This is a genomic window from Methylobacterium sp. 391_Methyba4 (assembly GCF_029691625.1).
GTDB lineage: Bacteria > Pseudomonadota > Alphaproteobacteria > Rhizobiales > Beijerinckiaceae > Methylobacterium > Methylobacterium fujisawaense.
This window is the reverse complement of sequence record NZ_CP121475.1, coordinates 5,381,460-5,422,500: the sequence shown is the minus strand read 5'-3', so window position 1 is coordinate 5,422,500 and position 41,041 is coordinate 5,381,460. Positions and strand designations below refer to the sequence as shown.

At 72.2% G+C, this 41,041-nt stretch carries 35 protein-coding genes (1 of these 35 running past the window's edge); 18 read left to right on the top strand and 17 right to left on the bottom strand.

Annotation, left to right across the window (positions count from 1 at the left end; genetic code table 11):
- Positions 1-457: 457 nt before the first annotated feature.
- The 3 genes from P9K36_RS25515 (at position 458) to metB (ending at position 4,835) form a co-directional block, all read left to right on the top strand.
- The gene (locus P9K36_RS25515) at positions 458-2,182 is read left to right on the top strand and encodes an EAL domain-containing protein (protein ID WP_083683626.1); all 1,725 of its coding nucleotides are present in this window, start codon (positions 458-460) and stop codon (positions 2,180-2,182) included.
- Between the two features lie 27 nt (positions 2,183-2,209).
- Positions 2,210-3,190 carry a BLUF domain-containing protein gene (locus tag P9K36_RS25510; protein WP_043759669.1) on the top strand — a complete coding sequence of 327 codons (981 nt, stop codon included), beginning with the start codon at positions 2,210-2,212 and terminating at the stop codon, positions 3,188-3,190.
- Positions 3,191-3,674: 484 nt separating this feature from the next.
- A complete protein-coding gene (metB, locus tag P9K36_RS25505; RefSeq protein ID WP_043761539.1) occupies positions 3,675-4,835 on the top strand; it encodes a cystathionine gamma-synthase in 1,161 nt (386 codons plus the stop codon).
- A gap of 9 nt (positions 4,836-4,844) precedes the next feature.
- Here metB and P9K36_RS25500 read toward each other — a convergent pair whose 3' ends face one another.
- Positions 4,845-5,600 carry a hypothetical protein gene (locus tag P9K36_RS25500; protein ID WP_043759667.1) on the bottom strand — a complete coding sequence of 252 codons (756 nt, stop codon included), beginning with the start codon at positions 5,598-5,600 and terminating at the stop codon, positions 4,845-4,847.
- Positions 5,601-5,753: 153 nt separating this feature from the next.
- A complete protein-coding gene (locus P9K36_RS25495; RefSeq protein WP_043761536.1) occupies positions 5,754-7,883 on the bottom strand; it encodes a TonB-dependent receptor in 2,130 nt (709 codons plus the stop codon).
- A gap of 503 nt (positions 7,884-8,386) precedes the next feature.
- Between P9K36_RS25495 and P9K36_RS25490 the strand changes: the two genes are divergently transcribed.
- The 3 genes from P9K36_RS25490 (at position 8,387) to P9K36_RS25480 (ending at position 12,509) form a co-directional block, all read left to right on the top strand.
- On the top strand, positions 8,387-9,367 hold the full coding sequence (locus P9K36_RS25490; RefSeq protein WP_278306203.1) for a hydroxyacid dehydrogenase: 981 nt from the start codon (positions 8,387-8,389) through the stop codon (positions 9,365-9,367).
- Positions 9,368-9,585: 218 nt separating this feature from the next.
- A complete protein-coding gene (locus tag P9K36_RS25485; RefSeq protein WP_043348722.1) occupies positions 9,586-11,931 on the top strand; it encodes an Orn/Lys/Arg decarboxylase N-terminal domain-containing protein in 2,346 nt (781 codons plus the stop codon).
- Positions 11,931-12,509 carry a GNAT family N-acetyltransferase gene (locus tag P9K36_RS25480; RefSeq protein WP_043348725.1) on the top strand — a complete coding sequence of 193 codons (579 nt, stop codon included), beginning with the start codon at positions 11,931-11,933 and terminating at the stop codon, positions 12,507-12,509. The genes P9K36_RS25485 and P9K36_RS25480 overlap by 1 nt, the downstream gene beginning before the upstream one ends.
- Before the next feature lie 167 nt (positions 12,510-12,676).
- Here P9K36_RS25480 and P9K36_RS25475 read toward each other — a convergent pair whose 3' ends face one another.
- From P9K36_RS25475 to P9K36_RS25465, 3 genes are read right to left on the bottom strand one after another with little or no spacing between them, the layout of a single operon-like run.
- Positions 12,677-13,273 carry a YceI family protein gene (locus P9K36_RS25475; protein WP_052083698.1) on the bottom strand — a complete coding sequence of 199 codons (597 nt, stop codon included), beginning with the start codon at positions 13,271-13,273 and terminating at the stop codon, positions 12,677-12,679.
- Complete coding sequence (locus tag P9K36_RS25470) at positions 13,270-13,875, bottom strand: cytochrome b (RefSeq protein WP_043387087.1); 606 nt, start codon at positions 13,873-13,875, stop codon at positions 13,270-13,272. The genes P9K36_RS25475 and P9K36_RS25470 overlap by 4 nt, the downstream gene beginning before the upstream one ends.
- 16 nt (positions 13,876-13,891) lie before the next feature.
- The gene (locus P9K36_RS25465) at positions 13,892-14,512 is read right to left on the bottom strand and encodes a YceI family protein (RefSeq protein WP_043759663.1); all 621 of its coding nucleotides are present in this window, start codon (positions 14,510-14,512) and stop codon (positions 13,892-13,894) included.
- Positions 14,513-14,613: 101 nt separating this feature from the next.
- On the opposite strand from P9K36_RS25465, the gene P9K36_RS25460 reads away from it, so the two are divergent.
- Complete coding sequence (locus P9K36_RS25460; protein ID WP_043348741.1) at positions 14,614-15,570, top strand: LysR family transcriptional regulator; 957 nt, start codon at positions 14,614-14,616, stop codon at positions 15,568-15,570.
- Between the two features lie 268 nt (positions 15,571-15,838).
- On the opposite strand, the gene P9K36_RS25455 is transcribed toward P9K36_RS25460, so the two are convergent.
- The 3 genes from P9K36_RS25455 to P9K36_RS25445 form a co-directional block, all read right to left on the bottom strand.
- Positions 15,839-16,378 carry a hypothetical protein gene (locus tag P9K36_RS25455; RefSeq protein WP_244447695.1) on the bottom strand — a complete coding sequence of 180 codons (540 nt, stop codon included), beginning with the start codon at positions 16,376-16,378 and terminating at the stop codon, positions 15,839-15,841.
- Positions 16,379-16,700: 322 nt separating this feature from the next.
- A complete protein-coding gene (locus tag P9K36_RS25450; protein WP_043348747.1) occupies positions 16,701-16,907 on the bottom strand; it encodes a hypothetical protein in 207 nt (68 codons plus the stop codon).
- A 271-nt stretch (positions 16,908-17,178) separates the two neighbouring features.
- A complete protein-coding gene (locus tag P9K36_RS25445; protein ID WP_278306202.1) occupies positions 17,179-17,991 on the bottom strand; it encodes a hypothetical protein in 813 nt (270 codons plus the stop codon).
- Positions 17,992-18,147: 156 nt separating this feature from the next.
- On the opposite strand from P9K36_RS25445, the gene P9K36_RS25440 reads away from it, so the two are divergent.
- Positions 18,148-18,399 (top strand): hypothetical protein, encoded by a 252-nt coding sequence (locus P9K36_RS25440; RefSeq protein WP_043348754.1) that lies wholly within the window; start codon positions 18,148-18,150, stop codon positions 18,397-18,399.
- A gap of 9 nt (positions 18,400-18,408) precedes the next feature.
- Here P9K36_RS25440 and P9K36_RS25435 read toward each other — a convergent pair whose 3' ends face one another.
- The 3 genes from P9K36_RS25435 to P9K36_RS25425 form a co-directional block, all read right to left on the bottom strand.
- Entirely contained in the window at positions 18,409-18,864 is a 456-nt protein-coding gene (locus tag P9K36_RS25435) for an SRPBCC domain-containing protein (RefSeq protein ID WP_043348757.1), read from the bottom strand.
- Between the two features lie 97 nt (positions 18,865-18,961).
- Entirely contained in the window at positions 18,962-19,261 is a 300-nt protein-coding gene (locus P9K36_RS25430) for a hypothetical protein (protein ID WP_043348759.1), read from the bottom strand.
- Between the two features lie 47 nt (positions 19,262-19,308).
- Positions 19,309-20,595, bottom strand: coding sequence for a Zn-dependent hydrolase (locus P9K36_RS25425; protein ID WP_043387079.1), 1,287 nt, complete (start codon positions 20,593-20,595; stop codon positions 19,309-19,311).
- Positions 20,596-21,028: 433 nt separating this feature from the next.
- Between P9K36_RS25425 and P9K36_RS25420 the strand changes: the two genes are divergently transcribed.
- Positions 21,029-21,583 (top strand): PAS domain-containing protein, encoded by a 555-nt coding sequence (locus P9K36_RS25420; RefSeq protein ID WP_043387077.1) that lies wholly within the window; start codon positions 21,029-21,031, stop codon positions 21,581-21,583.
- Positions 21,584-21,596: 13 nt separating this feature from the next.
- Here P9K36_RS25420 and P9K36_RS25415 read toward each other — a convergent pair whose 3' ends face one another.
- On the bottom strand, positions 21,597-22,031 hold the full coding sequence (locus tag P9K36_RS25415) for a heme-binding protein (RefSeq protein WP_043355601.1): 435 nt from the start codon (positions 22,029-22,031) through the stop codon (positions 21,597-21,599).
- 87 nt (positions 22,032-22,118) lie between these two features.
- Positions 22,119-25,412: a DEAD/DEAH box helicase gene (locus P9K36_RS25410; protein ID WP_170867494.1), complete on the bottom strand. Its 3,294-nt coding sequence runs from the start codon at positions 25,410-25,412 to the stop codon at positions 22,119-22,121.
- Positions 25,413-25,742: 330 nt separating this feature from the next.
- On the opposite strand from P9K36_RS25410, the gene P9K36_RS25405 reads away from it, so the two are divergent.
- Positions 25,743-28,595, top strand: coding sequence for a PAS domain-containing protein (locus tag P9K36_RS25405; protein ID WP_111473546.1), 2,853 nt, complete (start codon positions 25,743-25,745; stop codon positions 28,593-28,595).
- 101 nt (positions 28,596-28,696) lie between these two features.
- Positions 28,697-29,002, top strand: a complete 306-nt coding sequence (locus tag P9K36_RS25400; protein WP_043351637.1) for a hypothetical protein — start codon at positions 28,697-28,699, stop codon at positions 29,000-29,002.
- A gap of 141 nt (positions 29,003-29,143) precedes the next feature.
- Here P9K36_RS25400 and P9K36_RS25395 read toward each other — a convergent pair whose 3' ends face one another.
- A complete protein-coding gene (locus P9K36_RS25395) occupies positions 29,144-30,199 on the bottom strand; it encodes a DUF2891 domain-containing protein (RefSeq protein ID WP_111474327.1) in 1,056 nt (351 codons plus the stop codon).
- 166 nt (positions 30,200-30,365) lie between these two features.
- Between P9K36_RS25395 and P9K36_RS25390 the strand changes: the two genes are divergently transcribed.
- A complete protein-coding gene (locus P9K36_RS25390) occupies positions 30,366-31,133 on the top strand; it encodes a CDP-diacylglycerol diphosphatase (protein WP_111473547.1) in 768 nt (255 codons plus the stop codon).
- Positions 31,134-31,151: 18 nt separating this feature from the next.
- Here P9K36_RS25390 and P9K36_RS25385 read toward each other — a convergent pair whose 3' ends face one another.
- A complete protein-coding gene (locus tag P9K36_RS25385) occupies positions 31,152-32,054 on the bottom strand; it encodes a LysR family transcriptional regulator (protein WP_043351634.1) in 903 nt (300 codons plus the stop codon).
- Positions 32,055-32,224: 170 nt separating this feature from the next.
- Here P9K36_RS25385 and P9K36_RS25380 point away from each other — a divergent pair, with 170 nt between their 5' ends.
- From P9K36_RS25380 to P9K36_RS25355, 6 genes are all read left to right on the top strand, one after another.
- Positions 32,225-33,757 (top strand): ABC transporter substrate-binding protein, encoded by a 1,533-nt coding sequence (locus P9K36_RS25380; protein ID WP_075381045.1) that lies wholly within the window; start codon positions 32,225-32,227, stop codon positions 33,755-33,757.
- Between the two features lie 192 nt (positions 33,758-33,949).
- On the top strand, positions 33,950-34,867 hold the full coding sequence (locus P9K36_RS25375; protein WP_111473548.1) for an ABC transporter permease: 918 nt from the start codon (positions 33,950-33,952) through the stop codon (positions 34,865-34,867).
- 14 nt (positions 34,868-34,881) lie between these two features.
- Positions 34,882-35,817 (top strand): ABC transporter permease, encoded by a 936-nt coding sequence (locus P9K36_RS25370; RefSeq protein WP_111473549.1) that lies wholly within the window; start codon positions 34,882-34,884, stop codon positions 35,815-35,817.
- Positions 35,818-35,877: 60 nt separating this feature from the next.
- Positions 35,878-37,299 carry a M20 family metallopeptidase gene (locus P9K36_RS25365; RefSeq protein ID WP_111473550.1) on the top strand — a complete coding sequence of 474 codons (1,422 nt, stop codon included), beginning with the start codon at positions 35,878-35,880 and terminating at the stop codon, positions 37,297-37,299.
- 3 nt (positions 37,300-37,302) lie between these two features.
- The gene (locus tag P9K36_RS25360) at positions 37,303-38,907 is read left to right on the top strand and encodes an ABC transporter ATP-binding protein (protein ID WP_111473551.1); all 1,605 of its coding nucleotides are present in this window, start codon (positions 37,303-37,305) and stop codon (positions 38,905-38,907) included.
- A 189-nt stretch (positions 38,908-39,096) separates the two neighbouring features.
- Positions 39,097-39,447, top strand: coding sequence for a hypothetical protein (locus P9K36_RS25355; protein ID WP_043351624.1), 351 nt, complete (start codon positions 39,097-39,099; stop codon positions 39,445-39,447).
- On the opposite strand, the gene P9K36_RS25350 is transcribed toward P9K36_RS25355, so the two are convergent.
- Together P9K36_RS25350 and P9K36_RS25345 are read right to left on the bottom strand one after the other, a co-directional pair.
- Positions 39,420-39,869 (bottom strand): MucR family transcriptional regulator, encoded by a 450-nt coding sequence (locus P9K36_RS25350; protein WP_278306201.1) that lies wholly within the window; start codon positions 39,867-39,869, stop codon positions 39,420-39,422. The genes P9K36_RS25355 and P9K36_RS25350 overlap by 28 nt on opposite strands.
- A gap of 251 nt (positions 39,870-40,120) precedes the next feature.
- Positions 40,121-41,041: the 3' portion of a putative sulfate exporter family transporter gene (locus tag P9K36_RS25345; protein ID WP_043384759.1), read on the bottom strand. 168 nt of this gene lie beyond the right edge of the window; 921 of the gene's 1,089 nt are visible here — the last part of the coding sequence; its start codon lies beyond the right edge, outside the window — the gene reads right to left on this strand; its stop codon occupies positions 40,121-40,123.

The following is a 41,041-nucleotide window of genomic DNA, read 5'->3' as shown; positions in this document are numbered from 1 at the left end:
GAAGCGGATGTAGTGGGGCTCGCCGCGCGACGCAAGGGGCCGGGCGCAGGCCGGCCAAGCCCGGGATGCACACCTCCGCATCCGCGCCCGACCGACCGCCGCCGCCGCCGCATCGCCTGGGTCCTCCGCGGACCGGCGCTCTGGCAAGCGTCCTGTCCGGGCGCCCGAACCGATCCCCCTCGCGCGGCCGACAGGCCGGGCGCGCCGGCCGGGAACCTGCGGATCGCCGCGATCGCCGACGCCCGCCCCCGCCTGCGGCTCCCTGAAGAGCACCCGGCTCAGGGCCTGAGCGCAGCGGACCGGGCGGCGGCGAGCGGCATGATCGCATTCGCAGTCTTGAACGCAGATCAGGACCGCGATCTTCTGGTCCTTAAAGATGGAATTAGCATCTTCGCATCTATGGAGTCCTTGTTTCCAGCCGCAGCTTGCCCGGCGGCTCACTCCGAGGCCCCTTGGCATGCGCGCGGATCCCCAGCCTGCCGACCTGTCGCGCCGGGAGGCGGCGCGTCCGCCCCTGCCGGAGCGGGGCGTCGGGCGCGATCCCCTGCTCCCGTTTCTCGACGCGGTCCGGCAGGGTCTGCTGATGATCGACCCCACCGGGACGGTCATCGCGGCGAACGCCCCGGCCCGGCAGCTCCTGGCCGGCCTCAATGTCACGCTGCGGGTGCAAGCTTCGGCGATCCCGCTGCTGCGGGCCCTGCGGGCCGGGACCGCCCCGCCGCGGGGCGCCCTCCTGCGCAGCCTCCGCCGCGCGCTGGCCCGGCGGCAGCCGGTCGTGTTCGAGTTGCGGCACCGGGACCACACGGTCCAGGTGGAACTCCATCCCCTCGCGACGGGCGGCTGGGTCGTCTCGCTGGAGGATGTCAGCACCCGGAAGGCCACGGAAGCCCGGGCCGACGCGATGGCGCGGCGCGATCCCCTCACCGGTCTGCCGAACCGCCTGCTCCTGCGCGAGCGTCTCGCCGAGGCTCTCGCGCGTCTCGCGCGCACGGGCGAGTGCTGCGCCCTGCTGCTGATCGACCTCGATCGGTTCAAGCCGGTCAACGACACGCTCGGTCATCCGATCGGCGACGCGCTGCTGGAGACGGTCGCCGACCGCCTGCGCTCGACGGTGCGGCCCACCGACACGGTGGCGCGGATCGGCGGCGACGAGTTCGTCATCCTCCAGGCCGGGATCCGCGACGCGGCGGGCACGCAGGCCCTCGCCCGCCGCGTCGTCGACCTGATCGGCCGCACCTACATGGTGGAGGGCCATCTCCTGACGATCGGCGCCAGCGTCGGCGTGGCGCTGGCCCCCGAGGACGGGACCGACGCCGACCGGCTCCTGAAGAACGCCGACCTCGCCCTCTACCGGGCCAAGCTCGACGGCCGCGGCACCTACCGGTTCTTCGAGCCGGAGATGGATGCGCGCATGCAGGCGCGCCGCAAGCTCGAACTCGACCTGCGGCAGGCGCTCGCCCGGCGGGAATTCCAGCTGCACTTCCAGCCGCAATTGCAGCTCGCGAGCGGCACGCTGATCGGCTGCGAGGCCCTGATCCGGTGGCGCCATCCCGAACGCGGGTTGGTCTCGCCCCTCGATTTCATCCCGCTCGCCGAGGAGATCGGCCTCATCGTCCCGATCGGCGAGTGGGTCGTCCGCCAGGCCTGCCGCGACGCCATGACCTGGCCGGAGCACATGTCGGTGGCGGTCAACGTCTCGCCGGCGCAGTTCAAGAGCGACCGGCTGGTGGAGACGATCATCTCGGCCCTGGCCGGCTCGGGGCTGCCCGCCCGGCGGCTGGAGGTGGAGATCACCGAGGGCGTGCTGCTGCAGGAGAACGACAGGACGCTCCAGACCCTGCACCGGCTGCGGGAACTCGGCGTGCGCGTCTCCATGGACGATTTCGGCACCGGCTACTCGTCGCTGAGCTACCTGCGCTCGTTCCCCTTCGACAAGATCAAGATCGACCGTTCCTTCGTGAAGGATCTGACCAGCAAGCCCGACGGCGAGGCGATCATCCGGGCGATCGCCGGCCTGGGCAAGAGCCTGGGCATGACCACCGTCGCCGAGGGCGTCGAGACGGCCGAGCAGATGCAGCGCATCCGCCTGGAGGGCTGCACCGACGTGCAGGGCTACCTCATCAGCAAGCCCGTACCCGCCGAGGACCTGCGCCAGGTCTTCGCCGGCTTTCCGCAGACCTGATCACTCTCCCCTTCGGGACGCCTTGCCATGAGCGACCTCTACCGTCTCGTCTATGCCAGCAAGAACCTGCTGCAGGGCTCGGAGCCGGAGGTGATGGCCGCGGTCCGCCAGATCCTGGACGCGTCCCAGCGGAACAACGCGGCCCTCGGGGTAACCGGCGCCCTGATGTTCAACGCGGGCGCCTTCGCGCAGGTGCTCGAAGGTCCGCGTCGGGGGGTCGAGACGACCTTCGAGCGGATCCAGCGCGACCTGCGGCACGACGACGTCACGGTCCTGCAATGCGGCCCGGCGGAGAGCCGCGCCTTCGCCAACTGGTCGATGGCGTTCGTGGGCCAGTCGTCCAGCGGGCAGGCCCGCTTCAGCAGCCTCTCGGCCGAGAGCGGCTTCGACCTCGCGCGCCTCGACGGCGACCGGGTCTTCGCCATGCTGCACGGGCTCGTTCTCGAGGAAGAGGGATTTCCGGTCGTGGGGGCCGATCCCGTGGCGACAGCCTTCTTGGAGGCTGCCCCCGTGGAGGCCGCCCCCTTGGAGAGCGCTCCCGTGGAGCGCGCGCCCTTGGCGGCCGGGCCCGAGCCGCGTGCGGCTGCCGGGCTCGACGTCGCGCAGGTGCGGGCCGAGATCGCGCGGCTGCGTCCGGAGCCCGCATCCCAGGCCCCGGGACCGGCTCCTGCCGGGTCGGATCGGGCGCCGCGGGCCGCACCGGTCCTGCGTCGCCCCGCCGGGACGCGCGGCGCGACCGAAGCCGCCCTCAGCGTGCTCAAGGCGGCCCTGGCGAGCGAGCGGCAGCGTACGACCGACCTGCGGGCGGAGATCGACGGCCTGCGCGTCGCACTGGCCGCCTCCGCGGACCGGCTTGAGGTCCTGCGCGACGAACGGGACCTGTGGGCCGGACGGGCCGGTCTCCTGGCCCGCACCCTGGCGCAGGCGGCCGAGGGCGTGCGGGCCGCCGCACCGGCCGTGGCGGACGAGACGCCACCGGCGGCGGTGCGCGACACCCGCACCGCCTGACTCCGCCGCGGCGGGCGGGCGAAAGGGTGTCATCGTGGCCGATCTCGAAGGACCCGATGACGCGGCCGCACGACCTCCGGAGCCCCCGGGCATGACCGGTGGCGCCCTGGGCCTGCGCCTGTCCGCCATCGACAGGACCACCCTGTTCGACGCGTTCACCCCGCCGCGCGCACAAGGCCTGCGGCACTGGCACGCGGTCGTCATGCCCGGCCAAGGTGGCGACCCGACCGCCGGGGCGACACAGTCCTGCGCTACGGACTGTCCACCGTGATGCTCGGCTATCGGGCGGCGGCCCTGCTCCGCGCGCGGATCCGACGGGACAGGTCTTCGCCGGCTTGGCGCCCTGGCCGTGGCGTCGCCGGGCGCTGACCGTCCCAGCATGAACGCGCGACCGTTCTCTTGAAAGTCTGATACGTTCTGCATAAAGAACGCCCGTTCGCTCCGGTTGGACGGTGCGGACGATCTCTGCGTGGAGGACGAGGCGATGTCAGAGGGATTTGCGGCCCGTACCGTTGCGGCGGCCAACGGCGTGGCCCAGGACGCGGCCTTCGGCGCGGTGATCGCGCCGATCCACCTGTCGACGACCTTCAAGTTCCCGGCCTTCGAGCAGGCCGGACCCTATGACTACTCGCGTCTCGGCAACCCCACGCGGGACGCCCTCGCCGACACGATCGCCAAGCTCGAGGGCGGCGCCCGCGCCGTCATGGTGGCGAGCGGCATGGCGGCCCTCGATCTCGCGCTGTCGAGCCTGCGGCCGGGCGATCTCCTGGTCGCGCCGCACGATTGCTACGGCGGGACTCACCGGCTGTTGAGCTTCCGCGCCGCCCGCGGGCATTACCGCGTGGCCTTCGTCGACCAGACCGATCCGGACGCGCGGGCGGCGGCCCTGGCCGAGGGGCCGAAGGTCGTGCTGATCGAAACGCCCAGCAACCCACTGATGCGCGTGGTGGATATCCGACGCATCACCGCGGACGCGAAGGCGGCCGGCGCGCTGGCCGTGGTGGACAACACCTTCCTGTCGCCCGCCTTGCAGCAGCCGATCGCCCTCGGGGCGGATCTGGTCGTCCATTCCACCACCAAGTTCCTGAACGGCCATTCCGACGTCATCGGCGGGGTCGTGGTCGCCGCCGACAAGGCCGTTGGGGAGGAACTCGCCGCCTGGGCGAACACGATCGGGGTCACGGGCTCGCCCCTCGACGCTTATCTGACGCTCCGGGGCCTGCGCACCCTGTTCGTGCGGGTGGAGCAGCAGCAGCGCAACGCCGCCGTCCTGGCGGCCTTCCTGGAGGCGCATCCGGCGGTGGCTCGCGTGCATTACCCGGGACTGCCCACCGATCCGGGACACGCCCTGGCGAAGACGCAGCAGGCGGGCTTCGGCGCCATGCTGAGCTTCGAGCTCGTCGGGGGCCGTGCGGCGGTGAAGACCTTCGTGGAGGCCCTGCGGGTGTTCACGCTGGCCGAATCCCTGGGCGGCGTCGAGAGCCTGATCGCCCATCCGCCGACCATGACGCATGCGGCCATGGACCCGGAGGCGCGCGCCATCGCGGGCATCACCGACGGGCTGCTGCGTCTCTCCGTCGGCCTGGAGGCGGAAGCCGACCTGCTGGCCGACCTGTCGCGGGCCTTCGAGGCCCTGGACGGCTGAGCCGGCCGGTCACTCCTCCTCGACCACGCTGAACCCGGACTCGTCCTCGACCACCCGGAAACGGGCACGCTGCACGGTCCGGGAGCGCTCGACCGCCTCGTCGCGGCACTTGTCGACATGGGCGGCGCGGTTGACCACCTGCAGGTTCGGCGCCCCCCAATAGCCGAGCAGCACCGGCCAGGGCGCGTCGCGGTGTTCCCGCCAGACCCGGTAGAGCGGCAGGGTGTGGTCGACCTCGGCCGTCTTCAGCAGGCGCTTGCCGGTGGTGGTGCAGCGATGCCGCTGGCGGAGCTTCAGCGCCCGGACCTGGGCATGCGGCGCGATCCAGAACTTCCAGGCCGCGACACAGGCCGCGTGCCAGCCGGCATTGGTGTTGGGGGCGCCGCGCGCCCAGAGATCCCGGTGCCAGCCGAACCGGTAGACCGGCTGACCGCAAATGCAGCAGGCGCCCCGGCCGCGGGCGAAGGCCGGATCGCGGTAGGGTGCCGGCGGCATGCGGAAGCTTCCGGCCCGGCCCTCGGCCCCGAGCTGCCAGGTCCAGCCCTCCGGCGTCCCGGAGCGGGCCGCCAGCGCCCGGGCCAGCCGGTCGGCGCGGAGGATGTGGTTGCGCCAGTAGCTCTCGACGGCGAGCCGCGGTGTCGGCGGGATCAGCGGGCGCGCCAAGGCGTGCTGAAGGACCGGTGCCGGGAAGACCGACGGCAGGGCCCGTTCCAGCCGCGCCCGGGCCTGCTCGTTGCGGAGGGTGCGCCAGCTCGATGTGGTCATGGTGGACCGGTGGTAACCCGGCCGGCGCCGCGCCGCGACGGCGCCGCTGCAACAGCGGGCGGCCCCCGCACGCCCGACCTTCAGGGTTAAGAAAATGTTTCCCGTGAAACATCGCGCGGCTCGTCAGAAGCAGCATGGCCGCTCCGGTCCGGCTCAGAGATCCACCCCCATCGACAGGAGGTAGGTGCGCGGCGCGCCCTGAAAGAAGGTGCCGAACGACGCGACCCCGGTCCAGTACCGCGCGTCGGTCACGTTGAGGACGCTGGCCCGGAAGGTCGTCGGCCGCTCGGCGACGAGGGTCGTGTAGCGCAGGCCAAGGTCGAGGCGGGCCCAGGCCGGCAGGGCCTGGGTGTTCGCGAGGTCGACGAACTGCCGCCCGGTGGAGATGACGGCGCCGTTGAGCGTCAGGCCGGGCAGCCCGGGCAGGTCCCACTCGGCGCCCAGGCTCGCCTGGGCCTCCGGCACGCCGATCGGCCGGTGCCCGCGATTGGCGGCGAGCGCCGTCCGGACGAGGCGTCCGTCCAGCAGGGTCACGCCGCCGACCACGCGCACCTGCGGCGTGATCTCGCCAAACAGGCTCAGCTCGAGGCCGCTGACGCGCTGCTCGCCGGTCGCTGCGAAGCGCCCCTGCGGGCCGAGTTCGCCCGCGGGCTTCGTGATCCGGAAGGCGCCAAGCGTGGCGCCGAACCGGCCGAGATCGAGCTTCACACCCGCCTCGACCTGTCGGGCCACGTAGGGAGCGAGGATCGTGCCGGAATTGGTCGCTACCGCCGGGGCCACGTCGCCGCGGCTCAGGCCCTCGATGTAGTTGCCGTAGAGCGAGACCGAGTCCCAGGGCCGCACCACGAGACCGACCATCGGGGTCGTGGCGCTCTTGTCGTACGACGAGGCCAGCGTGCCGACATTCGACAGGTAATTGTGCGCCTCCACGCGCTGGCGGCGCACACCCAGGGTCAGCAGGACGCGCTCGTCGAGGGCCGACAGCGTGTCGGCCACCGCGATCCCCGACAGGGTGCTGTCGGACAGGCGGGGCCGGCCGATGCCGTAGATCGGCGCGATGTACGGGACGAGGGCCGGCACGTAGAGGTTCGACAGGTAGGCGCCCCGGCCGGGCGAGAACCGCCGTCCCGTCGCCTCGTCGTACACGGAGCCCTGAAGCGTGAGGGCGTGGCGGATGAATCCGGTCTCGAACCGGGCCCGGACGCCGGCGTCGTAGGTGAGCCGGTCGACGCCGAGGGCGTAGAATTGCGGCGTGCTGGTCGTGTCGCCGCGGCCGTTGAGGATCGTCGGTGCCGATTGGAAGTACCGCTCCACTCCGGTCTGCCCGCCGCCGACATCCGCGAACAGCGTGACCTGATCGGTCAGGTCGTACTCGGTGCGCAGCAGGCCGCCGCGATCGTCGACGTCCGAGTATTCCCAGGGCTGGGTCAGGTTCAGGCGACCGTCGGGCGCCCGCGGTACGGGCACGCCGGCCCGCAGGAGGAACGGGCGCAGCGGCGCGTTGAAGCGGTCCGTCTGCGCCAGCAGGTAGAGCCACGCGCGGAACCGGTCACCCTGGTAGTCGAGGGCCAGGGCCCCGACGCCGGTCGTCTCAGTCTGGCGGTCGAAGGGCGTGGCGCCGCCGTGCAGGCTGCCGACGACGCGGGCGCCCCATTCCCGTCCCGGCCCCCAGCGGCGGGCGACGTCGACCTGGCTGCCGCCCCAGGCGGTCGAGCCGTAATCCAGGGTGACGCGGGTCAGGTCCGCGCCGGCGCGCTTCGGGACGATATTGACCACGCCGCCGACCGCGCCGTTCGGCGACACCCCCGTGAGGGCGGCGGACGGCCCCTTTAGGACCTCGATGCGCTCCACGTAGTCGGTGAAGATGCGGAAGCTCGGGGCAATGCCGTAGAGCCCGTCGAAGGCGACCTCGCCGCTGGTGTTCTCGTTGGACGGGAAGCCCCGGATGGAGAAGGAGTCGAACGGCGCCCCCGTGGTCTGGGTGGCGCGCACCGACGGGTCGAGGACCAGGGTCTCGGACACCGTCCGCGCCTGCCGGTCCCGGATGAGCGTGTCGGTGTAGCTGGCGATGCTGAAGGGCGCCTTCTGGATCTCGGTATCGCCCAGCAGGCCGAGGCGACCGCCCCGCGCCACCTGACCGCCGGCATAGGCCGGGACCGGTCCGCGCGGCGCGGCCGCGCTCGCGACCGAGATTTCGTCGAGCTGGACCTCCCGGCCGGCCCCGGCCTCCTCCGCGCGGGCCGCGTGCAGCCCGGAACCGACGAAGCCCAGCAGGACAGCCATCGGGAGAACCGGCCGGGCCGCGCGCCGCCGGCGCCGGTTCCGCGCGGAAACCGACACCGAGAAATCTTGAGACCGCATTGTCGTGACGAAAGCTCCGAATCACGGAGCAAGGCAGCAAATATCTCTACGTGTGTCAAAAATACATTTGGATTAATTATAATTATATTCAGCGCACGCAGGGTCGATCTACGTGATCGATATTGAGTGCGTTCTATACTGAATTCCATTGCCGAACGACATCATTATCAGTGCCTCACTCATCATCGCACGGTCGAGCCGGCGATTTCGCGGAAGGCCGGGCCGGAGCTCGGCCGAGGCGCGCGGCCGGGATCGTCGGGGCGTGCGGGGCCCGACACGGCCGCGATCGGGTGTGGATCGCGCGCGTCCGATCGGGTTGCCGCGGCGGAGACCGGGGCGCCCGGTTGCCAGGGTTGCCCACCCCGCCTAGACGGGCCCGGCGCGAAACGTGCCTGTCACCCCTCCTCTAGTGCAGAGGTTTTCCCGTGATCACCGGTCCGTGCCTCATCGTCCAGCCGATCCACGCGGCGGGCCTCGACCGGCTGCGGGCGGCCGGATTGGAGCCGCGTCCGGCGAGCGGCACGGATCCCGAGACCCTGGCCCGCGAGGCCGCCCCGTGCGTCGCCGTCATCACCCGCAACACCGGCTTCCCGGCCCGCGCCATCGCGGCGGCCCCGGCCCTGCGGGTGATCGGCGTGCACGGCACCGGCACCGACCACGTCGCCACCGCCGAGGCGACCGAGGCCGGGATCGTGGTGGTCAACACGCCCGGCGCCAACGCCGTCTCGGTGGCCGAGCAGACGCTGGCGCTGATCTTCGCCCTGGCCAAGGCCCTGCCGGAGGCCGACCGCTCGGTCCGACGCGGCGACGACAGCTTCAAGTTCACCGCCCGCCTGATCGAGCTGGCCGGCCTGACGCTGGGCCTCGTCGGCTTCGGGGCGATCGGGCAGGCGACGGCCCGGCTCGGCACGGCCCTCGGCCTGCGGGTGCTGGCCTACGGCCCGAGCCGGCCGGACGCCGACTTCGCCAATGCTGGTGCCCTGCGGGCTCCTTCGGTGGACGCGCTCCTCGCGGAGGCCGACATCGTCTCCCTGCACGTGCCCCTGACCCCGGCCACCCGCGGCCTGATCGGCCGGGACCAGCTCGCCCGGATGAAGCGGGACGCCTTCCTGATCAACACCAGCCGCGGCGGCCTGATCGACGAGGCGGCCCTGGTGGAGGCGCTGGAATCCGGCACGATCGCGGGCGTGGGGCTCGACGTCTTCGCCCAGGAGCCCCTGCCGGCCGACCACCCCCTCGCCCGTCAGGCGCGCGCGATCCTGACGCCCCATGTCGGCGGTTCCACCGGGTCGGCCCTGATCCGCACCGCCGAGACCGCCGCCGGCCGCGTGGTCGACGTGCTGGCAGGCCGGCGGCCGAGCGGACTGGTCAATCCGGATGTCTGGGCGCGGCGGCGCGCCCTGTGATACCCTGAGACGGGTTGCTGCCGCGGGCCGCGCGACCGATCTCCGACCGGCACCTCAGGACGAGGGCGCGGATGGGAAGGCCGCGGTCCAACGGCTCCGACCGCGCCCGGATCACGCCCTTTCGTCCGCACCACGACCGCCCGCCGCGCACGTTGTCATGCAATCGTCGCAGACGGGCCGGAAAGCCACGCGCTGCATCCGAGGCCAGAGAGGGCTCCATGGACTTCCACCGTCGCTTCACGGTCCTGATGTGCGCCCCCGCCTTCGATCCGGACGATCTCGAAGGCGCGCGCGTCAATCAGATCGTGGCAGCCGTGGAGCAGCGCGGCTTCGAGGTGGTGCGCGCCCGGCGGGTCGAGGACGCGGCCATCGCGGTGCAGACCGACGCCGCGGTGGGCTGCCTCGTGGTCGATTGGGGCAAGCGCGGCCTCGACGGCAAGGCCGCCGCCCTCATCGACATGATGCGCAAGCGCGGCCTGGAGATGCCGATCGTCATCATGGTCCGCCGCAAGCGGCTGGAGGACATCCCGGTCGAACTGCTCGATTTCATCGACGGCTACATCTTCCTGGCGGAGGAGACGCCGGAATTCATCGCCCGCGGCCTCGTCAGCCGGGTCACGCAATACGCCCAGACCCTCAAGACGCCGTTCTTCGGCGCGCTCGTCGACTACGCCGAGAAGGGCAACCAGCTCTGGACCTGCCCGGGCCACAACGGCGGCATCTTCTACAACCGGTCGCCGATCGGCCGGATCTTCGTGGAGCACCTGGGGGAAGCGATCTTCCGCGACGACCTCGACAACTCGGTCCTCGACCTCGGCGACCTGCTGACCCACGAGGGCCCGGCGCTGAAGGCCCAGAAGGAGGCCGCGAAGATCTTCGGGGCCGAGAAGACCTACTTCGTCCTCAACGGCACCTCGGCCTCCAACAAGATCGTCCTGTCCTCGCTGATCGCGGAGGACGACCTCGTCCTGTTCGACCGCAACAACCACAAGGCGGCGCATCACGGCGCCCTGTTCCTGGGCGGCGGCATCCCGATCTTTCTGGAAACGGACCGGAACGCCTACGGCCTGATCGGCCCCATGTATCATGAGGCCCTCGACGAGACCCGGATCCGGGAGAAGATCCGCCGGAACCCGCTGGTGACCGATCCCGAGGCGTGGCGCCGGGAGCGGCCGTTCCGCGTTGCGGTGATCGAGCAGTGCACCTACGACGGCACGATCTACGACGCCCAGGAGATCCTGGAGAAGATCGGCCACCTCTGCGACTACATCCTGTTCGACGAGGCCTGGGCGGGCTTCATGAAGTTCCACCCGCTCTACGCCCGCCGCTTCGCCATGGGGCTGACCGGCCTCGACGAGACCTCGCCCGGCATCGTCGCCACGCAATCGACCCACAAGCAGCTCGCGAGCTTCTCCCAGGCCTCGCAGATCCACACCCGCGACGGGCATATCCGCGGCCAGACCCGGCGGGTCGAGCACAAGCGGCTCAACGAGAGCTTCCTCGTCCACGCCTCCACGTCGCCCTTCTACCCGCTCTTCGCCTCCCTCGACGTCGGCGCCCAGATGATGAAGGGCCGCTCCGGCATGATCCTGTGGGACGACACGATCCGGCTCGGGATCGAGTGGCGCAAGAAGGTCCGGGCGATCCGGCGGGAATTCGAGGAGAACGAACGCGATCCCGCAAGGCGCTGGTTCTTCGACCCCTTCGTGCCGGACGTGACGGTGAATGCCGACGGGGCCGAGGTGCCGTGGGAGAGCGTGCCGACCGACGAACTCGCCGCCACGCCGCGCCACTGGGAGCTGAAGCCGGGCGCCCGCTGGCACGGCTTCACCCACGTGGCGCCGGGCTACGCGATCACCGACCCGAACAAGCTCACCGTGCTCACCCCCGGCTTCGACCGGCACACGGGGGCCTACGCCCAGCACGGCGTGCCGGCGCCGATCGTGGCCCAGTACCTGCGTGAGAACCGGATCGTCGCCGAGAAGAACGACCTGAACTCGCTGCTCTTCCTGCTGACCCCGGGGGTCGAATCCTCCAAGGCCGGCACGCTGATCTCGGGCCTCGTCGCCTTCAAGCGGCTCCACGACGACAACGTCCCGCTGGAGGAGGCCATGCCGGAATTCGTCAACCGCCGGCCGAACCGCTACCGCGGCGTGCGCCTGCGCGACCTCTGCGCCGAATTCCACGCCTTCCACCGGGAGGCCGGCACCTCCACGCTCCAGCGGCGCCAGTTCGCCCCGGAGCACCTGCCCGAGATGGTGATGCCGCCCAAGAAGGCCGCCCAGCTGCTGACCCGCAACAAGGTGGATTACGTGCCGATCGCCGAGGCCGAGGGGCGGATCGCCACCACGCTGATGCTGGTCTATCCCCCGGGCATCGGCACGGTGCTGCCGGGCGAGCGCCTGGACGACCGGGCCAAGCCCATGCTCGACTATTTCAAGATGTTCGAGGCCTCCGCCAACCTGTTCCCGGGCTTCGAGGCCGAGATCCAGGGCGTCTACCGCGAGGTCGATCCGGACGGGCGGATCCGCTTCCACACCTACGTGGCACGCGAGGGGGCCTGATGGAGATCGAGGTCGAGACGCCCGGCCTGGTCCCGGCCCGCACCTGCCCCGACATCGTCATCCGCGCCTCCTCGGATGCGGATGTCGAGGCGATGGTGGCGATCTACGAGCACCACATCAGCAGGGGCGTGAGCGATGTCGGCGTCGCCGAGGAGGACCGTCTGCTTCCCGACGACCTGAAGCGGCGGCGCAAGACCATGCGCAAGAAGCGCCTGCCCCACCTCGTGGCCGACCGGGACGGCGCGGTGGCGGGCTACGCCTACGCGGTGCCGTTCCGGAAACGCCCGGCCTACCGCTACACGCTGAAGCACTCGATCTACGTGCATCCCGACCACCTGCATGCCGGGATCGGCCGCCGGCTGCTGCCGGCCCTGATCGAAGCCTGCGCGGCCGGCGGCTACCGCCAGATGATCGGCTACATCGACGCCGAGAACGCGGCGTCCCTGCGGCTCCACGAGGCCTGCGGGTTCGAGCGGGTCGGCTACCTGCGGGCGGTGGGCTTCAAGTACGGCCACTGGTCGGACAGCGTCATGGTCCAGCGGGCGCTGGGCACCGGGTCGGAGGACCGGCCGGGGTAGCGGGCCGGGACGGGGCGGCGTCCGACGCCCGGCCGCCGTCATTGCGAGCGCAGCGAAGCGATCCAGGAGCGCCACACTTACGGAGGGCGCGCTACCCTGGGTCGCTTCGCTGCGCTCGCGATGACGGAGCGCGTGACACCCGCCGAAGGAGTCGACCGGGGCCGGGATCAGTGGCCGGAGGCCGGCTGCGCCGTCGCGACGATGTCGACCTCGACGCCGACATCGAGCGCCACCCATTGGCCCGAGGCCCAGGCCCCCTGGCCGACGCCGAACTCGGTGCGGACGAGGCCGACGCGCCCCACGGCATGCGCCGCGCCGCCGTCGAAGGTCAGGTGGAACGGCAGCGTCACCGGCCGGCTCGTGCCGCGGATCGTCAGCGTCCCCACTGCCGCGTAGTCGCCCTGCCCCTTGTCGACGAAGCGGGTCGCCTCGAAGCGCGCCTGGCTCGCCGCCTTGACGTCGAACCAGTCCTTCTGCGGCAGGGCCTCGTCGCGCTGGACGTCCCCGGTCCGCGCGCTGGCGAGGTCGACTAGCACGAGCGCGTGCCCCGCCTCGGGCTTGGCGGGGTCGAAATCCACGCTGGCCGTGAACCGCTCGAACCGCCCGGTGAACGGGACGCCGACCTGCACGCCCGAGAACCGGATCGCGCTCCGGGCCGGATCCACCGCCCACTCGGCGGCGGCGGCCGGCAGGGCCCCGCTCAGGAACGCGCCCAAGAACGCGCCCTGCAGCGCCGCGAGCAGGCAGAGGTGACGCGCGTTCATCGGGTGGGCTCCACGATCGGGGCGGTCGACGGCCGGCGCCCCGGCAGCATGCGGCGCAGCACGTCGTCGCGCAGGAGGAAATGGTGGCGCAGGGCGGCCGCCACGTGGACGGCGAGGAGGGCCGCCAGGAACCACGCCCCCAGGGCATGGACCTGCTTGAGGAGGCCCTCGGCGGCGGCGGGGTCGGGGACGTGGGCCGCCAGCGGCAGGTGCGGCCAGGGGACGAGGCCGTAGAGCACCGTCGGGATGTTGAACGGCGACAGCGAGACCACGGCCCAGCCGGTCAGGGGCAGCCCGACGAGGAGCAGATAGAGCAGGTGATGCGCCGCCGCGGCCGCCCGCCGCTCCCGCGCCGGCATCCCAACCGGGTGCGGTGGCGGCCGGTGGGTCAGGCGCCAGAGGAGGCGCAGGACCGTCAGCGCCAGCACCGTGACGCCGACCGACTTGTGCCACTGGTAGAGCTGGAACTGGCGCAGCGGCGCCAGGGCCGCGTGCGTCATGGTCAGCCCGAGGCCGATCAGGACGAGCACGGCGAGCGCGCTCGCCCAGTGCAGCAGGATCGCCACGGCGGAGTACCGCCGCGCGGAAACCCCGTTCGCCATGGCCGATCCCCCGGTGTCAGTCCTGCTTCTCGAAGGCGCCCGCGATGGTGAGGTGCAGCTCGTCGCCGATCAGCGGCACGTAGGTCTTCACCCCGAACTCCGAGCGCTTGAGCGTGCCGGTGGCCTCGAAGCCGACCGTATACTTCTTACTCAGCGGGTTCACGCCGGCGCCGACCAGGGTGACGTCCAGCGTCACCGGCTTGGTCACGCCGTGGAGCGTCAGGTCGCCCGTCACCTTCGCGTGGTCCTTGCCGGCCGGCGTGACCTTGGTGGACACGAAGGTCATGTCGGGGAACTTGGCGGCGTCGAGCCACTGGTCGCCCTTGAGCTCGTCGGTGAGCTTGGCGCTGGTGGTCGTCACCGAGGCGACCGGGATCTTCACCGAGAGCTTGGCCGCCGCCGGGTTCTTCGGCTGCAGCTCCAGCGTGCCGGACACGTCCGAGAAGCCGCCGGCATAGTTCGAGAAGCCCATATGGGACACGCGCCAGCCGACCTGGGTGTGGCCGGGATCGACCGCGTAGGTGCCGGCCTGGATCTGCGCCGGATCGCGGGTCGGCGGGGTCTGGGCCAGCGCCGAGGTGGCGACCGGGGTGGCGACCAGCAGGGCCAGCAGGCCGGAGGCGAGAATCGACTTCAAGGGTGTCTCCTGCAGAGCAGACGGTCGAGCGCGATTCGCTGCGCCGCAGCAGCCCTGTAGACCCGTTCACGGCACCGGTTGAGCCTGCTATCCGGAACCCCATGGTTGCGAGAACGGAAACCTTCCGGGGCGGACTCGAGGATGTTCGGGCGTTCTGCGCCGTCGTCGATCTCGGCACGGTGACGGCCGCGGCCGCGAGCCTGCAGGAGACCAAGGGCAGCGTCAGCCGACGGATCTCCCGCCTGGAACAGGCGCTGGGCGCCCGGCTGATGGCGCGCACCTCACGGGCGGTCTCGCCGACGGCCGAGGGGCTGGCCTTCTACGCCAAGGCGCAGGAGAGCCTGACTCTCCTCGACGAGGCGGCCGAGACCGCCCGCGACGCCCGCACGGTGCCGACCGGGCACCTGCGGATCACGACCTCGATCGATTTCGGGATCGAGGTGATGCCCGAGATCGTCGCGAGCTTCCGGACCGCCTACCCGCAGATCACCGTGGAGATGCTGAACACCGACGCGCGCCTCGACCTCGCGGCCAACCGGATCGACCTCGCCCTGCGGCTCGGCGGCGCGGAGGAGACCGGCTACCGCGCGATGGTCCTCGCGACCCTGGCTCTCGGCCTCTACGCCGCCCCCGCCTATCTGCTGCGCCGCCCGGCCCCGACGGACCTCGCGGGCCTGCGCGACCACGACCTGATCCTCGCCCGGGAGCGGATCGGCACGGCGGGACTGGTGCTGACCGACGGGCAGGGCCGTACCGAGCCGCTGGCCTTGAGCCCGGCCATCCGGGTCAGCGACTTCGCCACCGCGCACCGGCTGACCCTGGCGGGCGCCGGGATCGGCCATCTCCCGAGCCTCGTCGCCGCCCGCGCCGTGGAGGCGGGGGAGATCCTGCGGGTGCTCAGCCCCTGGGCGACCCGCGGCGCGCATCTGCGCGCCGTCACCCTCGCGGGGCGCGAATTGCCCGCCCGCGTCCAGGTCTTCCGCGAGCATGTCCGCAGCGCCCTGGCGGCGCGCGACTGCCCCGGCGCCACCCTGGACGGCGACGACCCAAACAGATGACGCCCTCTCTCGCGCCGGAGATGACAGGGGCTGCGATCGGAATGGGCATCGCCCGGGCGACCGCCTAAGCCGAGCGACCCGCCGCCACCCGGTTCGTTCTGCCGTCGGCGGGCCGGTCCATCACGACCGACTTATATCTGCGCCGTGGCGACAGCATCGCTCTGCGCACCGGCGATGCGCACCTACCCCCGGACCAGCCGAAGGATCTCGCCATCCCGTGCGCGACGCACCCTTCCGCCGCGTCGGAGTCGGGGCATCGCGGCGCGGCTCAGCCGTCGCGACCGAGGCCGAGACCGCGGATGATGTCGCCGATCGGATCGATCTTCGGGGACGGGGCGGCCACCGGGGCCGTCTGGGGGGCCGCCGCGACGACGGCCGGCCGATCGGATTGCGCGGTGCGCTCGAGTGCGGCGTGGCGAAGCCGGGCAGTCCGGCGCGACCCACGCTCCGCCCCCTTCGGCCGATGCGTCGCCACGGCCTTCCGCAGCGGTTCGGCCGGACGTGCCATCTCGGCCGGAAGCGGCGCGGTCGGCATCGCCGTGGAGGGGACCGCGGCGGCGATCCGCGGCGTCGGGACAGCCGCCAGCGCTCCGGTGGTTTCCGGTGCGGACGAGCGGGCCGGGGGATTCACCCAGGCGGCCGGCGCGACCGGTGCCGCAGCCGTCACGACCGGACGTGCAGGGCGTGTCTGCACCTCGTAATTGCCCGGATGCAGAATATGCGCGGCCGCCACCAGCCCGAATACGGCAACGGCAGTGGTACCGAGGGTGGAGCGGTAGTGTTCCATGGCGGAAAAACGTACCGCCAAGCTCCCGGTTCCGCGCCATCGAACCGTGCGTCGGCGCAAACAAAAAAGGCCACTCCCGAAGGAGCGGCCCGAAGTCTAGGGAGGAAACGCCCAAGAAGGGCAGCGGGATCGCGACGCCATCGCCATCCCGCAATGCAAAGATAGGATACCGCAGTGCGGCATGCAACGGATCGGACGCCGGGGAGATATGCATATGCTCCCCTGTCGGGCCGCTCAGCCATGCGCCTGAAGCATGTCACCGCGCGGGATCGCGGACGGACCGCGCGACGTGCAGGGCGCCCTGCACGCGGATCTGGCGGTGATGGGTGGACGCGAACGGGATCTAGGCCCCCCCGGACCGACCATCCTGGCCGATGAGCCGCTCGATCTCCGCCTCCGCGACGGCGCGTGCCGCGTGCTCGGAGGTGTACGGGCGGAACGACCCCCGGACCAGCTTGCCGCGGTCGCGGATCGCCCAGGTGAAGCGGCCGGGATCATGCCGGCTCGGCCTGACCTCGACCGTGTAGAGATGCCCGCCCGTCGCACCCATGCTGGGAATGTGCGGAAGCGTCCCGCATCGGGACAGGGGGTGCGACCCTGGGCGTCAGCCCCGGTCGCGAGAGCCGTTCTCCCCGCGTTGCTATGGCGCGCTCCGGACCAGGGCCGGCCGTCCGACCCGCCCCCGTCCTCCTGAGGGGCCGGAGCGCGAGCCCCTCAGGCGGAGAGGGGTGGATCGGAACGCCGCAGAGGCCGCATCGTCGGTCCCGTCACCCCGCGGTGGGGAATCACAGAACCCGGTTGCACCCCGTGCGGGAACGGCCCTAGCGCGCCGGCCGCCGCCGGCCCTGGGCCGGTCCGCGCGGTCCGGCGCCGCCCGCCGGCCGGCCCTCGCTCCGGCCCTCACCCCGAGTCTCGCCCCGAGTCTCGCCCCGAGTCTCGCCCCGAGTCTCGGCCTGCCCCTCGGTCCGGGTCCCGAGCCAGACCACGTGCTTCGGGCCGCTGCCCCGGCCGCTCGCGTGGACGCGCTGCTCGTCGACCGCGAAGCCGGAGCGCTGCAGGCGGCTCTTGAACTTCCGGTCCGGCGCGCCCGACCAGACGCCCAGGATGCCGCCCGGCCGCAGGGCCCAGCGGGCGCGCTTCAGGCCCCAATTGTCGTAGAGCCGGTCGTTCGCCTTGCGCATCAGCCCCTCCGGGCCGTTGTCGACGTCGAGCAGGATCGCGTCGTAGCGCGCCGGGCCGGCCTGGATCAGGCGGTTGACGTCGGCCTCCTGCAGGTCGACCCGCGGATCGTCCAGGCAGCCGGCGAAGACGTGGGCGAGCGGCCCCCGGGCCCAGGCGACCACGGCGGGCACCAGTTCGGCCACCACCACCTGCGCCTCCGGCCCGAGGCCTTCGAGCGCCGCCCGCAGGGTGAAGCCCATGCCGAGGCCGCCGATCAGGATCCGGGCCCGGGGCCGGTCCTGGAGCCGCGCGCAGGTCATCGCGGCGAGCGCCACCTCGGAACCGCTGCGCCGGTTGTTCATGAGCTCGATCGTGTCGGCCATGATGGCGAATTCGTCGCCGCGCCGCATCAGGCGCAGGTCGGTGCCGCCCCCGGGCACGGATCCGGTATCGAGATGAACCCAGGGTATCACGCACACGTCCTCGGCTTGCCGGCGCCCGTCCCGTACGGGCGGCGGAGGGATCGCGGCAGGAGCAAGGCGGCGCCCGGACCCGGCAGTGCGCGTCGCGCAACCCCCTGCCCGGCGACGCACCTTGCCGCGACCGATTCCGGCGGCGTATCAGCACCTATGGCCAAACGCATCAAGTCGAGACCCCAGGAGCGGGGCTCCGTTCTGTTCGATATCGTCTTCACGGACGGTTCACGGGCCTCGAACCGGCGTGTGCCGGCCGAGATCCTCGGCGGCCTGGACGGCGACGAGCCGGCCCGGCAGCTCATTGCCGAGCAGGAGGAAGAGATCGCCCGCAAGGCCGGACGGCCGGGCCGCGCGATCGAGAGCCTGACGCGCTCGCCCGTCGTCAAGCCGAAGCCGGTCGTCTGACCGGAGCGGTCAGGCGCTCTCGGCCAGCCGGCGCAGGACCTCGTCGCGCAGGGCCTCGTTCATCGCCGCGAACCGGGCCTGCAGGCGCGTCCGCAGCCACGGGACCAGGGCGGGAGCGAGCAGGCCTGCGACGGCCACCGCCTGGACGAGGCGGACCCCGTCGGCGGTCTCGAGGATCCGGACCTCGTGCTCGCCGACGAGCAGGGGCGGCATCGTGAGGCCGCCGCGCCAGGCGAGGCGCCGGCCGGGCTCCCAGCCGGTCACCGTCACCTGGCGCGTCCGGTAGGCGCGGCCGTTCAGGGTCCGCTCCAGGCGCCAGCGCGCGCCCTCGCGCAGGCGGCCCGCCGCCTTGCGGATATACGGGTTCCACGCCGGGTAGGAATCCAGATCCGTCAGCACGGACCAGACGAGTCCGGCCCGCGCGGGGATCGCGATCTCCGTGCTGCTGATCCGAACGCCCGTCATGCCTTTCCTCCCGTCGCCCTCCCGCCGCCCTCCCGCCGGCGCCCGTTCGCCCCGGCCGCTCCCGCTCTCCGAGACCGCGCGCCGCCCACCCGGCGGTTCAGACCGCGCCCTCGACCACTTCCAGCGCCCGCAGGATGGCGAACCCGATCCGCTCGGCCTCGGTCTCCGCGTCGGCGGGGAGCAGCGCCACGGTCTCGACCCCCCGCTCGTCCTCCGGACCGACCACGACCCGGATCACGTCGCCCTCGACCGCCGACGGGTCCCGGATCAGGCCGACCCGATGGCCGGCCCCCGTGCCGAAGACGCGCAGGGGCGCCTGGGCGGGATCGGGCTCCGGTTCCGGCGCGGGGGTGCGGGGGACGCCGAAGGCGGGGCGGATGACGTTGTCGTCGGACATGCGGAACCCAGTCTCCGTTCGTACGCGGGTGCCGGTGCGGGCGGGGCTCAGGCCGGCCCGGTCCGGGGGGCGGCGAGACCCGCCGTCGCGAGCACCGCGTCGGCCAGCACCTCCAGGCCGGCCCCGGCCCAGGCCGGCGTGATGCTCTCGGCCTCGTTGTGGCTGATCCCGCCGTGGCAGGGGCAGAACACCAGGGCCGCCGGCACCGCGCGGGCGCAGTAGACGGCGTCGTGGTAGATCGCGGTCGGCATCCGCGTCCAGGCATGGCCCCGCGCCTCCGCCGCCGCCTGGACGCGATCCACCAGAACCGGATCGAACGGGGTCGGGGGCGCCCGCCAGAACTCCGAGACCTGGATCGTGACGCCGCGCCCGGCCGCCAGCGCGTCGGCCCGGGCGCGGATCCGCGTCCCCATCGCCTCCAGCTGCGCGGTGTCGCCGTGGCGGGTGTCGAGGCTGAACCAGACCCGGCCGGGCGTGATGTTGCGGCTCGCCGGCTCCGCCTTCAGCACGCCGACGGTGGCGCGGCCGCGCTCGCCCCCCTCGCCGACCGCCGTCTCGGCGATGTCCTCCAGCGAGGCGATCAGCGCCGCCGCGGCCATCATCGCGTCCCGCCGGCCCGCCATGGGGCTGCCGGCATGGGCCTCCTCGCCCAGCACGGTGATCTCGTACCAGATCTGGGCGAGCGCCCGGTCGACCACCCCGATGGTGAGGCCGGCCTCCTCCAGGCGCTTGCCCTGCTCGATGTGGAGCTCGAAATAGGCGCCGATCTCCCGCAGGGCGGCCGGATCCGCCGTGCCCTGCCAGCCGATGCGCCGCAGCGCGTCGCCGAAGACGTGGCCCGCGAGGTCCCGGGTCGCCAGGATGTCGGCCTCCGGGACGATGCCCATGGCGACGCCGCTGCCGCTCATCGGCGGGGCGAAGCGCGCGCCCTCCTCGTTGCACCAGTTGATCAGCAGGAGCGGCGCCTCGGTCTCGATCCCGGCCTCGTGCAGGGCGCGCATGATCTCGAGCCCGGCCAGCACGCCGAGGGGTCCGTCGAACTTGCCCCCGGTGGGCTGGGTGTCGAGATGGCTGCCGATGGCCACGGGCTTGCGGCTCGGATCGCGCCCGGGGCGGTGGAAGATCATGGTGCCGACCCGGTCCACGGTGAGCGTCAGCCCCGCCGCCTCGCCCCAGCGTTGGAACAGGGCGCGGCCCTCGGCGTCGCGGTCAGTCAGGGCCTGCCGGTCGTTGCCGCCGTTGGGGAGCGCGCCGATCCGGGCGAGGTCCATCAGGCTGTCCCAGAGCCGGACCTGCGAGAGCGGGAGGTTGATGCGGTCCACCGTGCGCTCCATGGTGCCTCTGCCGAATGCCGACCGGACGGTGCAGGTTACGGCGCACCGGCAACCCGCACCAGGGTCGGGCGACGCGCGTTCCGGCGGCCGGGCAGCGGCCGTCCCGGAGCCCGGGGCGGAGTGCGGAATTCTCTCCGATCGCGCGGTCTACCCATCATTTGTGATCGAACTTTCTCTGCCGCAGCGATGTGGATCCGGTCTTTGTGCCGTGATGGGACGACCGAGACCTGTCGAGGAACGCCGAGATTCGCCCTGCGCCGCATCGATGTCTTCCTCGGCCGCAATGCGACCCGAAACTCGGCGGCCGCGACGCCGCGTATGAAGCTTTCGACCGGGACGATACTGGACATCCGGCTTGCCGCGCGCATGTGGCGCGGATCAATCTGTCCATCATCGTACAATCATCGATACTAGCCAGTTCGGAGAGGATTCCATGATGCTGGCTTCTACGGCAGCCTCTGCCCTGCAGGCCGCCGGACTGATCGGACTCTGGGATACGGACGTCCGGGCCGGCCGGTCGGTGCTCGACACGGGCGCGGCGTCTCTTCTGGCGGGGGACCCGCGGCTCGCCGGGACGCCGCTGCCGCTGGACGCCGCCCTCGGCCGCATCCACCCGGCGGACCGGGACTGGGTGTTCGGCCGGATCCACCATGTCCGTCGGACCGGGGGCCCGGTTTCGCTGGAGTTCCGCATCCTGACCGGGGCGGGCGAGACCCGCTGGATCCTCAACCGCGGCTGCCTGACGCCCGACGCGGACGGCGCGCTGCGGGGGCGCGGCGCCTATATCGACGTGACGGATCTCCATCCGCCGTCGGTGCGGGACGCGGAGGGCAGCGGCGCCGCGCAGGGGGCCGACCTGAACGTCGCGGCCGACCACGGCATCGCGGTCCACGCGGCGCTGGAGCGCCACGGGGACCCTTATCTGAAGACGGTCTCGGAGATGCTGCTCCTCGGGATCGGCCGTGCGCTGGCGCGGCGCGAGCCCTGAGGAATCCGCAGGCTCAGGTGCGCCAGGGATGGGCCGGCAGTTCGGTCTGGCCGATGGCCTTGGCGCCGGCTTCCGCGACGGTGTGGTCGTTCTCCACCGTCGAGCCGCTGACCCCGATGGCGCCCGACATCACGCCGTCGGCGTCGACGATCGGGATCCCGCCCGGGAAGGTGATCAGCCCGTCGTTGGAGTGCTCGATCCCGTAAAGCGGACCACCCGGCTGGGACAGCTGGCCGATCTGGCCGGTCATCATGCCGAAGAACACCGACGTCTTGGCCTTCTTCTGGGCGATGTCGATGGACCCGACCCAGGCATCGTCCATGCGGTGGAACGCCTTGAGGTTGCCGCCGGAATCCACCACGGCGATGCACATCTGGGTGCCGAGCTCGACGGCCTTCGCCCGCGCGGCCGCGATCGCCGTCTCGGCCTGCTCGATCGTCACGTGCATGGGACACTCCCGTTCGCGTTGTCTGCGCGACAGGCTGTGACGGTTTGAAGCGCCCGGCGCAAGATCGACCGCAGATCGGCGGCGCGCTCAGCCGGCGCGCTCCCGGGCGGCGCGGATGCGCTCCAGGAGGTCGGCCGCCAACGCCGCGCACCCGGCGGAATCCGGGCAGGGCCGCTTCCACACCACCCGTCCCTCGCGCAGGATGACGTCCGCCTCGGCGGCCATCGCGGGTAGCGGCCGGTCCGGCCGCAGATCGGCCGCGACGCCCTGCGGGCCGCCCCGGAGCCGGGCGACGCCCAGCGCGCAGCAGGATGCGCGCAGCCGCGCGAGGTCGAACAGGGCGAGCACCGGCGCGGGGGCCGCGCCGAACCGGTCCTCGACCTCGCCGGCCAACGCTTCGATCGCCTCGGGATCCTGCAAGCGCAGGAGGCGCGTGTAGAGGCTGAGGCGGATCTCGGGCTCGGGGACGTAATCCTCGGGAATGCGGCTCGGCAGACCGAGTTCGATCTCGGGGCTCCAATCCTCGGCGCGCTCGCCCTTGGCGGCGGTGAGCGCCAGCTGCAGCAGGTGCTGGTAGAGGCCGAGCCCGACGAGCTTGGCGTGACCCGCCTGATCCTCGCCGACGAGGTCGCCGGCGCCGCGCAGATCGAGGTCCCGGGCGCTGACCGCGAAGCCGGCGCCGAGGCGGTCCAGGGCCTCCAGGGCCCGCAGGCGCTGGAGCGCCGCCGCCGGGGGCGGCGCTGCCGGGTCGCTCAGCAGATGGACGGTGCCGCGCCGCTGGCCGCGGCCGACGCGGCCCCGGAGCTGGTGGAGCTGCGCCAGCCCGAACCGGGCGGCCTCCCAGACCAGCATGGTGTTGGCCCGGGGCACGTCGAGACCGCTCTCCACGATGGCGGTGGCGAGCAGGACGTCGCCGTCGCCATCCGCGAAGCGGACCATGACCTCGTCCATGGCGGAGGGCTTGAGATCCCCGTGCGCCACCAGGATGTCGAGGCCCGGCACGAGGGCGCGCAGCCGCTCGGCCATGGGGCCGATATCCTCGATCCGCGGGCAGACCACGAAGCTCTGGCCGCCCCGGCGGTGCTCGCGGATGAGCGCCTCGCGGACCGCCTCGGCGTCGAAGGGCGCCACCACGGTCCGGACCGGCTGGCGCAACGCCGGCGGCGTGGCCAGCACGCTGAGGCTCTGGAGGCCGACGAGCGCCGCCTGGAGCGTGCGCGGGATCGGGGTCGCGGTGAGCGTCAGGACGTGGCCGCCATCCGCGAGGCGGCGCAGGTCGGCCTTCATCTTCGCGCCGAAGCGCTGCTCCTCGTCGATCACGGTCAGGCCGAGATCCGCGAAGGACACCCCGCTGCCGGCGAGCGCGTGGGTGCCGACCACGAGCCGGATCGTGCCGTCGGCGAGCCCCGCCTTGACGCGCTTGGCCTCGGCCGGCGCCACGAGGCGCGAGAGCTGCGCCACCTCCACGCCGAACCGCCCGAAGCGGCGGCGCAGGGTCTCGGCATGCTGGCGGGCCAGCACGGTGGTCGGGGCGATCAGCGCCGCCTGCCGGCCGGAGAAGATCGCGGCCGCGAGCGCCCGGAGCGCCACCTCGGTCTTGCCGAAGCCGACATCGCCGCAGACCAGCCGGTCCATCGGCCGGCCGGAGGCGAGGTCGGCCATCAGCGCATCGACCGCAGCCGCCTGATCGGGCGTCGGCGCGAAGCCGAAGCCCGCGGCGAACCGCTCCATGTCCCGGGCCGGGGGCGACAGGACCGGCGCCTCCGTCTCCCGGCGGGCGCGGGCGGCCTCCAGCATCAGGCGGGCGGTCCGCGCCATGGTGGCCTCGGCCTCCAGGCGGCGCCGGGGCCACGTGCCGCCGTCGAGCTTGTCGAGGGTGACGGCGTCGGGCTCCGGACCGTAGCGCCAGATCCGGTCGGCCTGGGTCACCGGCACCATCAGGATCGCGTCGCCGGAAAAGCGCAGGCGCAGGGCCTCGGAGGGCTCCTCGCCCCGGGTCGTCACCGCCTCCAGCCCCTCGAACACGCACAGGCCGTGATCCCGGTCGACGGCCACGTCGCCGGGGCGCAGGTCGACCTCGCCCATGGGCAGGATCGCCCGGGCGCCCCCCGTGACGGCGGCCTCCGGGCCGAACAGGTCGGCGGCGGCGATCACGGTCGCGCCCTGCTCGGGCACCCGGAAGCCGGCCGCCAGCGGCGCCTCCAGGGCGAGGACGTCGCCGGGTGCCGCCTCGGCGACGTCGGCCCAGGCGTCGATCAGCCGGATCGGGCGCTCGGCGATCTTGCCCGCCTGGCGCACGAGGCGCCGGAGCGGCCGGACCGAACCGGCGAGCACGACGACGTCGCCGGCCTTCAGCCGCTCGCGCAGGACCTTGGCGAAGGCCGTTCCCGGCCGGCGCTCGCCGGCGAAGGTCGGCATGGCCCGGGGCTCCCCGGCCGCCTCGGTGACGGCAAGCCGGCCGTGCGCCGCCACGATGGCGCGCCACGCCTCCGGCGTCAGATAGAGGGCGGCGCCGGGCTGCCCCTGCGCGTCGCGGGCGGTCAGCCGGCCCCGCGCCTCGTCCATCTGCTCGAAGAAGGCGTCGACCCGGGCCTGCGTGCCGTCCTCGACCGCGAGGCGCGCGCCGGGCACGTAGTCCAAGAGGGTGACGAGGCGGGGGTAATAGCGGTCCAGGCGATGCTCCTGGCCGGTGAAGGGCTCGAAGCTCTGGCCGGATCCGGGCTCCAGGATGATCTCGGTGGCGGGATCGATGACGAGTTCGTCCGCCTCGGCCACCGAGCGCTGCGAGATCGGGTCGTAGGAGCGGATCGCCGTGACGCGCCCCTCCGCGTGCTCGATCCGGCAGGGCCGCGGCGCGGCGGCGGGGAACACCTCGACGGTGCGGCCGCGGACGGCGATCTCGCCGGGCTCGTCGACCCGTTCGTCGAGGATGTAGCCGAGGCGCTTCAGGTCGGCGGTCGCGGCGGCGACGTCGAGGGGGTCGCCGACCCGCAGGGTCACGCGGGCCGAGGCCCAGGTCTCCGGCGGCGGCACGCGCTGCACGAGGGCGGGGGCGGTCGTCAGCACGAAATCCGGCAGCGCCTCCCGGTCGGTCAGCCAGCGCAGCACCGCGGCCCGGGCGCCCATCATGGCCCGCGACGGCGAGGCGTGGTCGAAGGGCAGGCAGTCCCATTCGGGATAGATCGCGACCTGCGCGTCGGGATCCAGCGCCCGGAGGGTCGCGGCGAGGTCCTCGAGGCGGCGGGCATCCCGGGCGACATGCACCACCGGACCCGGGCCCTCGGCATAGGCCAGGAGCGCCACCGCCAGGGCGCCGGTGGGCATCAGCGGCGCGTCCTCCAAGCCCTGATGGGCGCCCGCCTTCGTCCTGCGCTTGGCCATGCCTGATCCGAACCCGTCCCTCTTGAGCCGGCAACGCCGCACCGCCCCCGCGGGCTCCCGGCCGCGGCGATCCGATCCACAGCCGTGACCGCGCGGCCTCCGGTGCGGTCCGCGCCGGCACAGATCACGAAGACACCGCAGCGGGCGCCCGGACGGGATCGTCGGCCCGGACAAGACTTGGCCGGCGCCTGTGAAACCATGTTGTCGCCGACGATCCGATGCGAATGTCGACTAATGGACTGTCGCGGAATGCTTGGGCTGGTCGCGCCGCCGGGCCCGTGAGGCAGAGTTTCATTAGGGAGGCGCGGGCGCTTACGCTATGACGGTCCCGTGTCGCAGACCGAGACAATATCCCGCCCGTCGGGTTTCGAGCCCGAGCATCCCCAGCGGCTCGCCGCCTTGCGCGCCTACGCCATCCTCGACACGCCGCCGGAGCGCGCGTTCGACGAGATCGCCGAGATGGCCGCCCAGGCCTGCGGCACGCCGATGGCCCACATCAATTTCGTCGATGCCGACCGGCAGTGGATCAAGGCCGCGTTCGGCCACCCCGCGCGGGCGATGCCGCTCGATTTCGGCTTCTGCACCGAGGCCATGCGCGAGGACGGCGTCCTCGTGCTGCCCGATCTGGCCGCGCTGCCGGACCGCGCCGCCAATCCGCTCGTGGCCGGCGAGCCGCACCTGCGCTTCTACGCCGGCGTGCCCCTGGTGACGCCGGACGGCTGGGCCATCGGGACGCTCTGCGTCCTCGACCGCGTCCCGCGCACCCTGACCGACCAGCAGATCTTCATCCTCAAGGCGCTCGCCCGGACGGTGATGACGCAGCTGGATACCCGGAATGCCGAGGCCGCCCTGCGCCGGAACGAGGAGCGCTACCGCTCGCTGTTCACCTTCATCGATGCCGGCTTCTGCCTGGTCGAGCTGACGTTCGAAGACGGCCGGGCGGTCGATTACCGCTTCCTGGAGGCCAATCCCGCCTTCGAGCGGCAGACCGGCCTGACGGACGTGGTGGGGCGGTGGATGCGGGACATCGCCCCCGATCACGAGCAATGCTGGTTCGACCTCTACGGCCGCGTCGCCCTGACCGGCGAGCCGGTCCGCGTCGAGCAGGCCGCCAAGGCCCTCGGCCGCTGGTACGACGTGCACGCCTACCGGGTCGACGGGCCGGGCCGGAACCGCGTCGCGATCCTGTTCAACGACATCACCGAGCGCCGCCGGAGCGAGATCGCACTCCGCGCCCGGGAGGCGGAACTCCGGCTGGTCGCGGACGCGATGCCGGTCCTGATCGCCTTCATCGACCGCACCCTCACCTATCGGTTCGCCAACGCCGCCTACGAGTCCTGGACCGGCTGCAGGCCCTCCGAGGTCGTCGGGCAGACCGTGCGGATGCTCATCGGTCCCGAGGCCTTCGCGATGCGGCAGGCCGCCTTCGAGCGGGTGCTGGCCGGGCAGGAGATCCGCCGGGAATGGACCTGGACGCTCCCGAACGGCGAGACCCGCGTCGCCGACACCCGCTACCTGCCGCGCCGGGGAGCGGACGGAGGGGTCGACGGATTCTACGTCTTCGCCCACGACGTCTCGGAGCGGAAGCGGATCGAGGCGCTGCTCCAGTCCCGGGCGGAGCGCCTCGAAGCGCAGGTCGCCGCCCAGACCCGCGACCGCGACCGGGTCTGGACGCTGTCGCCGGTGCTGAAGCTCGTCGCGGACCGGGACGGGCGGGTCCAGTCGGCGAACCCGTCCTGGAGCCGGGCGCTCGGCTGGTCGGAGGCCGAGACCCTGGGCCGGGCCGCCCTCGACTTCGTGGCCGCCCCGGAGCGGGCGGCCGCGCAGGCGGCGCTGCGGCCCCTCTGCGACGAGAGCCGGGTCGAGGATGTCGAACTTTCCTGTCTGACCCGCGCCGGCGACCGGCGCCGGGTGCTCTGGACCGTCGTGCCGGAGGACGGGCTGTTCTACGGCTTCGGGCGCGACATCACCGAGCAGCGGCAGGCCGAGGAGGCCCTGCGGCAATCGCAGAAGCTGGAGGCCATCGGCCAGCTCACCGGCGGGGTGGCCCACGACTTCAACAACCTCCTGACCATCATCCGGTCCTCCATGGAATTCCTGCGCCGGCCCGACCTCGCCGAGGAGCGCCGCCGCCGCTACGTCGACGCGGTCTCCGACACCGTGGACCGCGCGGCCAAGCTCACCGGCCAGCTCCTCGCCTTCGCCCGGCGCCAAGCGCTGAAGCCCCAGGTCTTCGACATCGGCGCGCGCCTGCGCAGCATCGCCGACATGCTCGACTCGGTTACCGGCGCGCGCATCCGCGTCATCATCGAGCTGCCGGAGACGCCCCGCTTCGTGCGCGCCGACGAGAGCCAGTTCGAGACCGCGCTGATCAACATGGCGGTCAACGCCCGCGACGCCATGCGTGGGGAAGGCAGCCTGACCCTGCGCCTGGAGGGCGAGTGCCCGATGCCGCCGATCCGCGGGCATGCCGGCGCGCCGGGGCCTTTCGTGGCCGTGCGGGTTTCCGATACCGGCGGCGGTATCCCGGACGCCGATCTGGGGCGGATCTTCGAGCCGTTCTTCACCACCAAGGAGATCGGCAAGGGCACCGGCCTCGGCCTCAGCCAGGTCATCGGCTTCGCCAAGCAGTCGGGCGGCGACATCGACGTGGCGAGCACGCTCGGGCGCGGCACGACCTTCTCGCTCTACCTGCCCCAGGTCGAGGCGCCCGCAGAGGTCGCCGAGGCCGACCGCGACCGCCGCCGGGCGGCGGAACCGCGGCGGGGCCTGTGCATCCTCGTCGTGGAGGACAATCTCGGGGTCGGCCGGTTCTGCACCCAGATCCTGGAGGATCTGGGCCATGCCCCGGTCTGGGCGAAATCCGCCGAGGAGGCGCTGGGCGAACTCGGGCGGACGCCCGACCGCTTCGACGTGGTCTTCTCCGACGTGGTTATGCCGGGGATGGGCGGCTTCGCCCTCGCCCGGCAGCTCCAGGCCGACCGTCCCGACCTGCCGGTGGTGCTGACCTCGGGCTACAGCCACATCCTGGCCACGGACGACGCCCACGGCTTCACCCTCGTGCGCAAGCCCTACTCCGCCGAGCAGCTCGCCCAGGTCCTCTACGAGACGGCGAAGCGCGGCGGGCAGCCGGCCGCCCCGGCGCCGCAGCCGGGCGGCGCTGACGGGGCGCGCGATCCTTAACCGCCTTCGCCCGAATTCGTCCGCGTTCTAACCTAAGCATTTTGGGCCACACCGGACTGGATGTATTGTATTCGCCTCGACAATCGGGGCGCGAGACCGCCATGCCGCTGACCGGACGCTTCTGGTTCCGCCGGACCTGGACCGGCAAGCTGATCCTGCTCGTCGAGGAGGAGCGCGGGCGCTGGTTCCGTCGCCACCTCGGCCGCAAGCTGCGCTGGCGCGATGCGCGGCTCCTCGACCTCGCCGAAGCGCCCCTGCGGAACCTGATGACGCTGGAGCGGACCTACCGCGCCGAGTTTGGACCCGGAGACCTGCGCCGGCCGGTCGGAATCGCTCCGGTGACGGGCGCATTGCCGTTGCGACGCGGCGTTTCGGATCCAGGAACAAGACCACCTGTGTCGAGTTGATGCCGGGCCAGACGGTGCCGACCGCATTGTCCGGCCGCCCCGCTCGGGCGTTTCCTCCCTAGACTTTCGGACCGTTCTCTTGAGGGCGGTCTTTTTTTATTGTCGGTCCCCTTCCCCAGCCCGGCCCGGGGCGAAGAGTTCTCAAGTTTCTCTTAGAAGATCATCCGGACCGCCGCCCGGGTCGCCGTCCGGCCCCGCCTCCAAGGCCAGAACCGCGAAGGTCGCGAGCCAGTGCTCGCCCATGTAGTCGCCGGTGACGTGCGGGAGCCCCGCCGCGAGGTGATCCTCCGCGGCCGCGCCCAGGAGCGGCCGGCGGGGATCGTCCGCACCGAGGGCCGCGGCCAGCGCGCGGAAGCACCATGCGCGGCTGAGGTTCAGCCCGTCGAGATGGGCGATCTTGCCGTCCGAGCGGTCGGTCACGCGGGCCGGGCGGAACAGGGTCGCGGGCCGGGACGCCGGGAGATCGGGCAGGAACCGGTCGAACCAGGGCGCGAAACGCGTGGGGGGCAGCAGCCGGCGCATGCATTCGGCCTCGATCAGCGCGGAGGACAGGAAGTCGTCGCCGCCGGGCTCGCCCCAGGCCGGGCAGTCCGTGTCCGCCCCGTACCAGCGCTCGGCGGTGTCGCGCAGCAGGGCGGTCAGCCCGGCATCCCCCGCGCCCTCCGCGTAATCGGCCGCCAGGCGCAGCGCGAAGGCGGTGTTGAAATGGGTCCCGACCCGTACCGGATAGACGGCGACCGGCAGGAAGTCCCGGAACCGCTGCGCGATCATCCCGGCCAGCGGCGCCAGGGCCTCGGACCAGCGGCGCTCGGGGAGCGCGGAGAGTTCGTCGGCGAGCTTCAGGAGCCAGCCCCAGCCGTAGGGCCGCTCGAAGCCCCGGGCGGTCGGGGCGGCGAAGTAGGCGCATTCCCCCGCCACCGTCTCGGGGGTCAGCTGCGCGTCGAGCCGGGCGCGGATCGCCGGGGCCTGGGGGCCGTCCGGGTACAGGCGCAGCACGCGCGCCAGCAGCCAGGTGCCGTGGACGCAGGAATGCCAGTCGTAGCTGCCGTGGAAGGCCGGGTGCAGGGCCGCGGGGGTGCGGGCATCCGCTGGACCGGCCAGGACGTGCCCGGGCTTGTTCGGATATTCGCGGGCGACGTGGCCCAGGGCGACCGCGGCGAAGCGCGCGGCGATGTCGGGGGTGAGCGCGGTCGTCATCGCGGGCATGGCGTCATCGCGGGCCTCCGGGGCGGCGGAGCGGCCGGCATAGCGGGTTTTCCGGTGCGGCGTCAGCGTCTCCGGATCCTTTGCCGGCAGGCCCCCGGATCGGCTATTCCGGGACGGCCAAGCCGACGCGCCGCGTCGGCTCGATCGGGGAGCCCTCATGCGCCGCGCGCCGTTCGCCGCCCTCCTCGTGGCGCTCTCCGCGATGGCCGCGGTCCCGGCCGCGGCCGCCCCCGATCCGAGCCGCGACGTCCTGTGGGCGGCGCTGAAGACCTGCGTGCTCGCCAAGCGGCTCGCCAACCGGACCTTCCCGTGCCTCTCGGTCGACCTGGGCGACGCGGATCGTCCGGGCTCGGCGGTGCTGCGCGCCCCCGGCGAGCCGACCCACAGCGTCGTCATGCCCACCGACACCGTGGCGGGCCTGGAGGCACCGGTCCTGCGCGGGCCGCGGGGCGCCGCCTACTGGCGGGCGGCCCTGGCGGCGCGGCCGCTCGTGTCGGACGTGCTGAAAGGGAAGCTGTCCCCCGCGGAGGTCGGGCTGGCGGTCAACTCGGCCCGGGGCCGCAGCCAGGACCAGCTGCACATCCATCTCGACTGCCTGAAGCCGAGCGTGCTCAAGGCGGTCCGGGCGCACGGCCGGCAGGTGCGCCACACCTGGAGCCGCTTCCCGGTGCCACTGGCCGGCGACCGCTACTACGCCCTGCGCGTGCTGGAGGCGGAGGCCGCGCAGTTCAACCCGTTCGCGGCCCTGCACACCCTGCCGGGCGCCCGGCCGGACCTGCACCGGACGAGCTTCGCGGCGCTCGCCACGCCCCCGGGCGATCCCGAGTCGGGCTACATCCTGCTGGCCTACCGGGCGCCGAGTGCCAGCGCCGAGGACGTCATGGACCACAGCTGTCGGCTCGCGGCTGACCGGAGCGGCGCCTGAGCGGTCGCGGGCCGAGGGTCACGGCGATCGCGGCGGCGGCAGCGCGTCGAGCAGCTGGCGCAGGAATGCCCGCACCGCCTTCGGCAGCCGCCGGTCGCGCATCGCCTGGATCTTCACGCCCCGGGCGAGGCTCGTCCGGGACTGGATCGGCAGGCTGACAAGCTCGTTGAGCCGCAGGGGCGTCTGCACCGACAGCGCCGACATCAGGGCGATGCCGCGGGAGCGCCGCACGAAGGGCAGCAGCGCCGAGAGATTGTTGGAGGTCAGCACCGGCTCCACCGCGATGCCCTCGTGCGCGCAGGCGGCGTCGAAGACCTGCCGCAGGGTCGTGTCCCGGGTCGGCAGGGCGACGGGATAGTCCAGCAGGTCGGCGAGGCGCAGGGCGGGCGCCCGCGCGAGGGGATGGTCGGGCGCGGCCAGCGCCAGCATATCGACCTGCCCGTCGTAGAGCACCTCGACCTGCGCGGTGGGTGTCAGCGCGAAGGTGATCCCGAGATCGGCATCCCCCACTGCCACCGTCTGGGTGACCTGGGCCGGGGGCTGGACCGTGACCTCGAAGCGGATGCCGGGATGGGCCGCGTGGAAGGCCGCGATCGCGTTCGGCACGATGTCGAGGGAGAAGCCCTCGGAGCAGGCGACCCGGATCAGCCCGCGGGCGAGCCCTTCCAGCTCCCGGATCTCGGTGACCACCTGCTCGGAGCGGATCAGCACCTGATGGGCGTGCTGCGCCAGCAGCTCCCCGGCCGGGCTCGGCACCATGCCGCGCGGGCGCCGCTCGAACAGCACGCAGTCGAGCTCGGCTTCGAGGTTGGCGATCTGCCGGCTGATCGCCGAGGCCGCCACGTTGAGCTGGGCCGAGGCCGCAGCAATCGAGCCGGTGCGGGCCACGGCCAGGAAGTAGCGCAGGCCCGTCGTCTGCATTATCGTGCTCGATACGCTGTATGCTGCCATGCACATTGCCAATACGGCAACGCAGCACTCGCCAAATTCTACTTGTTGCGATCCCAGATGCACAACACCATGGCAGGGTGAAAAACGCGGCAGCCGCGGATCGATCCGCCGGACCTGTCCGCCGCGCCGTCGGAGACCGCATGCCGCTACGGATTCTCACCCGGGCCGCGACCCTCGCCGCCTCGTTCGCGACCCTGATCGCCGCGCATCCGGCACTGGCCGGGAAGGCCGACGACACCCTGGTCTACGCCTCGGACAGCGAGCCGGAGAATGTCAGCCCGTATCACAACAGCGCCCGCGAGGGCGTGATCCTGGCCCGGAACTGCTGGGACACCCTGCTGTACCGCGACCAGAAGGACGGCACCTACAAGCCGATGCTGGCGACCGCCTGGACCTGGGCGGACGACACGACCCTGGATCTCACGATCCGCGAGGGCGTGGTCTTCCACAACGGCGACCCGCTCGGGCCGGAGGACGTGGCCTTCACGTTCAACTACGTGCTGACGCCCGAGGCGCGCACGGTCACCCGCCAGAACGTCGACTGGATGAAGTCGGTGGAGGTCACGGGCCCGCATAATGTCCGCATCCACCTCAAGGCGCCGTTCCCGGCGGCGCTGGAATACCTCGCCGGCCCGACCCCGATCTTCCCGGCCAATTACTTCAAGAAGGTCGGGCTCGACGGCTTCGCCAAGGCGCCGATCGGCAGCGGTCCGTACCGGATCACCAAGGTCGACAGCGGCCGCGGCGTCTCCATGGAGCGGTTCGACAAGTACTGGGCCGGCAGTCCGCTGGGTAAGCCGAAGATCGGCAAGCTGCAGTTCCGCGTCATCCCGGACGGCGAGAGCCGGATGGCCGAGCTGATGACCGGCGGCGTCGACTGGATCTGGCGGGTGCCGAGCGACCAGGCCGAGCAGCTGCGCGCCGCGCCCAACATCACGGTGCTCAACTCCGAGACGATGCGGGTCGGCTTCCTGCAGTTCGACACGCTGGGCCGCGCCAAGGAGAACTCGCCGCTCAAGGACGTGCGCGTCCGGCAGGCGATCTCCTACGCCATCGACCGCAAGGCGATGGTCGACAACCTCGTGCGCGGCGCCTCGCGGGTGATGAACGCGCTGTGCTTCGTCGACCAGTTCGGCTGCACCGACCAGGGCGTGCCGCGCTACGCCTACGACCCCGCCAAGGCCAAGGCGCTGCTCAAGGACGCCGGCTACCCGAACGGCTTCGAGATCGACCTCGGCGCCTATCGCGAGCGCGACTACGCCGAGGCGGTGATCGGCTATCTCGGCGCCGTCGGCATCAAGGCGCGGCTGAACTACCTGCGCTACGCGGCGTTCCGGGATGCGCTGCGGGCCGGCAAGACCTCGATCGGCTACCAGACCTGGGGGTCGTTCTCGGTCAACGACGTCTCGGCCTTCGACGGGGTGTATTTCCGCGGCGGCGAGGAGGATCTGACCAAGGATCCGCAGGTGATCGCCGATCTCCAGAAGGGCGACGGCTCCACCGATCCGGAGACCCGCAAGGCCGCCTACGCCAAGGCGCTGCAGCGGATCGCCGGAGAGGCCTATGCCCTGCCGATGTTCTCCTACTCGACCAACTACGCCTTCACGTCGGACCTGAACTTCACCGCCCAGCCCGACGAGGTGCCGCGCTTCTACGCGGCGTCGTGGAAGTGAGGATGGTGGTCGTGGCGCGACCGGCTCCCTCTCCCGTGCGGGAGAGGGTTGGGGTGAGGGATCAGGTCTTCCCGGAGAGGTCGCACCCCTCACCCTGTCCCTCTCCCGCACGGGAGAGGGAACCCGCGATCCGCCCCGGTTCCGACGGCGGGAGCCGATCCGGTCCGCATCGCCGAAAGGGAGCCTGAGCCCATGCTGGCCTTCACGTTCCGGCGCGTGCTGGTCGCCCTGGCGGTGGCCTTCACGGTCTCGGTGGCGAGCTTCCTGCTCCTCCACCTCTCGGGCGACCTCGCGACCGCCATCGCCGGCCCGGAGGCCACCGGGCCGCAGATCGCCCAGATCCGCCAGGATTACGGACTGGACCAGCCGCTGCTGACCCAGTTCCTCACCTGGGGCTGGCGGGCTTTGCACCTCGACTTCGGCAACTCCTTCTATTTCCGCGAGAGCGTGATCGACCTGCTGGCCGCCCGCCTGCCGATCACCCTCTATCTCGGCATCATCGCGCTCGCCGTGGCCCTGTTCGTGGCGATCCCGCTGGGCGTCGTCGCCGCCGTGAAGCGGGATACCTGGATCGACCGGACGGCGCTCGCCGTCTCGGTGCTCGGCCAGGCGATGCCGAGCTTCTGGTTCGGCCTGACGCTGATCCTGATCTTCTCCGTCAACCTCCGCTGGCTGCCGGTCTCGGGCAACGCCACGTGGAAGAACTTCGTCCTGCCGGCAATCGCGCTCGGCTACTACGCGATGCCCGCCGTGATGCGCCTCACCCGCAACGGCATGCTGGAGGTGCTGGCCTCCGACTACGTCCGCACCGCACGTGCCAAGGGATTGCCGCCCAGAAAAATCCTGGTGCGGCACGCGCTGCGCAACGCCGTGATCCCGGTGATCGCCCTGTCGGCGGTGCAGTTCGGCTTCATGCTCGGCGGTTCGATCGTGATCGAGGCGGTGTTCTCGCTCCAGGGGCTCGGGCAGCTCGCCTGGGAGTCGATCGCCCGCAACGACTTCCCGGTCGTCCAGGCGATCGTGCTGGTGCTGGCCATGATCTACATCGGCCTGACGCTGGCCGCCGACCTCCTGAACGCCTTCCTCGATCCGCGCCTGCGCCAGGCCTGAGGACGGAGATCGCCATGAGCCTCCCCCCCGACACGGCGGCGCTCGCCGCCCCCGCTTTGCCCCCGGACGCGCCGGTCGCGCTGGCGGCGGTGCCCTCCCCTACCCGCCTGATCCTGCGGCGGGGCCTGCGCCACACCGGCTTCCTGATCGGGGCCGGAATCCTCGGGCTGATCGTGCTGGCGGCGCTCGCCGCCCCGCTCATCGCGCCGCACGACCCCTACGCGCAGGACGTTTCCCGCCGCCTGATCCCGCCGGTCTGGCAGGCCAAGGGCTCCTGGGAGAACGTGCTCGGCACCGACAAGCTCGGCCGCGACTACCTGAGCCGCCTGCTCTACGGCGGCCAGATCTCCCTCCTGATCGGGATCTCGGCGGCGCTGATCTCGGGGCTGATCGGCACGGTGCTCGGCCTGTGCGCCGGCTATTTCGGCGGCTGGGTCGACTCCGTGGTCAGCTACGTGGTGACCACGCGGCTCGCCATGCCGGTAGTGCTGGTGGCGCTCGCCATGGCGGCCCTGGTCGGCGGCTCCCTGAAGGTGGTGGTGCTGGTACTGGGCTTCCTGCTCTGGGACCGCTTCGCCGTCGTGACGCGGGCCGCGACCCAGCAGATCCGCAACCAGGATTTCGTCTCGGCCGCCCGCGCCGCGGGTCTGACCGACCTGCGGATCCTCCGCCAGGAGATCCTGCCCAACATCATGAACGCCCTGATCGTCGTGGCGACCCTGGAGATGGCCCACGCGATCCTGCTGGAGGCCGCCCTGTCGTTCCTCGGCCTCGGCGTCCAGCCGCCCCTGCCCTCCTGGGGCCTGATGATCGCCGAGGGCAAGCAGTACATGTTCTTCCAGCCCTGGGTGATCACCATCCCGGGCGTGGCGCTCCTCCTCCTCGTGCTGGCGATCAACCTCCTGGGCGACGGCCTGCGCGACATCACCGCCCCCGAGGCGCGCAACTGACGGCTTCGCCGGGCCAGGGCCCGTCGACAGGTTACCAAAATGTTTCACGGGAAACACACCATGACGCGAGACGCCGCCATCGCGCGCGCCACGGAGGCTTTCGATTCGGGCGCGTTCCTCGCCCTCCTGCGGGAGGCGGTGGCGATGCCCACCGAGAGCCAGGCCCCCGGCCAGGAGGCGGCGCTCCGCGCCTATCTCGACGCCTTTATCGTGCCGCTCGTCGCCCGGCTCGGCTTCGAGACGCCGAAGATCTTCCCGAACCCGGACGGGGTGCACGGCCCGTTCCTGATCGCCGAGCGGCGCGAGGGCGCGGACCTGCCGACCGTGCTGATCTACGGCCACGGCGACACGGTGCGGGGCTATCCCGAGCAGTGGCGCGCGGGCCTCGGCCCCTGGGAGATCGTGGTCGAGGGTGACCGCTGGTACGGGCGCGGCACCGCCGACAACAAGGGCCAGCACGTCCTCAACCTCGCCGCCCTGGAGCAGGTGATCGCGGCCCGCGAGGGCCATCTCGGCTTCAACGTGAAGCTCCTGATCGAGATGGGCGAGGAATCCGGCTCCCCGGGCCTGCGGCCGTTCTGCCGGGAACAGGCCGATTCCCTCCGCTCGGACGTGCTGATCGCCTCGGACGGGCCGCGCCTCAACGGCGAGCGCCCGACCCTCTTCCTGGGCTCCCGCGGCGCCTACAATTTCGAGCTGAGCCTCAACCTGCGCGAGGGCCCGCACCATTCCGGCAACTGGGGCGGCCTGCTGCGCAACCCCGGCACGGTGCTGGCCTCGGCGATCGCCTCGATGGTCGACGCGCGGGGCAGCATCCTGGTGGACGCCCTGCGGCCGCCGCCGATCCCCGAGGGCGTGCGCGCGGCGCTCGCCGACATCCGCGTCGGCGAGGACCCGACCGCGCCCACGATCGATGCCGACTGGGGCGAACCGGGCCTGAGTCCGGCCGAGCGGGTCTTCGCCTGGAACACCCTGGAGGTGCTGGCCTTCAAGACCGGCGATCCGGACGGCCCGCTCAACGCCGTCCCGCCCCACGCCAAGGCGACCCTGCAGCTGCGCTTCGTGGTCGGCACCGACTGGCAGAACCTGATCCGGAACGTCCGCGCCCATCTCGACGCGCACGGCTTCCCGATGATCGAGGTCCGGCCGGCCCGCGCCGCGGAGGTGTTCCAGGCGACGCGGCTCCCGGTCGAGGACCCCTGGGTCGAGTGGGCGCTCCAGTCGATCGAGGCGAGTTCGGGCAAAAAACCGGCGCTGCTGCCCAATCTCGGCGGCTCGTTGCCGAACGACGCCTTCTCGGAGATTTTGGGCCTGCCGACCCTCTGGGTGCCGCATTCCTACCCGGCCTGCCGCCAGCACGGGCCCGACGAGCACATGCTCGCCTCCGGCACCCGCGAGGGCCTGGCGATCATGGCCGGCCTGTTCTGGGATCTCGGTGAGGCCGGACCCGACATCCTCCGTCGCCGCAAAGCGAGGGCCTGAACCATGAGCGCGCCGGTCGTCCGCATCCGCGATCTGACGATCGCGCTCCCCAAGGGCGCCGACCGCCCGCACGCGGTCGAGGGTCTGAACCTCGACCTCGAGGCCGGGAAGATCCTGTGCGTGGTCGGGGAATCGGGCTCGGGCAAGTCGATGAGCGCCTACGCGCTGACCGGCCTCCTGCCCCGGGCGCTGAAGCCGACGGCCGGCACGATCCTGTTCGAGGGCCGGGATCTCCTGACCCTCGATGAGCCCGCGTGGCGCGGTTTGCGCGGCCGGCGCATCGCCATGGTGTTCCAGGAGCCGATGACGGCGCTGAACCCGGTGATGCGGGTCGGCGACCAGATCGCCGAGATGTTCGAGGCGCACAACCTGCTCACCCGCGGCGAGCGCTGGGCCCGGGCGGTGGCGCTCGCCACCGAGGTCGGCCTGCCGAACCCGGAAGAGGCGGTGCGGGCCTACCCGCACCAGCTCTCCGGCGGCCAGCGGCAGCGGGCGATGATCGCCATGGCGCTGGCGCTGGAGCCCTCGGTGCTGGTCGCCGACGAGCCGACCACGGCCCTCGACGTCACCACCCAGGCCCAGATCCTCCGGCTGATCCGCGACCTGCAGCGGAAGCGCGGGATGAGCGTCCTGTTCATCACCCACGATTTCGGCGTGGTCGCGGAGATCGCCGACCACGTGGCAGTGCTCCAGCGCGGCCGGCTCGTGGAATCCGGCACGGCCGAGGCGGTGCTGCGCAATCCGCAGGCACCCTACACCAAGGCGTTGCTCGCCGCCGTCCCGAGCCTCACGCCGCCGCCGCGCGCGCCCCTCGCGGCGGCCCCGGTCGCCCTCTCGGTGACCGGGCTGTCCAAGACCTATTCCGGGCGCTCCGGCCTGTTCGGCAAGCCACGGGTCGTGGCCGCCGTGAAGGAGGTCTCGTTCGACGTTCGCCGCGGCGAGACCCTTGGGATCGTGGGCGAATCCGGGTCGGGCAAGTCGACCACGGCGCGGCTCGCGATCCGGCTGATCGAGCCCGACGGCGGCACGGTCCGGCTGGGGGACCTCGACTACACGGCCCTCGGCAAGACGGCCTTGCGCGACAAGCGCAGCCGCATCCAGATGATCTTCCAGGACCCGTTCGCGTCGCTGAACCCGCGGCGCACCGTGGAGCAGATCATCACGGCGGGGCCGATCGCCCATGGGGTCCCGGCCGCCGAGGCCCGGGAGCGGGCCCGAAACCTCCTCGACCTCGTCGGCCTCGATCCGAAGGCCGCCGCCCGCTACCCGAACGCCTTCTCGGGCGGGCAGCGCCAGCGCATCGGCATCGCCCGGGCGCTCGCCATGGAGCCGGACGTGCTGGTGGCCGACGAGGCGGTCTCGGCGCTCGACGTCTCCGTCCAGCGGCAGGTGCTGGACCTGCTGGAGGATCTGAAGCAGCGCCTGTCCCTGGCGATGCTGTTCATCACCCACGACCTGCGGGTGGCCGCCACGATCTGCGACCGGATCGCCGTGATGCACCGCGGCGCCATCGTGGAGATGCGGGGCACCGCGGAGCTGTTCGCCGCGCCGGAGCACGCCTACACCCGCAGCCTCCTCGCGGCGGTGCCGGGCGCGCACGCCTCCTGAGCCCGCCGGGGCCGGGACCGGGCCAATCTGGGACGCAGAGACAAGTTTTTTGGACGGGACCGCCCTGTCCGGCCCCTGCAAGTTCAGTAGGATAGCGCCGTTGTCGCGGGTGGAGCACCCCGACGGATCCACGGCTGCACCCGCTATCCGTCCTCGCTCCCGCCCCGACTGCGGACGGGGTGATTCAGCGTGTCGATCTCAGACAGGACCGACGACAGGCAAGCGATCCGCCGGCGCAGCGCGCCGGATGGACCGCCGGCGCTGCGCCGCGGGCGCGAGCACCGGATCGTGCGCTGGATCAGCGCCGGCAACCGCAAGGCACCGCCCCCCGCGGAGGAGACCACGTCCGCGGCTCCGGATTGCCACGTGATCAAGCTGAGCTGGGCCGACACGTTCGGGCGTCCGGACCGCGCCGCGCTCGGCAGGTCCGTCCCGGGCCCCGCGCAGGTGCTTCCGTTCCAGAGCCGCAAGGCCGAGAGCGCGCCGCCACCGGGCTCCCGCCGCGCCGCCGATCAGCCGCCGGTGCCGGTCCTGCGCTGATCGCTGCGCCCGCCGGGCACGCCGAGGCCGATCGCCTTGGCGAGCGCGGAGCGCTGCGCGGCGTAGCCGGGCGCGGTCATCGGGTAATCCTCCGGCAGGCCGTAGCGCTCGCGATACCGCTCCGGCGTGAGGCCGTGGGCGGTGAGATGGCGCTTCAGGGTCTTGTAGGTCCGGCCGTCGATGAAGCTGACGATGCCGTCCTCCTGGACCGACTTCCGGATCTGTGCCGGCGTCGGCCGCTCCACGGCCGGTTCCGCCGGGGCAGCCGGTTGCCCGTCGAGGGCCGCCAGCGCTCCATGCACGCTCGCCATCAGCTCCGGCAGCGCCGTCGGCGGAACGGAATTGTTCGAGACGTAGGCGGCGGCGATCTCGCCGACCAACGTGACCAACCGGAGGCGGCTCTCGGGATTCTGTTCAGGCACTGCGCGAGTCCATCCGAAGCTTTCGACGACGATGGACGTGGTTCCAAAGCAAAAATCGCGGATGTGTCAAGACGGTCTTGAAAGACAGTCGATCACCGAAAGGGCTTTTCGATCCGAACGGGCGCGATCGCCCGCGAAAAGGATCCGTCACCTGCACAAAGATGCCGATCCTGCCCCGGTTACAGGCGCCGGACGCGCACAGGCCGGGAAATACCGCGCCACATCCGGCCGGAGCGCAGGACGGCGCGGCGTCAGCCGATCCCGAGGACGCGGATCAGCGTGAGGCTGAGGACGATCAGGACGGCGAGGGAGGCGATGACGGCGAGGGTGACCCGGCCGCCGACCCGGGCGAGAACCCGCACGTCGACCCCGAGCCCCAGGGCGGCCATGGACAGGACCGTGAGCACGCCGGCGAGCTGGGTCAGCGGCTTCACCGCGGCATCCGGGACGAGGCCCAGGGAGCGCAGGGTGGCCAGGGCCAGGAAGCCGACAATGAACCAGGGCACGAGCTTGGTGAGGCCGGGACGGGCCGGCGCGCCCGGCGCCCCCGCCGCCTGCGGCAGCCGGGGCGCGATCAGCGAGAACGCCACCACGACCGGGCCGAGCATCAGCACGCGGACGAGCTTCACCAGGGTTCCGACCTGGGTCGACAGCAGGCTCACCGGCACGGTCGCGGCCAGCACCTGCGGCACCGCGTAGACGGTGAGCCCCGCCAGCACGCCGTACTGGTTGTCGGTCATGCCGGCGAGCGGCACGAACAGCGGCAGGCCGAGCACCATCAGCACCCCGAGCACCGCCGTGAAGGCGATGGCGGCGGCGATGTCCTTCGGCTCCGCTCCGATCACCGGCGCCACCGCGGCGATGGCCGAGTTGCCGCAGATGGCGTTGCCGCAGGCGACGAGGATCGCCATCCGGGCCGGCAGGCCCAGCACCCGGCAGATCGCCACGCTGGCGGCGATGCCGAGGACCACGGTCCCGACGATGCCGGCCAGCAGCGCCGGGCCGGAGGCGAGGATCGCCCCGAGGCTCAGGGAGGCGCCGAGCAGCACGACGGCGACTTCGAGGAGCTGCTTGGCCGAGAAGGCGATGCCGGTTCGGAACCGGGCCGGGGGCGTCCAGGCGGTGCGCACCGCGATGCCGACCAGGATCGCCAGGACCAGGGCCTCGATATA

Bases quoted from the DNA above. Each gene is read 5' to 3' on its own strand.
- P9K36_RS25385 (WP_043351634.1), bottom strand. From the start codon at position 32,054: ATGCAGACGACGGGCCTGCGCTACTTCCTGGCCGTGGCCCGCACCGGC.
- P9K36_RS25485 (WP_043348722.1), top strand. From the start codon at position 9,586: ATGGACTTCCACCGTCGCTTCACGGTCCTGATGTGCGCCCCCGCCTTC.
- P9K36_RS25480 (WP_043348725.1), top strand. From the start codon at position 11,931: ATGGAGATCGAGGTCGAGACGCCCGGCCTGGTCCCGGCCCGCACCTGC.
- metB (WP_043761539.1), top strand. From the start codon at position 3,675: ATGTCAGAGGGATTTGCGGCCCGTACCGTTGCGGCGGCCAACGGCGTG.
- P9K36_RS25390 (WP_111473547.1), top strand. From the start codon at position 30,366: ATGCGCCGCGCGCCGTTCGCCGCCCTCCTCGTGGCGCTCTCCGCGATG.
- P9K36_RS25515 (WP_083683626.1), top strand. From the start codon at position 458: ATGCGCGCGGATCCCCAGCCTGCCGACCTGTCGCGCCGGGAGGCGGCG.
- P9K36_RS25365 (WP_111473550.1), top strand. From the start codon at position 35,878: ATGACGCGAGACGCCGCCATCGCGCGCGCCACGGAGGCTTTCGATTCG.
- P9K36_RS25475 (WP_052083698.1), bottom strand. From the start codon at position 13,273: ATGAACGCGCGTCACCTCTGCCTGCTCGCGGCGCTGCAGGGCGCGTTC.
- P9K36_RS25450 (WP_043348747.1), bottom strand. From the start codon at position 16,907: ATGGGTGCGACGGGCGGGCATCTCTACACGGTCGAGGTCAGGCCGAGC.
- P9K36_RS25370 (WP_111473549.1), top strand. From the start codon at position 34,882: ATGAGCCTCCCCCCCGACACGGCGGCGCTCGCCGCCCCCGCTTTGCCC.
- P9K36_RS25500 (WP_043759667.1), bottom strand. From the start codon at position 5,600: ATGACCACATCGAGCTGGCGCACCCTCCGCAACGAGCAGGCCCGGGCG.
- P9K36_RS25495 (WP_043761536.1), bottom strand. From the start codon at position 7,883: ATGGCTGTCCTGCTGGGCTTCGTCGGTTCCGGGCTGCACGCGGCCCGC.
- P9K36_RS25435 (WP_043348757.1), bottom strand. From the start codon at position 18,864: ATGACGGGCGTTCGGATCAGCAGCACGGAGATCGCGATCCCCGCGCGG.
- P9K36_RS25380 (WP_075381045.1), top strand. From the start codon at position 32,225: ATGCCGCTACGGATTCTCACCCGGGCCGCGACCCTCGCCGCCTCGTTC.
- P9K36_RS25420 (WP_043387077.1), top strand. From the start codon at position 21,029: ATGATGCTGGCTTCTACGGCAGCCTCTGCCCTGCAGGCCGCCGGACTG.
- P9K36_RS25375 (WP_111473548.1), top strand. From the start codon at position 33,950: ATGCTGGCCTTCACGTTCCGGCGCGTGCTGGTCGCCCTGGCGGTGGCC.
- P9K36_RS25415 (WP_043355601.1), bottom strand. From the start codon at position 22,031: ATGCACGTGACGATCGAGCAGGCCGAGACGGCGATCGCGGCCGCGCGG.
- P9K36_RS25400 (WP_043351637.1), top strand. From the start codon at position 28,697: ATGCCGCTGACCGGACGCTTCTGGTTCCGCCGGACCTGGACCGGCAAG.
- P9K36_RS25440 (WP_043348754.1), top strand. From the start codon at position 18,148: ATGGCCAAACGCATCAAGTCGAGACCCCAGGAGCGGGGCTCCGTTCTG.
- P9K36_RS25430 (WP_043348759.1), bottom strand. From the start codon at position 19,261: ATGTCCGACGACAACGTCATCCGCCCCGCCTTCGGCGTCCCCCGCACC.
- P9K36_RS25410 (WP_170867494.1), bottom strand. From the start codon at position 25,412: ATGGCCAAGCGCAGGACGAAGGCGGGCGCCCATCAGGGCTTGGAGGAC.
- P9K36_RS25470 (WP_043387087.1), bottom strand. From the start codon at position 13,875: ATGGCGAACGGGGTTTCCGCGCGGCGGTACTCCGCCGTGGCGATCCTG.
- P9K36_RS25360 (WP_111473551.1), top strand. From the start codon at position 37,303: ATGAGCGCGCCGGTCGTCCGCATCCGCGATCTGACGATCGCGCTCCCC.
- P9K36_RS25395 (WP_111474327.1), bottom strand. From the start codon at position 30,199: ATGACGACCGCGCTCACCCCCGACATCGCCGCGCGCTTCGCCGCGGTC.
- P9K36_RS25510 (WP_043759669.1), top strand. From the start codon at position 2,210: ATGAGCGACCTCTACCGTCTCGTCTATGCCAGCAAGAACCTGCTGCAG.
- P9K36_RS25460 (WP_043348741.1), top strand. From the start codon at position 14,614: ATGGTTGCGAGAACGGAAACCTTCCGGGGCGGACTCGAGGATGTTCGG.
- P9K36_RS25425 (WP_043387079.1), bottom strand. From the start codon at position 20,595: ATGGAGCGCACGGTGGACCGCATCAACCTCCCGCTCTCGCAGGTCCGG.